The sequence below is a fragment of the Mycobacterium barrassiae genome (assembly GCF_025822765.1).
Lineage (GTDB): Bacteria > Actinomycetota > Actinomycetes > Mycobacteriales > Mycobacteriaceae > Mycobacterium > Mycobacterium barrassiae.
Genome location: NZ_JACKUK010000028.1, coordinates 1 through 57,024, shown reverse-complemented (window position 1 = coordinate 57,024; position 57,024 = coordinate 1). Strand labels below are relative to the sequence as shown.

52 protein-coding genes and 1 pseudogene (1 of these 53 only partly in view) are annotated in these 57,024 nt (G+C 66.1%); 31 read left to right on the top strand and 22 right to left on the bottom strand.

What is annotated here, in order from left to right; genetic code table 11:
- Window positions 1–1,338: the 3' portion of a hypothetical protein gene (locus tag H7J93_RS19250; RefSeq protein ID WP_267307904.1), read on the top strand. The gene continues 1,017 nt to the left of window position 1, outside the view; only the last 1,338 of its 2,355 coding nucleotides appear in the window; its start codon lies off the left edge, out of view; the stop codon is at window positions 1,336–1,338.
- Between the two features lies 1 nt (window position 1,339).
- On the opposite strand, the gene H7J93_RS19245 is transcribed toward H7J93_RS19250, so the two are convergent.
- Both H7J93_RS19245 and H7J93_RS19240 read right to left on the bottom strand, forming a co-directional pair.
- Window positions 1,340–2,734: an acyl-CoA dehydrogenase family protein gene (locus H7J93_RS19245; protein ID WP_267307903.1), complete on the bottom strand. Its 1,395-nt coding sequence runs from the start codon at window positions 2,732–2,734 to the stop codon at window positions 1,340–1,342.
- Window positions 2,735–2,857: 123 nt separating this feature from the next.
- Window positions 2,858–3,157, bottom strand: coding sequence for a hypothetical protein (locus H7J93_RS19240; RefSeq protein WP_267307902.1), 300 nt, complete (start codon window positions 3,155–3,157; stop codon window positions 2,858–2,860).
- Window positions 3,158–3,369: 212 nt separating this feature from the next.
- Here H7J93_RS19240 and H7J93_RS19235 point away from each other — a divergent pair, with 212 nt between their 5' ends.
- Window positions 3,370–3,912: a hypothetical protein gene (locus H7J93_RS19235; protein ID WP_267307901.1), complete on the top strand. Its 543-nt coding sequence runs from the start codon at window positions 3,370–3,372 to the stop codon at window positions 3,910–3,912.
- Window positions 3,913–3,919: 7 nt separating this feature from the next.
- Complete coding sequence (locus H7J93_RS19230; RefSeq protein WP_267307900.1) at window positions 3,920–4,231, top strand: hypothetical protein; 312 nt, start codon at window positions 3,920–3,922, stop codon at window positions 4,229–4,231.
- Here H7J93_RS19230 and H7J93_RS19225 read toward each other — a convergent pair.
- Both H7J93_RS19225 and H7J93_RS19220 read right to left on the bottom strand, forming a co-directional pair.
- Entirely contained in the window at window positions 4,209–4,430 is a 222-nt protein-coding gene (locus H7J93_RS19225; RefSeq protein WP_267307899.1) for a hypothetical protein, read from the bottom strand. The two genes, H7J93_RS19230 and H7J93_RS19225, sit on opposite strands and share 23 nt — an antisense overlap.
- 147 nt (window positions 4,431–4,577) lie before the next feature.
- Complete coding sequence (locus H7J93_RS19220) at window positions 4,578–5,060, bottom strand: flavin reductase family protein (RefSeq protein WP_267307898.1); 483 nt, start codon at window positions 5,058–5,060, stop codon at window positions 4,578–4,580.
- Window positions 5,061–5,086: 26 nt separating this feature from the next.
- Between H7J93_RS19220 and H7J93_RS19215 the strand changes: the two genes are divergently transcribed.
- The 4 genes from H7J93_RS19215 to mmpH all read left to right on the top strand — a co-directional run bounded on the left by H7J93_RS19215 (window position 5,087) and on the right by mmpH (window position 8,781).
- A complete protein-coding gene (locus tag H7J93_RS19215) occupies window positions 5,087–5,554 on the top strand; it encodes a PPOX class F420-dependent oxidoreductase (RefSeq protein ID WP_267307897.1) in 468 nt (155 codons plus the stop codon).
- Window positions 5,555–5,763: 209 nt separating this feature from the next.
- A complete protein-coding gene (manT, locus tag H7J93_RS19210) occupies window positions 5,764–6,999 on the top strand; it encodes an MMP alpha-(1->4)-mannosyltransferase (RefSeq protein ID WP_267307896.1) in 1,236 nt (411 codons plus the stop codon).
- Window positions 6,993–7,724 carry a class I SAM-dependent methyltransferase gene (locus H7J93_RS19205; RefSeq protein WP_267307895.1) on the top strand — a complete coding sequence of 244 codons (732 nt, stop codon included), beginning with the start codon at window positions 6,993–6,995 and terminating at the stop codon, window positions 7,722–7,724. The genes manT and H7J93_RS19205 overlap by 7 nt, the downstream gene beginning before the upstream one ends.
- On the top strand, window positions 7,711–8,781 hold the full coding sequence (gene mmpH, locus H7J93_RS19200) for an MMP endo-(1,4)-3-O-methyl-alpha-D-mannosidase (RefSeq protein WP_276022171.1): 1,071 nt from the start codon (window positions 7,711–7,713) through the stop codon (window positions 8,779–8,781). The genes H7J93_RS19205 and mmpH overlap by 14 nt, the downstream gene beginning before the upstream one ends.
- Here mmpH and H7J93_RS19195 read toward each other — a convergent pair.
- Window positions 8,778–9,608 (bottom strand): PaaX family transcriptional regulator, encoded by an 831-nt coding sequence (locus H7J93_RS19195; RefSeq protein WP_267307894.1) that lies wholly within the window; start codon window positions 9,606–9,608, stop codon window positions 8,778–8,780. The genes mmpH and H7J93_RS19195 overlap by 4 nt on opposite strands.
- A gap of 183 nt (window positions 9,609–9,791) precedes the next feature.
- Here H7J93_RS19195 and boxB point away from each other — a divergent pair, with 183 nt between their 5' ends.
- Genes boxB through H7J93_RS19180 form a run of 3 tightly spaced genes read left to right on the top strand, consistent with a single transcriptional unit; the run spans window position 9,792 to window position 14,561 of the window.
- On the top strand, window positions 9,792–11,273 hold the full coding sequence (boxB, locus tag H7J93_RS19190) for a benzoyl-CoA 2,3-epoxidase subunit BoxB (RefSeq protein WP_267307893.1): 1,482 nt from the start codon (window positions 9,792–9,794) through the stop codon (window positions 11,271–11,273).
- A 10-nt stretch (window positions 11,274–11,283) separates the two neighbouring features.
- Window positions 11,284–12,984, top strand: a complete 1,701-nt coding sequence (boxC, locus tag H7J93_RS19185; protein ID WP_267307892.1) for a 2,3-epoxybenzoyl-CoA dihydrolase — start codon at window positions 11,284–11,286, stop codon at window positions 12,982–12,984.
- A 5-nt stretch (window positions 12,985–12,989) separates the two neighbouring features.
- Window positions 12,990–14,561, top strand: a complete 1,572-nt coding sequence (locus tag H7J93_RS19180) for a benzoate-CoA ligase family protein (protein WP_267307983.1) — start codon at window positions 12,990–12,992, stop codon at window positions 14,559–14,561.
- A gap of 12 nt (window positions 14,562–14,573) precedes the next feature.
- Here the strand turns inward: H7J93_RS19180 and H7J93_RS19175 are convergent, their stop codons facing one another.
- Window positions 14,574–15,245, bottom strand: a complete 672-nt coding sequence (locus H7J93_RS19175) for a class I SAM-dependent methyltransferase (RefSeq protein ID WP_267307891.1) — start codon at window positions 15,243–15,245, stop codon at window positions 14,574–14,576.
- Between the two features lie 53 nt (window positions 15,246–15,298).
- Between H7J93_RS19175 and H7J93_RS19170 the strand changes: the two genes are divergently transcribed.
- Window positions 15,299–15,868 carry a TetR/AcrR family transcriptional regulator gene (locus tag H7J93_RS19170; protein ID WP_267307890.1) on the top strand — a complete coding sequence of 190 codons (570 nt, stop codon included), beginning with the start codon at window positions 15,299–15,301 and terminating at the stop codon, window positions 15,866–15,868.
- Between the two features lie 78 nt (window positions 15,869–15,946).
- On the opposite strand, the gene H7J93_RS19165 is transcribed toward H7J93_RS19170, so the two are convergent.
- Window positions 15,947–16,564, bottom strand: a complete 618-nt coding sequence (locus tag H7J93_RS19165) for a TetR/AcrR family transcriptional regulator (protein WP_267307889.1) — start codon at window positions 16,562–16,564, stop codon at window positions 15,947–15,949.
- A gap of 128 nt (window positions 16,565–16,692) precedes the next feature.
- Between H7J93_RS19165 and H7J93_RS19160 the strand changes: the two genes are divergently transcribed.
- A complete protein-coding gene (locus tag H7J93_RS19160) occupies window positions 16,693–18,021 on the top strand; it encodes a cytochrome P450 (RefSeq protein WP_267307888.1) in 1,329 nt (442 codons plus the stop codon).
- A gap of 23 nt (window positions 18,022–18,044) precedes the next feature.
- The gene (locus H7J93_RS19155; protein WP_267307887.1) at window positions 18,045–18,491 is read left to right on the top strand and encodes a YiiD C-terminal domain-containing protein; all 447 of its coding nucleotides are present in this window, start codon (window positions 18,045–18,047) and stop codon (window positions 18,489–18,491) included.
- Here H7J93_RS19155 and msrA read toward each other — a convergent pair whose 3' ends face one another.
- Window positions 18,492–19,001, bottom strand: a complete 510-nt coding sequence (msrA, locus tag H7J93_RS19150) for a peptide-methionine (S)-S-oxide reductase MsrA (protein ID WP_267307886.1) — start codon at window positions 18,999–19,001, stop codon at window positions 18,492–18,494.
- The gene (gene msrB, locus H7J93_RS19145; RefSeq protein ID WP_267307885.1) at window positions 18,998–19,462 is read right to left on the bottom strand and encodes a peptide-methionine (R)-S-oxide reductase MsrB; all 465 of its coding nucleotides are present in this window, start codon (window positions 19,460–19,462) and stop codon (window positions 18,998–19,000) included. Before msrB ends, msrA begins: the two co-directional genes overlap by 4 nt.
- Window positions 19,463–19,572: 110 nt before the next feature.
- Between msrB and H7J93_RS19140 the strand changes: the two genes are divergently transcribed.
- The 5 genes from H7J93_RS19140 to H7J93_RS19120 all read left to right on the top strand — a co-directional run bounded on the left by H7J93_RS19140 (window position 19,573) and on the right by H7J93_RS19120 (window position 25,346).
- Window positions 19,573–20,079, top strand: a complete 507-nt coding sequence (locus H7J93_RS19140) for a nuclear transport factor 2 family protein (protein ID WP_267307884.1) — start codon at window positions 19,573–19,575, stop codon at window positions 20,077–20,079.
- The gene (locus H7J93_RS19135) at window positions 20,076–21,104 is read left to right on the top strand and encodes an NAD-dependent epimerase/dehydratase family protein (protein WP_267307883.1); all 1,029 of its coding nucleotides are present in this window, start codon (window positions 20,076–20,078) and stop codon (window positions 21,102–21,104) included. Before H7J93_RS19140 ends, H7J93_RS19135 begins: the two co-directional genes overlap by 4 nt.
- A gap of 33 nt (window positions 21,105–21,137) precedes the next feature.
- Window positions 21,138–23,912: an ATP-binding protein gene (locus H7J93_RS19130; protein WP_267307882.1), complete on the top strand. Its 2,775-nt coding sequence runs from the start codon at window positions 21,138–21,140 to the stop codon at window positions 23,910–23,912.
- A gap of 66 nt (window positions 23,913–23,978) precedes the next feature.
- Complete coding sequence (locus tag H7J93_RS19125; protein ID WP_267307881.1) at window positions 23,979–24,701, top strand: SDR family NAD(P)-dependent oxidoreductase; 723 nt, start codon at window positions 23,979–23,981, stop codon at window positions 24,699–24,701.
- Window positions 24,702–24,728: 27 nt separating this feature from the next.
- Window positions 24,729–25,346 (top strand): sigma-70 family RNA polymerase sigma factor, encoded by a 618-nt coding sequence (locus tag H7J93_RS19120; protein WP_267307880.1) that lies wholly within the window; start codon window positions 24,729–24,731, stop codon window positions 25,344–25,346.
- Here H7J93_RS19120 and H7J93_RS19115 read toward each other — a convergent pair.
- Window positions 25,343–26,281, bottom strand: a complete 939-nt coding sequence (locus tag H7J93_RS19115) for an amidohydrolase family protein (RefSeq protein WP_267307879.1) — start codon at window positions 26,279–26,281, stop codon at window positions 25,343–25,345. The genes H7J93_RS19120 and H7J93_RS19115 overlap by 4 nt on opposite strands.
- A 132-nt stretch (window positions 26,282–26,413) precedes the next feature.
- Between H7J93_RS19115 and H7J93_RS19110 the strand changes: the two genes are divergently transcribed.
- Entirely contained in the window at window positions 26,414–27,187 is a 774-nt protein-coding gene (locus H7J93_RS19110) for a class I SAM-dependent methyltransferase (protein ID WP_267307982.1), read from the top strand.
- Here H7J93_RS19110 and H7J93_RS19105 read toward each other — a convergent pair whose 3' ends face one another.
- Window positions 27,188–27,844 carry an enoyl-CoA hydratase-related protein gene (locus H7J93_RS19105; protein WP_267307878.1) on the bottom strand — a complete coding sequence of 219 codons (657 nt, stop codon included), beginning with the start codon at window positions 27,842–27,844 and terminating at the stop codon, window positions 27,188–27,190. It lies immediately after the preceding gene.
- Window positions 27,845–28,103: 259 nt separating this feature from the next.
- Here H7J93_RS19105 and H7J93_RS19100 point away from each other — a divergent pair, with 259 nt between their 5' ends.
- Window positions 28,104–29,483, top strand: a complete 1,380-nt coding sequence (locus H7J93_RS19100; protein ID WP_267307877.1) for an NAD(P)/FAD-dependent oxidoreductase — start codon at window positions 28,104–28,106, stop codon at window positions 29,481–29,483.
- Window positions 29,484–29,486: 3 nt separating this feature from the next.
- On the opposite strand, the gene H7J93_RS19095 is transcribed toward H7J93_RS19100, so the two are convergent.
- A complete protein-coding gene (locus H7J93_RS19095; protein WP_267307876.1) occupies window positions 29,487–29,957 on the bottom strand; it encodes an SRPBCC family protein in 471 nt (156 codons plus the stop codon).
- A 59-nt stretch (window positions 29,958–30,016) separates the two neighbouring features.
- Between H7J93_RS19095 and H7J93_RS19090 the strand changes: the two genes are divergently transcribed.
- The 3 genes from H7J93_RS19090 to H7J93_RS19080 all read left to right on the top strand — a co-directional run bounded on the left by H7J93_RS19090 (window position 30,017) and on the right by H7J93_RS19080 (window position 31,946).
- The gene (locus tag H7J93_RS19090) at window positions 30,017–30,391 is read left to right on the top strand and encodes a DUF427 domain-containing protein (protein ID WP_267307875.1); all 375 of its coding nucleotides are present in this window, start codon (window positions 30,017–30,019) and stop codon (window positions 30,389–30,391) included.
- A gap of 9 nt (window positions 30,392–30,400) precedes the next feature.
- Window positions 30,401–31,312 (top strand): DNA-3-methyladenine glycosylase family protein, encoded by a 912-nt coding sequence (locus tag H7J93_RS19085; RefSeq protein ID WP_267307874.1) that lies wholly within the window; start codon window positions 30,401–30,403, stop codon window positions 31,310–31,312.
- Window positions 31,313–31,391: 79 nt separating this feature from the next.
- Window positions 31,392–31,946, top strand: coding sequence for a Dps family protein (locus tag H7J93_RS19080; protein WP_267307873.1), 555 nt, complete (start codon window positions 31,392–31,394; stop codon window positions 31,944–31,946).
- Here H7J93_RS19080 and H7J93_RS19075 read toward each other — a convergent pair whose 3' ends face one another.
- On the bottom strand, window positions 31,947–33,008 hold the full coding sequence (locus tag H7J93_RS19075) for a cupin domain-containing protein (RefSeq protein ID WP_267307872.1): 1,062 nt from the start codon (window positions 33,006–33,008) through the stop codon (window positions 31,947–31,949).
- A 76-nt stretch (window positions 33,009–33,084) separates the two neighbouring features.
- A complete protein-coding gene (locus tag H7J93_RS19070) occupies window positions 33,085–33,888 on the bottom strand; it encodes a PaaI family thioesterase (RefSeq protein WP_267307871.1) in 804 nt (267 codons plus the stop codon).
- A gap of 63 nt (window positions 33,889–33,951) precedes the next feature.
- Between H7J93_RS19070 and H7J93_RS19065 the strand changes: the two genes are divergently transcribed.
- The 4 genes and pseudogenes from H7J93_RS19065 to H7J93_RS19050 all read left to right on the top strand — a co-directional run.
- Window positions 33,952–35,994 (top strand): heavy metal translocating P-type ATPase, encoded by a 2,043-nt coding sequence (locus H7J93_RS19065; RefSeq protein ID WP_267307870.1) that lies wholly within the window; start codon window positions 33,952–33,954, stop codon window positions 35,992–35,994.
- A gap of 414 nt (window positions 35,995–36,408) precedes the next feature.
- Window positions 36,409–41,004, top strand: a complete 4,596-nt coding sequence (gene gltB / locus H7J93_RS19060; protein WP_267307869.1) for a glutamate synthase large subunit — start codon at window positions 36,409–36,411, stop codon at window positions 41,002–41,004.
- Complete coding sequence (locus tag H7J93_RS19055; RefSeq protein ID WP_267307868.1) at window positions 40,997–42,463, top strand: glutamate synthase subunit beta; 1,467 nt, start codon at window positions 40,997–40,999, stop codon at window positions 42,461–42,463. Before gltB ends, H7J93_RS19055 begins: the two co-directional genes overlap by 8 nt.
- 71 nt (window positions 42,464–42,534) lie before the next feature.
- Window positions 42,535–42,627, top strand: a pseudogene (locus H7J93_RS19050) (polysaccharide deacetylase family protein); the annotation flags it as partial.
- 412 nt (window positions 42,628–43,039) lie between these two features.
- Here H7J93_RS19050 and H7J93_RS19045 read toward each other — a convergent pair.
- On the bottom strand, window positions 43,040–43,891 hold the full coding sequence (locus H7J93_RS19045) for an LLM class F420-dependent oxidoreductase (protein WP_267307867.1): 852 nt from the start codon (window positions 43,889–43,891) through the stop codon (window positions 43,040–43,042).
- Window positions 43,892–43,942: 51 nt separating this feature from the next.
- The gene (locus H7J93_RS19040) at window positions 43,943–45,439 is read right to left on the bottom strand and encodes a potassium/proton antiporter (protein WP_267307866.1); all 1,497 of its coding nucleotides are present in this window, start codon (window positions 45,437–45,439) and stop codon (window positions 43,943–43,945) included.
- A 183-nt stretch (window positions 45,440–45,622) separates the two neighbouring features.
- Here H7J93_RS19040 and H7J93_RS19035 point away from each other — a divergent pair, with 183 nt between their 5' ends.
- Together H7J93_RS19035 and H7J93_RS19030 are read left to right on the top strand one after the other, a co-directional pair.
- Window positions 45,623–46,300, top strand: a complete 678-nt coding sequence (locus H7J93_RS19035; protein WP_267307981.1) for a potassium channel family protein — start codon at window positions 45,623–45,625, stop codon at window positions 46,298–46,300.
- Window positions 46,301–46,330: 30 nt separating this feature from the next.
- Window positions 46,331–46,903, top strand: coding sequence for a TIGR03086 family metal-binding protein (locus tag H7J93_RS19030; RefSeq protein ID WP_267307865.1), 573 nt, complete (start codon window positions 46,331–46,333; stop codon window positions 46,901–46,903).
- Window positions 46,904–46,915: 12 nt separating this feature from the next.
- Here H7J93_RS19030 and H7J93_RS19025 read toward each other — a convergent pair whose 3' ends face one another.
- Together H7J93_RS19025 and H7J93_RS19020 are read right to left on the bottom strand one after the other, a co-directional pair.
- Entirely contained in the window at window positions 46,916–48,562 is a 1,647-nt protein-coding gene (locus H7J93_RS19025) for a SulP family inorganic anion transporter (RefSeq protein ID WP_267307864.1), read from the bottom strand.
- Window positions 48,559–48,936 (bottom strand): ArsR/SmtB family transcription factor, encoded by a 378-nt coding sequence (locus H7J93_RS19020; protein ID WP_267307863.1) that lies wholly within the window; start codon window positions 48,934–48,936, stop codon window positions 48,559–48,561. Before H7J93_RS19020 ends, H7J93_RS19025 begins: the two co-directional genes overlap by 4 nt.
- Before the next feature lie 132 nt (window positions 48,937–49,068).
- Here H7J93_RS19020 and H7J93_RS19015 point away from each other — a divergent pair, with 132 nt between their 5' ends.
- A complete protein-coding gene (locus tag H7J93_RS19015; RefSeq protein ID WP_267307862.1) occupies window positions 49,069–50,073 on the top strand; it encodes a PHP domain-containing protein in 1,005 nt (334 codons plus the stop codon).
- On the opposite strand, the gene dinB is transcribed toward H7J93_RS19015, so the two are convergent.
- Both dinB and H7J93_RS19005 read right to left on the bottom strand, forming a co-directional pair.
- Window positions 50,070–51,278, bottom strand: coding sequence for a DNA polymerase IV (gene dinB / locus H7J93_RS19010; protein ID WP_267307861.1), 1,209 nt, complete (start codon window positions 51,276–51,278; stop codon window positions 50,070–50,072). The two genes, H7J93_RS19015 and dinB, sit on opposite strands and share 4 nt — an antisense overlap.
- A gap of 20 nt (window positions 51,279–51,298) precedes the next feature.
- On the bottom strand, window positions 51,299–51,946 hold the full coding sequence (locus H7J93_RS19005; protein ID WP_267307860.1) for a TetR/AcrR family transcriptional regulator: 648 nt from the start codon (window positions 51,944–51,946) through the stop codon (window positions 51,299–51,301).
- Window positions 51,947–52,025: 79 nt separating this feature from the next.
- Between H7J93_RS19005 and H7J93_RS19000 the strand changes: the two genes are divergently transcribed.
- Window positions 52,026–53,501, top strand: coding sequence for a flavin-containing monooxygenase (locus H7J93_RS19000; protein WP_267307859.1), 1,476 nt, complete (start codon window positions 52,026–52,028; stop codon window positions 53,499–53,501).
- A gap of 51 nt (window positions 53,502–53,552) precedes the next feature.
- Here the strand turns inward: H7J93_RS19000 and rraA are convergent, their stop codons facing one another.
- Window positions 53,553–54,032: a ribonuclease E activity regulator RraA gene (gene rraA, locus H7J93_RS18995; RefSeq protein WP_267307858.1), complete on the bottom strand. Its 480-nt coding sequence runs from the start codon at window positions 54,030–54,032 to the stop codon at window positions 53,553–53,555.
- A 9-nt stretch (window positions 54,033–54,041) separates the two neighbouring features.
- Window positions 54,042–56,828, bottom strand: coding sequence for an ATP-binding protein (locus tag H7J93_RS18990; RefSeq protein ID WP_267307857.1), 2,787 nt, complete (start codon window positions 56,826–56,828; stop codon window positions 54,042–54,044).
- Window positions 56,829–57,024 lie beyond the last annotated feature (196 nt).

The window sequence follows — 57,024 nt, the reverse complement described above, 5'->3', positions numbered from 1 at the left end:
CTGGTCCTGCTGTTCGCGTTCACCGCATGGTCGATGCGTGGGCAACCGAAGGCGGCCGACCCCGCGTGGCGCCCGACGCTGCGCGGACTGACGGCGCCGTTCGTCGCGCTGATCGCCTGGCTCATGGGCGGTGCGTTCAGCGTCGGTATCGGCTTGTTGACCGCGCAGGTCCTCGGCGACGCGGTGATCTCCACCGCGGCCGCCAACGCCGCACTCGGAAAGCGGGCGACGACGCTGGGGAACACCGCCGCGGCGTTCGCGGACAGGGTCGAGGCGCTGAACGCCGAATCCCCTTTGATCGTCCCGCCGCCGTACCTCTGGGCGGCCGTCACGATCGGGGTGATGATCGTGGTGATCATCGCGGTGGTCCTTGCGGTGTGGTGGGTGGTTCTTCCAAGCAGGACGAGGGCCGAACTGCCCGCGGTGCTCGCCGACTATCCGGGTACCGCCGAGAACGACGCGCGCGCGAGGCAGGTCGCTCGGTCGCGGGCGGTCGCGGGGCTGACCGACTTGGGCGTCACGTTGATCGGTGGTGTGGCGTTGGTGGCCGTCGTGGTGATCGCGGCGCTGACGGCCTGGTATGTGTCCGAACGAGGTGGGTTCGAGGCGCTGCCGGGCTATTCACCGACGATCACCAGGGCGAGCGTGATCATCACACTGTCCCTGGCGGTTGGGCTGGTTGTCGTTGCGGTGCAGGCATATCGGGACCGCCAGATGCGCCGGGTGGTGGCCGTGCTGTGGGACGTCATCACGTTCTGGCCGCGCGCCAACCATCCGCTCACGCCGCCGTGTTACGCCGAGCGGACCGTGCCGGAACTGCTGGACCGGCTCAGGGTGCTGTCCGCCGAGCCGGACACCCGGGTGGTGATCGCGGCCCACAGTCAGGGCACCGTCATTGCAGCGGCGACCTTGTTGCAGTACGACGACGACAGCAGGGCACGGGTGGCGCTGCTGACCTTCGGTTCACCGCTGCGCCGGCTGTACGCGCGTAACTTCCCGGCGTACTTCGGGACCGGCGCGCTGCCGAGACTCGCTGTGCGACAACGATCTCGGTGGATCAACCTGTGGGCGCTGTCCGATCCGATCGGTTCGTGGGTGAGTGACAAGGCGAACCGCGCCATGGCCGAGGCTCTGGTCGATATCGACTTCCGCCTGCTCGACGTGGAGGCGCTCACCGTGCGGCCCGACGGCACCTATCCGCCAGTCTGCGGGCATTCCGGATTCTGGGTACGGCCCGAATTCGACTCCGCAGTAGCGGCATTGGAGGCGGAGATGACACCCGCGGGCACCGAGATGGACACGAGCGCAGCGTCACCGCCGTCCGAGCAGGTGCTGTAGGTCATTTGCGCGGTGGCTGCAACACCTTCATCGCCAGCCTCATGACCGGGGCGGGAATGCGGTCCTTCACCGCGAGTGCGGCGCTGCCGGCCTGGGTGCGTGCCGGTGTACCGCGACCGAACATCCGGTTGAACGGACCGCCGGTGGGTTCGAGGTCGACGTGCAGCGGCGGCTTACCTGCGGCGGCGCCGAGGGCGTTGGAGATGACGATGCGCTGGATCTCGCTGGTGCCCTCGAAGATGGTGTACAGCTTGGCATCCCGGTACCACTTCTCGACAGGATGGTCCTTGACGTAGCCCCAGCCACCCATGGTCTGGATGCCGCGCTCGGTGGTCCGCACGGCCACCTCGCTCGCCGCGAGCTTGGACATCGATCCCTCACCACGCTCGAACGGGATACCGCTCGCCGCCATCCAGGATGCCCGCCAGGTGAGCAACCGTGCGGCGTCGATGCCGGTGGCGAGATCGGCAAGCGGAAAGGCGATGCCCTGGTTGTCGATGATCGGCGCGCCGAACGCCTCACGCCCGTTGGCGTACTCGGTGGCGTATTCCAGTGCGGCCCGCGCGATTCCGAGGGCCTGCGCCGCCACCATCGGTCGCGTCTGCTCGAAGGTGCCGAGGGTGGCGGAGCCGGAACGTGCGCCGCCTTCGATCGCCTCGCGCGCCTTGGCGAGTTTGTGGTCGAGCCTGTCCTGCCCGCCGAGCAGGTTGGCGGCAGGGACCCGGACGTCGTTGAACTTGAGCTCGGCGGTGTGCGAGGCGCGGCAGCCGAGCTTGTCGAGCTTGCGGACCAGCTCCAACCCGGGGGTTCCGCCGGGCACGATGAACAGCGCCTGTCCTTTGTGCCCCAGCTCCTGGTCGTCGACGGCGTTGACCACGTGGACGTTGGCGATGCCGCCGTTGCCGATCCACATCTTGTGGCCGTTGATGATCCAGTCGGCGTCCGGCCCCGAACCGTCACGGCGGGCGGTGGTCCGCAGGTTGCGGACGTCGCTGCCGCCCTCGGGTTCGGAGATTGCCAGGGCGGCGAGTTTGAGATCGCCTGGCGTGCCGAAGCATTCAGGTGCCCACTGGAGCATCTGTTCCGGTGAGGCCGCCTGGCCGATGGCCGAGAGCGCGAGCGCGGGCATCACGACGGCCAGCCCGATGCCGGCGCAGCCCCAGAACAGCTCCTCCATGAACATCGGCAGGGAGAGGCCGGTGGGATCGCCGATGAGGTCGCGGTAGAACAGCGGACTGTAGAAGCCCTGAGTCGCCGCCTCCTCGAGGACCGGCCATGGGAACTCCTGGCGCTGGTCGTAGTCGGCTGCCACCGGCCGCACCACGTTCTCGGCGAATTCGTGTGTGCGGCGTGCCAGGTCGTGCTGCGCAGCGGTCGGGGTGATGTCGAAGCCCATTGGGTCTCGATTAACCGCCCGCCGGCGATCCGAAACACTTGTTCACGGAAACGGACAAGCCTCCCGACGCCCGGGGGGAGGCATCGGGAGGCTTGTCGAGGTGAGGGGCTAATTCACCTCGCGCTACTTCACGTCGACGTAGACCGTCTTGCTCAGCAGCGTGGTGATGCGATCTTCACCTGGTTGGCTGCTGTCGGTTCGGGTGTAGCTATGCCCGGGCCGCACTGCGACAACGGTCGCCTTGTCGAGCGGAGCGTTACCGATGCGGTTGACGATGACGGTGTAGCCCTGCGCCTGGAGATCGCTGATCGTGTCTTGAGCGTTCCCGGGTCCTGACGGTGCGGCCAGCGCCGGAGCGGCCAGTCCGAGGAAGGCGGCGGTCAGTGCACTCGCGGCGACGGTGGCGAATCCAAACTTCTTCATTTTTGGAGCCTTCTTCTTTCTTCCCTCTTCGTATTTCGAGCCGTGGCATATGTCGCGGTTCGCGCTGCAGCTGATCTTGTAAACCAGGAGGTCAGGGATTTAATTCCGATGGCAGTAATTGATTGCCAATTGGCAGGAATTGCGCTGTGGGAACAGCGAATGGCCCACAATCACCGAATGGAATTGGACCGGCCGATGCCACACTTGAGCCGATGAAGCTCGAGGGTCTGCGGCTGCGCCAACGCGACGGGGTGACGTGTGGTCCGTCGGCCGCGTTGATGGCGGGCGCAATGCTCGACCCGCGTCGTCGCGCCGCGTTCGCAGACCCGGTGTCCGGTGCCGCTCTGTTCGATGCCGAACAACTACGCGTGCATGCCGACGTGAACCGGATCTGGCCGCGTCGGCTCGGCACGACGCCGTGGGGCATGGCGCGCGCACTCACTGCCGAGGGTGCGACGGCAGGGGTCTGGTACCGCTGGCGTCTCTTCCGGGGCCGTCGCTGGGGCCGTCGCGACAGCCTGGGTGATGTGGTCGCCGCCGCTGGGAGGGGTCGGCCGGTCGCGATGCTCGTCGGGCGGGTGATCCCTCGGCACTGGGTGCTGATCGTCGATGCCGACGACCAGAGGTTGAGCTGCTACGAACCGTCGTCCGGGGAGGTCCGTTCGGTGGACGTCGCGGCAGTGCGCGAGTCGCGGTTGGTCGGGCTGGGCTTCCCGCAACCGGTCGCGTTCGTACTGCCGTATTCGAACGTATGATCGAACGGTGGGTGAGCTTCAATCCATCGGCTACAACGGGCAGCCGGTAGCGCCGGCGTTCCGCCGGGTCGACCCACCTGTCACGGTGCTCGTCGACCTCGCGGCGGTGTTCCCGCGCGAGCCACATCGAACCGGTGGCTACAACCCCGCCGGACTGCAACTGCACTCGATCGTCGAGGGCAAGCTGACGTGTTGGGGCACTTGCGAACAGGGCTACTGGTGGGGCCTGGTCACCTACGAGATCGCCTACGGTGCCCGCCGCAAAGCGGTGACGCATTGGATCCCGGCATGGACGCTCAAGCGCAAGTCCGACCCGTGACCCCGCGCGCCGTAGTGATCAGCCGGCCCTGGAGTCGGCGGTGCACGGCGACGATCTTCTGGTCCAACTGGTCGAGCCGCGCCAGCAGGGCCTGCCCGTCGGAACGTGACAACGTCTCCAACGGAAACACCCCAACAGCTCGGCAGCCCGCTTCGATGGCATCCAGTGCTTCGACGAGCATCTCTTTATCCGAACGCATGTTCGAAGCATAGCGCCGTCTTATGACACGTGACGAAAGTTCTCCGCGACCGCCGAATGTGCGGTCACCGCGAAAAGCTGGCCGGAATTTCGCAGTGGACGCACGCTCGGTGCGGAGTGGGCGACGGATCCGCGGACCGTCGAGCAGTCACGCCTCGTGTCCGGGCTCCAGGTCTCGGACATCGGAAAAGGTCACCAGCTGCTCGAACGAGTCAGGGGCGTCGCCGGTGACGGGTTCCAACAGAAAGCCGACGTGGTCCCCGAGGTCGTAGCGGTTGAGCACCTCACCGACGAACCAGCCCGCCGCGTCGTCGAGGATCGGCATCTCGTGCGGGCCTTCGCGCCACCCGCACCGGCTGAACTTGTCCACATGATCGGTGGTCTCGCTGCCGAACAGCCGGGCCAATTCGCGGTGTCGTCGCGGCAGGAGATGGACGGCCAGATGCGTCGCGTCGCGCGCGACCCGGTAGGTGTGGTTCTTGTTCGACAGGCCGACCAGGAACCGCGGCGGTCCGATGCTCACCTGGCTGGTGAACCCGACCAGACATCCGGAGCGTTCGTCGCCGGCGCGGGTGGTGACGACATACATCGGATAGTCGAGCATGGAGACGAGCTTCTCGAAGGCTTCCATCGCTATCCCGTCACTAGTGTTGGGTCATGGCCAGAAAGTACGCGACCGCCGACGCTGTCGATCTGCCTCAGCTGCTGGACTTTGTCAGACCACGACATCGTATGGTCCTCACCACATTTCGATCCGACGGCTCCTTGCAGAGTTCGCCGGTGACGGGCGGCGTCGACGATCAAGGCCGCATTGTGATCGCGAGCTATCCGCAGCGGGCCAAGTCCGCCAACATCCGGCGCACGCCGCGCGCGAGCGTCACCGTGCTGTCCGACGAGTTCAACGGAGCCTACGTGCAGGTCGACGGCGTTGCCGAGGTAATCGACCTCCCCGATGCCGTCGAACCGCTCGTGGACTACTTCCGTGCCATCTCCGGCGAGCATCCCGACTGGGATGAGTACCGGCAGGCGATGGTCGATCAGGGCAAGTGTCTGATCCGCGTCACACCCACGCGCTGGGGTCCGGTCGCCACCGGGGGATTCCCGCCGGAGCAGCAGGAGCCGTGAGCTTGCGAGGCGGTCGGCGGAGAGAGGTCGGAGAGCGCGCCCCGCACCGTATGTGGTAGTCAGAGCAGTAGGGACGCGTTGCGTCCGATAGCTAGTCAAACTATAGTCTGGACACATGTCCAGAAAGGTTCGGGGTCTTTGAGTGATGTGATTTGTCCTGCTCACCGGGCCTGGACGTGTCCGCAAGCGCGCATTGCCGTGAGTTGAGCATGCGCATCGCTTTGTTGTCGTACCGGAGTAAGACCCATTGCGGCGGGCAGGGGGTCTACGTCCGCCACCTGTCCAGGGGACTCGTCGAGCTGGGCCATGACGTCGAGGTGTTCTCCGGCCAGCCGTACCCCGAGGGCCTCGATCCGCGGGTGCGCCTGACCAAGGTGCCGAGCCTCGACCTCTACCGCGAGCCGGACCCGTTCCGCATTCCGTGGCCCAACGAGATCAAGACGACGATCGACCTTCGCGAGCTGCTGACGACGTGGACCGCGGGTTTCCCGGAGCCGAAGACGTTCAGCCTGCGTGCTGCGCGCGTGCTGGCCGAGCGGCGGGACGACTTCGACGTGGTGCACGACAACCAGTGCCTGGGCTCCGGGCTGCTGAAAATCGCGGACATCGGCTTGCCGGTGGTGGCGACCGTGCACCATCCGATCACTCGCGATCGCGTGCTCGACGTTGCGGCGGCACCGTGGTGGCGTAAGCCGTTGGTGCGCCGCTGGTACGGCTTCGCCGAGATGCAGAAGGATGTCGCGCGACGGATCCCCGAACTGCTCACGGTCTCATCGACGTCGGCCGCCGACATCGCCGAGGACTTCGGCGTGACGCCGAACCAGCTGCACGTCGTACCGCTGGGCGTCGACACCGAACTGTTCAAGCCCGCCGAACGTCGGGTGCGTAACCGCATCATCGCGATCGCAAGTGCCGACGTGCCGCTGAAGGGCGTCGCGCATCTGCTGAACGCCGTCGCGCGGCTGCGCGTCGAACGCGACCTCGAGTTGCAGCTCGTCGCCAAGCTCGAACCCAATGGCCCGACCGAGAAGCTGATCGCGGAGTTGGGCATCTCCGACATCGTGCACAGCTCGAGCGGGCTGACCGATGCAGAGCTCGCCGACCTGCTGGCGTCGGCCGAAGTCGCCTGCATCCCTTCGCTTTACGAGGGCTTCTCGCTGCCTGCGGTGGAGGCGATGGCCAGTGGCACGCCGATCGTCGCCAGTCGGGCGGGAGCGCTGCCCGAGGTGGTCGGCGCCGACGGTGAATGCGCGCGGTTGGTGACCCCGGCCGACGTCGATGAGTTGACCAGGGTGCTCGGCGAACTCCTCGACTCGCCGCTGGAACTACGCCGGCTCGGTGCGAACGGCCGACAGCGTGCACTGGATGTGTTCAGCTGGGAATCCGTTGCGGCACAGACGGTTGCGGTGTACGAGCAGGCGTGTGAGCGGGTCGCGAAATGCTGACCGTCGACTATGACCGGCTCGGTGTCGGCGCAGGCACGAAGGTGATCGACGTCGGCTGCGGCGCAGGCAGGCACACTTTCGAGGCCTACCGGCGAGGCGCCGACGTCATCGGCTTCGATCAGAACGTCGAGGATCTCAACAACGTCGACGAGATCCTGAAGGCGATGAAGGACAAGGGCGAGGTGCCGGCGTCGGCGAAGGCCGAGGTGGTCAAGGGCGACGCGCTGGGCCTGCCGTACGGCGACGGCACCTTCGACTGCGTCATCGCGTCGGAAATCCTCGAGCACGTACCCGAGGACGACCGAGCGATCGCAGAACTCGTTCGAGTCCTCAAACCCGGTGGCGCCCTGGCGATCACGGTTCCCCGCTGGCTGCCCGAGAAGGTGTGCTGGATTTTGTCCGACGAGTACCACGCCAATGAGGGCGGGCACATCAGGATCTACAAGGGCGACGCGCTGCGGGACAAGGTGCTCGCGCACGGCCTGACACTCACCGGCACCCACCATGCGCATGCGCTGCACGCTCCCTATTGGTGGCTGAAATGCGCTGTCGGAACGGAGAAGTCGGATCACCCAGCGGTGACGGCATATCACAAGCTGCTGGTGTGGGACATGATGAGCCGACCCTGGCTCACGCGGACGGCGGAGTCAGTGCTGAACCCGCTGATCGGCAAGAGCGTCGCCATGTATTTCAAGAAGCCGGTGGTACCTGTTGCTGTCTCCTAACGTGCCCGGCGTGCCCGGTGTTCTGACGCCGGCGCAATGCCGCCAGACCGCTCGATCGATCGCCGACACGCAGGAGTCCTCTGGAGCTATTCCGTGGTTCGAGGGCGGCCACACCGATCCCTGGGACCACGTCGAGAACGCGATGGCGCTGACGGCGGCCGGACTTCTCGAGCCCGCGCGCGGCGCGTTCGAGTGGTGTCGCAATATGCAGCGGCCCGACGGCTCATGGCCGATCCAGGTGCGCAACGGCGTCATCGAGGATGCCAACAGCGACAGCAACTTCTGCGCCTACATCGCGACCGGCGTCTGGCACCACGTGCTGATCACCCGCGACCGTCGATTCGCCGAGACGATGTGGCCGGTCGTCACAAAGGCCGTCGACTTCGTACTCGACATGCAGCTCAGCGGTGGTGAAATCGCTTGGGCAAGAAGCCCGTCGGGGCTGGAACCGGAAGCACTGCTCACCGGTTGCGCGAGCATCTATCACAGCCTCCGGTGTGCGCTTGCGCTCGCAGACTACTTCGACGATCCGCAGCCGGAATGGGAGCTCGCGGCCGGCCGGCTCGGTCACGTGATCGCCGAGCACCCGGACGCCTTCGTCACCAAGGACCGTTGGTCGATGGAGTGGTACTACCCGGTGCTTGGCGGCGCCTTGCGTGGTGCGCCCGCCCGGTCACGCATCGACGAACGATGGGACGACTTCGTCGTGCCCGGCCTCGGCATCCGCTGCGTCGACGACCGGCCGTGGGTGACCGGAGCCGAAACCTGCGAGCTGGTAATGGCATTGGACGCCATCGGCGATACAGTCCGTGCACATGAGCAGTTCGCCTCGATGCATCATCTGCGCGAAGAGGACGGGTCGTACTGGACCGGTTTGGTCTATGCCGATGGCAAGCGGTGGCCCGTCGAGCGCACCACGTGGACCGGTGCGGCGATGATCCTCGCGGCCGATGCGTTATCGCGCACGACGGCGGCCAGCGGCATCTTCCGCGGCGCGGACCTGCCCCGCGGCCTCGAGGGCGAGTACGACTGCGAGTGCGCGACCAGCGATCGCTAGCGTCTCCCGGTTAGCGCCTCCAATTCGGTCCAGTATGTCTGGGCTTGGCTGTGCCATTCGTCGTGGCGACGGTGGAAGAGCGCCGCCGCCTGAGGGCCCGGCCAATCGTGATCGAGCAGTTCACGTGGAAGCGCGGGATCCAGGAATGGAAATCGTCGCCAGGCATGAACCAGGCGGACCTGGGCTACGTACGCCTCGGCCGGTGTGGTGGCCCGCAGCTTGCCGAATGTACTGAGGAAGTCTGCGTAGCGGTCTTCGACTGCGCTCAGATTCCATGCGTCTCCGATCAGTGAATCGGTTTTGCCGATGGAGGCGAGCTTGCCGGTCCAGGCGAAAGCGTGCCCCGCGAGGCCGAGGTCGTCGATGATCGTCGCCACCTCGCCGACTTTGGTCACGTCGGGAAGAATCCAGATTCCCGGGGTGGGTGAGCCCATTCCCAACCACGTGAGCCGGGTGCGCAACTGCTGGCGCAGCTGCCGCTGCGACTCCGGAATACCGACCGAGAGGACGAGCCACTCTCCGTCCCAGGCCGATGTGTCTATCAGGAAGCCGTAGATCCGTCGAGCGCCGTCCGTCAGCAGCCGAGTTCCAGCCGTAGTCATCTGCCACGACACCCGGCGCCCGGACTTCCGCGACTCCAGCACCCCGTGGGCTGCCGACCGTGCGATCGCCTGGCGGGCGGCTTTTTCCTCGACGCCGAGCGCTGCGAGTCCCGCCACCAAGGTTGCCGTCCACACCGGGACGCCGCGAGGGCGCACGAACTCACCCAGGATGGTGAGCAACAGGCTTCGCGCGCTCGACCCCAACTCGCGAGGCTCCGGACCCATGAGCCCATCCTTTCGTACTCAACGCGCGATTCCTTCGACAAGTGTGACGTTCATACAGCGGATCACGGATCTGCGTAGAACCAAGCGGGCCGTTACCGGGTGTCATGATCAAGAATCTGCTACATGACTATTGCGAACCGCAGACTGAACGTAGAATATTGACGCACCGACGTTGGAGGCAACATGGCAGTCGAGCGGGCGCAAACAGGCACGGCACCGGTTCCGACCGGGCCGCTGAGCAGGATCGACTACAGCCAGCGGATCCCAAACAACGTCAACCTGTCACAGGACCGTCGGCTGCAGCGGGCACTCGAGGGTTGGCAGCCGAAGTTCCGGGACTGGTGGCAGTCGCTAGGACCTGAGCTGCCGACAAAGGACGTCTATCTGCGGACAGCGGTCGCCGTCGGACGCGACGGCTGGGCGCACTTCGAACATGTGCCGATGAACGAATACCGCTGGGGCATCTTCCTAGCCGAGCGCGACGGCGATCGAAGGATCGGTTTCGGACAACACAAGGGCGAGCCGGCGTGGCAAGAGGTGCCCGGCGAATACCGGGCGGAGCTGATGCGCCTGATCATCGTGCAGGGCGACACCGAGCCGGCATCCGTTGAGCAACAGCGGATTCTGGGCCGCACCGCACCGAGCATCTACGATCTCCGGAACCTGTTCCAGGTCAATGTCGAAGAGGGACGCCACCTCTGGGCGATGGTGTATCTACTGCACGCATACTTCGGTCGTGACGGCAGAGACGAGGCCGAACAGCTGCTGAAGCGAAACTCCGGCGATGTCAACACGCCGCGAATCCTCGGTGCGTTCAACGAGAAGACCACCGACTGGTTGCAGTTCTTCATGTTCACCTACTTCACCGACCGCGACGGCAAGTATCAGCTGGGAACATTGAAGGAGTCGGCATTCGATCCCTTGGCGCGGACCTGTGAGTTCATGCTCAAGGAAGAAGCTCACCACATGTTTGTCGGGACCACCGGGGTGGAACGTACGGTCGAGCGCACAGCGGAGTTGATGGCTGCGCACAACACCGACGACATCTTCGAATACGGTGGCATCCCGCTGTCGGTCATCCAGAAGTATCTGAATGCCCAATTCTCGGTGTCGTTGGACCTTTTCGGTTCTGAGCAGTCAACCAACGCCGCCGCTTACTACACGGGTGGGCTCAAGGGGCGCTGGTTGGAAACCCGCCGCAACGACGATCACCTCCTCACTGAGGCGATCTACCCGGTGCGCATGGTGGCTGACGGTCGCATCGTCGAGGAATCGGTACCGTACCTCACCGCGCTCAACCTCGATCTCCGCGACGAATACGTTGCCGATTGCCGAAAAGGCGTCCGGAAGTGGAATCGGGCGTTGGAGAACGCGGGGCTCGATCAGCGGCTCACGCTCCCGCATGAGGGCTTCAACCGAAAGATCGGCAACTACGGCGGTCACTTCATCTCGCCGGACGGTGACGTGATGACCGCCGAGGATTGGCATCGTCGCGCAGACGACTGGCTGCCGACCGATGAAGACCGCTCGCGCGTGGCCGCACTGATGGTGCCCCACTACCAGCCCGGTGAATTCGCCGGCTGGATCGCGCCTCCGAAGACCGGAATCAACGAGCAGCCAGTCGAATTCGATTACGTACATCTTCGCGAAGAAGCGTTGACCTGAGGAGGCTGTCATGACCGCTGCCACGACGGCACCGCCGATCGCGCCCGATGCCACGATTGTTTCGTTTGTGACCGAACCCGCCGAGTATCGACATTGGCGGCTGGAGACCGACGGGCCGGTCGCGACCCTCACGCTCAGCGTCGATCCGCACGCCGGGATCGTCCCCGGATACGAGCTCAAGATGAACTCCTACGACCTGGGTGTGGACATCGAACTGTACGACGCGGTACAGCGTCTGCGCTTCGAACACCCTGAGGTCAAGGCCGTTGTCGTAAGCGGCGGAATGGATCGAATGTTCTGTGCCGGTGCCAACATCCGGATGTTGGCTCAGTCACCGCACACGTGGAAGGTGAACTTTTGCAAGTTCACCAACGAGACGCGCAACGGGATCGAGGATGCCACGCAGCACTCCGGCCAGACGTACATAGCCGCGCTCAACGGCACCGCCGCGGGTGGCGGATACGAGTTGGCGCTGGCGTGCGAGCAGATAGTCCTGGTCGACGACGGTTCCTCGGCGGTGTCCTTGCCAGAGGTGCCGTTGTTGGGCGTGCTTCCGGGGACCGGTGGCCTGACACGCGTTGTCGACAAACGCAAGGTCCGAAAGGACCGAGCAGACGTATTTGCGACGAAATCCGAAGGGGTTCGAGGGCATACCGCGGTCGAGTGGGGCCTCATAGACGAGACGGTGGCACCCGCACAATTTGATGCGCGGGTTCACGCGCTGGCCGAGCAGGCGGCCAACCGGTCAACCCGGCCTGACAGCCCCAACGGCGTCACCCTGACACGACTGTCGCGGCGGAACGACGACGATGAGATCATCTACCGGCATGTTCGTGCCACGTTGGACCGGACGGGACGTCGCGTCGACATCGAGGTGTCGGCACCGGAATCGGTTCCGCCAGCCGATGCCGCTGCCGTCCTCTCGCAGGGGGACGACTACTACCCGCTCGCGCTCACCCGCGAGCTGGACGACCTGATCTTGCACCTTCGAACCAATGAGATCGACCTAGGGACATGGGTTTTCCGGGTGCTCGGGAATCAAGACAACGCCCGGGCGTATGACAAGCAGCTCCGCGAACTCGCCCACGACTGGTTCGTCAACGAGGTGATCCACTACTACAAGCGGACACTCAAGCGTCTCGATGTGACCAGTCGCAGCCTTTTCGCGGTGATCGAACCGGGCAGTGCGTACGTCGGCTTCCTGCTGGAGTTGGCACTGGCCTGTGATCGCCAGTACATGCTCGAGGGAGTTTACGAAGATGCGGAGCCCGACGCATGTCCGGCCGCGGTCGAGGTGACTGAGTCGAACTTCGGCGCGTTCCCCATGGGTAATGGCTTGACGCGGCTGGAGTCCCGCTTCTACGGCCATCCCGAGCTTCTCACCGCGGTCGCCAATCGAATCAATGAACCTTTGATCGCGGAGGCCGCGGGCGAACTCGGGTTGGTCACGTCGGCGCTGGATGACATCGATTTCGCCGACGAACTCCGTATCGTCCTCGAGGAACGGGCGGCACTATCACCGGACGCATTGACGGGAATGGAAGCCAACCATCGGTTCGTCGGCCCGGAAACCCAAGAGTCGAAGATTTTCGGGCGTCTGACGGCCTGGCAGAACTGGATCTTCGTGCGGCCCAACGCCGCCGGGCCGGAGGGCGCGTTGCGACGATACGGCACGGGCGCGCGTGCAAGCTTCGACCACGAACGGGTGTGAACGCGATGGACCTGGACTTCTTCAATGCCGCCGACTTCCTGGTCCACCGCCAGGTGCGCGGGGGCATCGGTGACAAGGTCGCGCTGATCGGCTCTCACACGCGGACCTATAGCCAGCTCTCGGACGACGTGGCACGCCTGGCCGGCGGACTGCGGGCACTCGGGTTGCAGCCCAGGGACCGGGTCGCGATGGTGATGAGCGACGACATCGAGATGGCCGAAACCATCCTGGCCGCCTTCCACGCCGGATTCGTGGCCATGCCGACGTCGACGATGCTGACCAGCAGAGAGCTCGAGCAGATAATCCGTGACTCGGGCGCACGTGTGGTGGTCGCTACCGAGGACTACGTCGGCGCCGTGCTGTCGAGCCTCGAATTCTGTAGTGACGTCGAACATCTCATTGCCGCCTCTTCCAGCGACCGGCTACCCACTCCGAGTCGTGCCAATATGCAAGTCCACTCCTGGACGGGCCTGCTCGGTGACCCGCAGGCACCCGCCATCACTGATGCTGACTCCAGCGCGCTATGGCTCTACACCTCCGGTACCACCGGTAAACCGAAGGCAGCCATGCATAGACATGCCAACATCCGCCATGTCTATGAAACCTACGGACGTCTAACCCTCGACATCCGGCAGGAGGACCGGTGTCTGTCGGTGGCGAAGATGTTCTTCGCCTATGGCATCGGAAACAGCTTGTTCTTCCCGCTCGCGGCAGGCGCGACCTCAGTTCTGCAACCGTTGCGGCCAACGCCCGAGTCGATGCGCGAGCGGTTGGCGGCAACCGCGCCCACCCTGTTTTTCGCGGTGCCTACGTTCTACTCCAGCCTGGTGCAGTCCGAATTGCCGGACGACTCTTTCGAATCGGTGCGTCTGTGCGTTTCGGCGGGCGAGGTGCTACCGGTCGCGCTACACAGTCAGTTCCAGAGTCGCTTCGGGGTCGATATCGTCGACGGCATCGGTTCGACCGAAGCCCTGCACATTTTCCTGTCCAACCGACCCGGCGACATCCGCACAGGCACCACGGGAAAGCCGGTGCCTGGCTACCGGATTGAGATCCGAGACGCCCAGGGACGCACCGCCGCGCCGGGAACACCCGGCGACCTGTACGTGTACGGCGAGTCGATCGCCGCCGGCTACTGGCAACGCCCTGAGGCCAATCAGGCTGTCTTCCAAGATGGCTGGCTTCGAACCGGTGATACCTATCTGATCGACGGGTCCGGCTACTACCACTGTCTGGGGCGGTCCAACGACCTGCTGAAGGCCGGCGGCATCTGGGTGTCGCCCAGCGAAGTCGAGGGACGCCTTCTCGAACATCCGTCGGTTGTCGAAGCCGCCGTCGTCGGCGCACCAGGGGACGACGGAATCGACAAACCGGTGGCGATGGTGGTGCCCGCACCAGGCCATGACGTCGACCCCGTCGAACTGATCGAATGGTGTCGTGCCGAACTTGCCGCGTTCAAGCTGCCGCGGGTCGTTGAATTCGCCACCGAATTACCCAAGACCGCGACTGGGAAACTGAAGCGCTACCGCGTGCGGGAGATGATGACCGACTGCATGGCGTCGCGGGTTCCGCAGTGACGGACTAGCGCGTCAGAGGTCATCCCCGGGCACACCCGACACGCGTTCCAGTACCCGCATCGACCCCGTCGCCGACACCTCGCGGAAATCGCCGGTGTCCAGCGCCCTGCGGTAGACGTGGTACGGGGCCTGGCCGCCCTCGTCCGGATTGGGGAACACGTCGTGGATGATCAGCGCGCCGCCTACGTCAACCCACCGGGCCCAGCCGTCGAAGTCGCGCTGCGCGGCCTCCTCGGTGTGGCCACCGTCGATGAACAAGAGCCGCAACGGTGTTCGCCATCCACGGGCCACCGTCGTCGACCGGCCGACGATCGCTACGACGTGGTCGTCCACCCCGGCGGCGTCGAGGGTGTGGCGCAGCGTCGGCAGCGTGTCGAACAGTCCGGTCACCGGATCGACCATCGACTCGTCGTGGTACTCCCAGCCCGGCTGATGCTCTTCGGAGCCGTGGTGATGGTCGATGGTGTAGACGACGCCGCCGCTCTGCTGGGCCGCGGCGCCGAGCAGCACCGTCGACTTGCCGCAGTACGTGCCGATCTCGACGCCGATACCGTCGCCCAGATAGCGAACGGCGGTGTCGTACAACACGCGACCCTCGTCGGCAGGCATGAAACCGGTGACCTTGTCGGCGAGGGCGAACAGGCGGGCGGCGCCCTCGGGGAGGGCAGTGTCGGTAGCGCTCATGGAGGCCAACCTACCGTTGCTGGTCAATGGCAGTTGTAGTAGCGTCCGGACATGTGTCCGACGCGACCTTGGAGTCGACTCGGCGCCGTCTGACCGCCAAGCAGGCCGACACTGTCGATCGTCTGGGCAGGGCCGCGGTCGAGCTCCTTCACCGAGATGGTTTCGCCGCTCTGACCGTGCGCCGGGTGGCCGCCGAAGCCGGCGTGGGAGCAGCCACGGCCTACACCTACTTCTCGTCGAAGGAACACCTTATTGCTGAGGTGTTTTGGCGCAGGCTCGCCGCGTCACCGCCCGCCGCACACGACTCCGATGATCCGGCGACACGCGTCATCGAGGTGCTCCGACACATTGCGCTGCTGGTCGCCGACGAGCCCGAGTTCGCAGGCGCCGTGACCACCGCGCTGTTGGGTAAAGACCCCGACGTCGAGGTGTTGCGGTTGCGCATCGGCGGCGACATCCGCGACCGGTTGACGGTGGCGCTCGGACCCGGCATCGACCCGGACGTGATCGACTCGCTGGAAATGCTGTACGCGGGAGCGCTCGTCCGCGCCGGGATGGGGTACGCGTCGTATGCGGAAATCGCGCAGCGACTGGAGAAGTCGGCGCGGCTGATCCTGGGTTAGGAGGTGCTTAGCGGGTTGATTGCGAGCGTCAGGTGCGTGCGATCAACCCGTTAAGGCACAGGGCACAGAACAGAACGGCTAGCGCGGTCCGAGGATGGCCGTTGCCGCGGTGATCGCGTGGTCGGTGATGCCGCGCACATCGCGTCCGTCCTCGACGAACAAGGCGGTCAGTTCGCGCAGACCGCCAAGCACGATCAGCGCCAGGGGGCGCGACAGCGGTGCGATCTGCGCGCGCCGGAAACCGGGGCTGTCGCTGAGTGCGACCAGCATGTCGGTCAGGTGCTCCATGGCCTGCCGATGCAGCGGCTGCGCCACGGCCCCCAGCGCGGGAAGCTCACGGATCCAGCTCAGCGTCACCTCGGGCCGCGCTTCGATGTGGCCGACGTAGGCGTCGACGGCCTGGCGGATCTGCTCGTCCCAGTCCGCCTCGGGATCGACGGCGTTGCGGATGTTGGCGATCAGGATCTCGTTGTTCCGGCGAAGCAGCTCGATCAGGCACTCTTCCTTGCTGGCGAACCGCTCGTAGAAGGTGCGCTTGGAGGTGCGGGCGTGCCGGACGATATCGGCGACGGTGGTGTCGCGGAAACCGCGTTCGATGATCGATGCGGCCATGCCGTCGAGTAGCCGGTCACGGAACGGATCAGGGGTGTCACCGGAATGCGAAGCACGCACACCCTGGTTGAGCGCAGTCGTCATTTCGCCTCCATCGCACCCCTTGCGAAGGGGTGGTACTAACCGGTACCGTACTACACAAACCTACGGTACAGCGTAGTACCAGATAGTCCCGTCGGGAGAGCGAGACCCGCGGGGGCTAAGGAGAAGCGATGACTGACGCAGCGACGATCGACACCGAGGCCGCTACGGCCCCGGGGAAGCATCCGCCCGTCGTCCGCCTGCCCAAGCCGGTCCAGATGGTCCTCATGGCAGGCTTCCGCCGACGATTTTTGGGCTACGCGCACAAGCGTTACGGCTCCGTGTTCGCCATCAATGTGCCGTTCTTCGGCCGCAGCGTGGTCGTATCAGATCCGAAGCTGGTGCGGCAGGTGTTTCTGGCCAGCACCGACGACCTGATCAATGTCCAGCCGAACCTCAGCAGGATCTTCGGACCGGGCTCGGTCTTCGCGCTGGACGGCAAGGAGCACCGCGCGCGCCGCAAGCTGCTCGCGCCGCCGTTCCACGGCCAGAGCATCAAGAACTACGAGAAGATCATCGAAGAGGAGACTCTGCGCGAGAGCGCGAACTGGCCGGAGGGCAAGGAGTTTCGCACCCTCGAGGCGATGAACCGGATCACGCTCAACGTGATCCTGCGGACCGTATTCGGCGCAGACGGAGCCGAATTGGACTATCTGCGCGAGATCATCCCGCCGTGGGCAGAACTCGGTTCGCGGATGGCCACGCTGCCGGAGCCGCCGTTCAAGACGACCCGCTACAGCCCGTGGGGCCGGCTCACCGAGTTCCGCCGCAACTTCGACCGGACCGTCTTCGCGCTGATCGCCAAGGCGAAGTCCGATCCGCGGTTCGAGGAACGCACCGACATCCTCGCGCTGCTGTTACGCAGCACCTATGAGGACGGCACGCCGATGTCCGATCAGGACGTCTCCGACGAGCTGCTGACGCTGCTGGGTGCGGGCCACGAAACCACCGCGTCGACCTTGGGCTGGGCGTTCGAGCGGCTGCGCCGCCACCCGGACATCCTCGCCAAGCTGGTCGAGGAGAACGACGCGGGCGGCAATGAGTACCGTCAGGCCTTCATCCAGGAGTTGCAACGCAACCGCACGGTGATCGACTTCTCCGGACGCCACGTACTGGCACCGCATTTCGACCTCGGCGAATGGCGGATTCCGCACGGCTACACCGTGATGGTCGCGCTCGCCACCGTGCACGGCAATCCCGACGTGTTCCCCGATCCCGAACGCCTCGACCCGAACCGGTTCCTGAACACCAGGACACCGACGGCGTGGGTACCGTTCGGCGGCGGCACGCGCAGGTGCATCGGGGCGGCGTTCGCAAATGTCGAACTCGATGTCGTATTGCGAACGATCTTGCGGCACTTCGTGATCGAGACCGACAACGCCCCCGACGAGAAGGTTCACTTCCGCGGAATCGCCTTCACCCCGAAAGCCGGCGGGCTGGTCACCCTGCGCCGACGCTGAGGTCCCTCGGCTAGTTTCGTCGTATGAATCTCGTCGACATGATGAACGACGGGATGGCGACGACCATCCCCGCGGCGCACAAGCTGGGTATCAAAGCCGCCGAGGCGCGCCGCGGGTTCGCCGCCGCCACCGTCCCGTTGCAGGACAACGGCAACCATTTCGGCGTCGTGTACGCCGGCGTCCAGTTCGCTGTCGCCGAGATCCTCGGCGGGATCATCGCGATCGCCAGCTTCGATCCCGCCAAGTACTACCCGCTGGTGAAGAAGGTCGACATCGAGTTCACCGGAATGGCTCGTTCGGATCTGCGGGCCGAAGCGTCGCTGGCCGAAGACGAATTACGCCGCGTCGAAACCCAAGCCGAAGAAAACGGAAAGGCCGACTTCGCGCTGGACGCCGTGGTCCGTGACGAAGCCGGCCAGACCGTGGCCGTCACCCATGGGCTCTATCAGTTACGCGCCCACGGGAAATAGTCAGACGGTCTCCCGCTTGGGCAGCTTCCAGCCGGCCCGCGGGAAGTGGCAGGTGTAACCGCTCGGATAGCGCTCCAGGTAATCCTGATGCTCGGGCTCGGCCTCCCAGAACTCGCTTGCGGGAGTCACTTCCGTGACGACCTTGCCCGGCCACAGTCCCGACGCGTCGACGTCGGCGATGGTGTCGTCAGCGATGCGCTTCTGCTCGTCGTCGAGATAGAAGATCGCCGACCGGTAGCTGGTGCCGACATCGTTACCCTGCCGGTTCTTGGTCGTCGGATCGTGAATCTGGAAGAAGAACTCGAGCAGCGCACGGTAGTCGGTCTGCGCGGTGTCGTAGACGATCTCGATTGCCTCGGCATGGCCGGGGTGGTTGCGGTAGGTGGGGTGGTCGTTCTCGCCACCGGTGTACCCGACCCGGGTGCCGACGACGCCGGGCTGCTTGCGGATCAGGTCCTGCATGCCCCAGAAGCAGCCGCCGGCCAGAATCGCCCTCTTGTACTCACTCATGCCTGTGCCTCCCGCTGTGTTGTGAAGAGCTTCTTGTACTCGCCATACCCCGCGTCGTCCAGATCGTCGAGGTGGATGAACTTCAGCGAAGCCGAGTTGATGCAGTAGCGCAACCCACCCTCGGATCGCGGGCCGTCCTTGAACACGTGACCGAGATGGCTGTCGCCCTGCGCCGACCGGACCTCGGTGCGGATCATCAGGTGGGAGAAGTCGCGCTTCTCCACCACGTTGGCCGCGTCAAGCGGTCGAGTGAAGCTGGGCCAACCCGTTCCGCTTTCGAACTTGTCGACCGACGCGAACAGCGGCTCGCCGGACACCACGTCGACGTAGATGCCGGGTTCATGGTTGTCCCAGTACTCACCGGTGAACGGCCGCTCGGTGCCGTTCTCCTGGGTGACGTGGTACTGCTCGGGCGACAAGGCCGCCACCGCGGCGGGATTCCTGTTGTATTGCTGCGTCATAGTGCCTGCATAACCGCCGGCGCGACGTCGGTGTTCCGCGCAGAGATTACGAAACTGTGATGCCGCCCGATGCTCGACAAACAGCAGTAGAACGTGTTCTAGTTCTGAATGTGACGAGCCCAACCTTCAGCCGCGACGAGCTGGCCGCGGCGTTCGAAAAGTTCGAGGCGACGGTAGACCGCGCCGCTCAGACCCGGGACTGGGATCCATGGGTTGAGCAGTACACACCCGACGTGACCTATGTCGAACACGCCGCGGGCACCATGCGGGGCCGCGAGGAGGTGCGGCCCTGGATCTGGGCGACGATGGAGTCCTTCCCCGGCAGCTACATGACGTCGTTTCCGGCGCTGTGGAAGGTTTTCGACGAAGCGACCGGCCGAGTGATCTGCGAACTCGACAATCCGATGCGCGACCCCGGCGACGGCACGATCATCAGCGCCACCAACATCTCGATCATCACCTACGCGGGCGACGGCCTTTGGTGCCGCCAGGAGGACGTCTACAACCCGCTGCGTTTCGTGAAGGCGGCGGTGAAGTGGTGCCGCAAGGCCGAGGAGCTGGGCAGCTTGCCAGATGAGGCGGCCGACTGGCTGAAGAAGTACGGAGGTCAGGCGTGACCGCCCTTGTCATCGGCGCCAACGGATACCTCGGCAGCCACGTCACCCGCCAGCTCGCGGAGAGCGGCCAGGACGTACGCGTCATGGTGCGCGAGTCCGCCAACACCATCGGCATCGACGACCTCGACGTCACACGGTTCGTCGGCGACATCTGGGACAACGACACCCTACGCGCGGCGATGGGCGGAGTCGGCGACGTCTACTACTGCGTCGTCGACACCCGCGGCTGGCTGCGCGATCCCGCGCCCCTCTTCCACACGAACGTCGAGGGCACCCGCAACGTGCTGGAGATCGCGAAAGATGCTGGGCTGCACCGCTTCATCTTCACCAGCAGCTATGTGACCGTCGGCCGCAAGCGCGGCCACGTCGCCACCGAGGACGACATCATCGCCGACGGCGGCAAGGGACTGACGCCCTACGTGCGGTCTCGGGTGCAGGCCGAGGAACTCGTGCTGTCCTACGCACGCGAGCACGGCCTGCCTGCCGTGGCCATGTGTGTGTCGACGACGTACGGCGCGGGTGACTGGGGCCGCACGCCGCACGGTGCGATCATCGCAGGCGCGGCGTTCGGCAAGCTGCCGTTCGTGATGGACAAGATCGAGCTCGAGGCGGTCGGCATCGACGATGCGGCGCGCGCCTTGCTGCTGGCGGCCGAACGCGGCCGGGTAGGCGAGCGCTATCTGATCTCGGAGAAGATGATCAGCAACGCCGAGGTCGTGCGGATCGCCGCCGAGGCGGCCGGTGTGCCCGCGCCCACCAAATCGATCCCGTTGCCCCTCGCGTACACGCTGGCGGCGCTCGGCACTGTGAAAGCCACCGTGCGCGGCACCGATGAACAACTGTCGCTGGGGTCCCTGCGCCTCATGCGCGCCGAAGCGCCCGTCGACTGCTCCAAGGCCAAGAGGGAACTGGGCTGGGAGCCGAGGCCCGTCGAAGAGTCGATCCGTGAGGCCGCCCGATTCTGGGTCGGCCTGCGCAGGGCCCGGCGCAAAGACACCTCTGCCCCGGAGAGCGCCACCGGCTAGCCTGAATCCGGGCATCAAGATCGGGCGGTACTAATGGCTGGCAACGATCAGCGCCTGCTCGGACGAAGCGACGAGTGCAAGGCGCTGGACCGCTTGATCGACGCTGCCCGCACGGGCGAGAGCCAGGTGCTGGTACTGCGCGGCGAGTCCGGCGTCGGCAAAACCGCCCTGCTCGACTACGTCGCCGACCGGGCGACCGGCTTCCGCACCACCCGGGCGGTCGGCGTCGAGGCCGACTTCGACCTGGCGTTCGCCGCACTGCACCAGCTGTGCGCTCCGATGCTGGACCAGCTCGATCGGCTGCCGGCTCCCCAGCGCGACGCACTGGCCATCGCATTCGGGCAGAGCGCAGGCCCCGCCCCCGAGCGCTTCCTCGTCGGCCTCGCCGTCCTGAGCCTGTTGGCGGAGGCAACCACAGACCAGCCGCTGCTCTGTGTCATCGACGATGCACAGTGGCTCGACCGCGTCTCCGCGCAGACCCTCGCGTTCGTTGCACGCCGCCTGCTCGCCGAACCCGTCGCCCTGGTCTTCACCGTCCGAGACGGACACGACGACGAATTAAAAGGCTTGCCGGAGCTGAGGATTGGCGGGTTGTCTGACGGCGATGCGCGAACCCTGCTGGACTCCGTCATCCGCGGCCACATGGATGAGCGCGTGCGGGAACGGATCATCGCCGAGGCGCGCGGCAATCCGCTCGCGCTGCTGGAGTTGCCCCGCGATCCCGCGGCGACCGAGGGTGGCTTCGGCCGTCCCGACGCGCGTGCTCCGTCGGGTCACATCGAGCAGAGCTTTGTGCGACGTGTCCAGTCACTTCCCATGCCCACCCAGAAACTGTTGCTCACGGCCGCGGCGGAACCCGTCGGCGACAAGGCCCTCCTGATTCGGGCGGCACGACGGATGGGCATCACGCCGGACGTCGCCGCCCACGCCGAGGCCGAGGGACTCATCGAGATCGATACGCGGGTGCGATTCCGCCATCCGCTCATGCGCTCGGCCGCCTACCTCGCCGCGGACGTCGACGACCGCAGGGCGGCTCACCGCGCGCTCGCCGAGGAGACCGACCCGCACTCCGATCCGGACCGTCGTGCATGGCACGGCGCCAACGCCACCCTGGGCACCGACGACGAGGTGGCAGACGAACTCGAGTGTTCCGCGGAACGGGCCGCGGCGCGTGGCGGTGTGGCCGCCGCTGCGGCATTTCTGGAACGGGCGACGGAGCTCACCGCCGATCCGGCGCGGCGCGGCGCCAGGGCACTGGCCGCCGCGGAGGCGAAGTTCGCGGCCACGTCGTCGGAGGCGGCCTATGGCCTGCTGGCGATCGCGGAGATGAGTCCGTTGGACGACCTGCAGCGCGCGCAGGTCGCACGCTTGCGCGCCCGGATCGCCTTCGTCCAGAGCCGGGGCGGAGGCGACGGCGCCCCACCGGTCGCCGACACCGCGCTCGGACTGCTCCATGCCGCTCGCGGTCTGGAAGGGCTCGACGATGCGCTTGCCAGGGAGACATACCTCGATGCCCTGGCGGCCGCAATGTACGCGGGCCGGCTGTGCCCGCACGGTGGGCCGATCGTGGTGGCGGAACCGGCCCGCCACGCACCGCAGGGACCCCAACCGCCGCGCCCGAACGATCTTCTGCTGGACGGGCTTGCGCTGCGGTTCACCGACGGGCACATGGCGAGCCTGCCGACGTTGCGCTCGGCGATGACCCAGGTTCTCGCGACCGGCCGGCACACCGACGGTGACGTCATGCGTTTGTTCTGGCAGGGCTTTCCGATCGCGCAGGAGTGTGCGGCCGGTGAGCTGTGGGACGACGAGCTGTGGCATGAAGTCGGAACGACGGCGGTGCGGCTCGCGCGCGAAGCGGGGGCGCTCGCCATGCTTCCGCTCGCCCTGGCGACACGTGCGGGCAGCCACGTGTTCGCAGGAGAGCTCGACGCGGCGGCCGCGCTGATCGAGGAGGCCAACTCCATCTCCACCGCAACCGGCTACGCACCGGTGCGGTACCACGAGATATCGCTGACGGTGTGGCGCGGCGCCGAGGCCGAGGCGAGGCGGCTGTTGGAGGGCACGACGGCACTCGCGACGTCCCGGGGGGAGGGCAGGATCACCGGCTTGGTCGGCTGTATGACCGCGATACTCCACAACGGTCTCGGCCATTACGGGGAAGCGTTGCGCGCCGCACAGCAAGCGTGCGAACACGAGGATCTCGGTCCCTACCGGCTGGCGCTGGCCGAGCTCATCGAGGCGGCGGCCCGGTGCGGCGAACCCGAGGTGGCGGCCGACGGGGTCGCAAACATGGAGACGCAGGCGGCCGCCGGAACCGATTGGGTGCTCGGCACATTGGCGCGCTGCCGTGCCCTGATCGCCGACGACCAGACCGCGGAGGAGCACTACCGCGAAGCGATCGATCGTCTCGGCAGGACCCGAATGCGCGTGTATCTCGCACGCTCGCATCTGGTGTACGGCGAGTGGTTGCGCCGCGAGCACCGGCGGGTGGACGCGCGCGAACAGCTCGGGATCGCGCACGAGATGTTCGTTCGCATGGGGGCCGAGGCGTTCGCAGAGCGGGCGCGGCGCGAACTCCTGGTGACCGGCGAGAAGACACGTAAACAGGCCGTCGGATCAGGCGAAGGGCTGACGCCGCAGGAGGCGCAGATCGCGCAGCTCGCCGGCTCCGGGCTGACCAACCAGGAGATCGGCGCACAGCTGTTCATCAGCGCACACACCGTCGAATGGCACCTGCGCAAGGTCTTCGCCAAGCTCGGCATCAAGTCCCGCAGGCAGCTGCGAGGGCGGGCCGAGGTCACCTAGCGGACCACGGTTCAACTACGGACTTTCAAGGGTCCGCCACGCCGCCGCGATCGCGACGATGGAGTTGTGGAACTCGCAGATCAGGTCGCATTGGTCACCGGTGGAACCGCGGGGATCGGCTGGGAATCGGCCCGGCTGATGGCCTGCGAAGGGGCAACGGTCATCATCTCCGGCCGCGACCCCGAGCGCGGTGAGCAGGCCGCCGCCCGACTCGGCGAGAACGCCCGCTTCGTGCAGGCCGACCTGTCGGACATGGAGTCGGTGCGCTCGCTCGTGCAGCAGGCCGGCAACGTCGACATCGTCGTGAACAACGCGGCGAACTTCACCGGCGCCCTCACCGTCGAACAGGACGTCACCGTATTCGAGTCGATCTTCGACACCAACGTCCGCGGGGCGTACTTCCTGGTGGCCGGCCTGGTGCCGGGCATGCTGGAACGCGGTCGCGGCAGCATCGTCAACGTCACGTCCATGGTCGCGTCCAAGGGCGTCGCAGGGGCATCCGGATACAGCGCGTCGAAGGCTGCGCTGGAGTCGCTGACCCGCACGTGGGCCGCCGAGTTCGGCACGCAGGGGGTGCGGGTGAATACCGTCGCACCGGGCCCGACCCGCACCGAAGGTGTGGCGGCCGAATGGGGCGAGACCAACGAAGAGCTCGGCCGCGCGCTTCCGCTTGGCCGGACCGCGCACGCCGCCGAAATCGCCGAGGCAGTGCTTTTTCTCGCTTCACCACGAGCCAGCTTCATCACCGGCTCCACCTTGCACGTCGACGGCGGCGGCTCGGCTGTCTGACGCCCCTTCTGAGCGAAAAGGATTGACATGTCGAACGAAACGCTCGAGGAGGCTGCGGTCACGTTCCTCGGTTGTCGAGATCGCCTGTTCAGCATTGCCTTTCGTATTCTGCATGACGGCGCCGAGGCCGAGGACATCGTGCAGGAAGCCTGGCTGAGGTGGCAGTTGTGCGATCGCAGCGTCGTGCTGGACCCGCTCGCCTTCCTGACCACCACCACCAAGCGGCTCTCCCTCAACTCGGCGCAGTCGGCACGCGCGCGACACGAAACCCACGTCACCCATTGGGTGCCCGACCCCGTCGACCACGACGCCGACCCGCTGCTCTGCATCGAACAGTGCGAGGCGCTGGAACTTGCCGCGCTCACCCTGCTCCAGCGGCTGTCACCGCCGGAACGCGCCGCTTACGTGCTGCGGGAGGCCTTCGACTATTCGTACGCGGAGGTCGCGGCCATCATCGAGGTGAGCCAGGCGAACGCACGCCAACTCGTCAGTCGTGCACGCAAACACCTTGCCGCAGAACGGCGCGACGAACCCAGCGACGCGGACCAGAGACGACTGGTGGTGGCGTTGACCGCGGCCGCACAGTCGGGCGACCTGAACACCCTGGAGACGGTGTTCACCGAGGATCTGGCGATGGCGGCCTAGGTGAGCCGGAACAGCGCCATGGCGTTCGCATCGAGGATCGCATGCGCTTCGCCGGGGTCGGCGACCTCCGTCACGTAGTCGACTGCGCGCACGAACGTGTCGCCGTCCTCGTAGGGGAAGTCGGTGCCGAGCAGAATCCGGTCGGCGCCGAAAGAGTCTATGGCGCAACGCAAAGCGGGCCCGTGGCAATGGCTCACGGTGTCGAACCACAGCCGGTGCACAGCCTGGCTCGGCGGCTCCGGTGTGTCGGGCGCCTCCCATACGAGGTGGTCGTCGGCCCGCCGCGTGAACATCGGCAGAGCGCCGCCGAGATGTGAGCAGATGATCTTGACCCCGGGATATCTCTGCAGGTGCCCGGAGGTGATCAGCTGCATCGCCGCGATGGTGTCCTCGAACGGCGCGCCGACCATCCACGTGATGTTGTGGTCGGTGACCAGCGGTGAGCACGCGCCGTTGCCCGACGGGTGCAGGTACAGCACCGCGTTACGGGCGTCGAGCTCGGCGAAGATCGGCTCGAAGTTCGCATCGGTGATCGCGTCGCCCAGCACGCTGGTGTTCATCGTGACGCCGACCATCCCCAATTCGTCGAGGGCACGGGCCATTTCGGCGAGCGATGCGTCGATATGCGGCATCGGGGTGGCGGCGAACGCGCGGAAGCGGTCGGGGTGGGCGGACACCAGGGCGGCGTACTCGTCGTTGACCCGCCGCGCTGCGGCGACGGCCCGGTCGGCGTCGGCGCCGTACGGCAACTGCGGCGCCGCCGAGAGCACCTGCAGGTCGACGCCTGCCCGGTCCATCAAACGCAGCCGCGCATCGAGTTCGTCACCGTCGCCCGCGCCGATCCCCCGCTGGGTGGCGGTGTCGGTCCTGCCGAGGCCGACGAGCATGTCGAGATAGGCCTCGGTCCAATAGTGGGCGTGCACGTCGATCCGCATGTATGTCAACGCTATTCGTTGAACGCCACGCCGTACAGTGTTCAGCCGCTGGCGGGTTGGATCGCGCCGCGTCTAGCCTCGGAAGTTGTGGGCGAGAAACTGCACGTCGACCTGTCGGGTGCACCGCAGACCATGCTGGCCACCTTCTACGCCAAGGCCCTCGACGCCGACCTGCCGAAGCCGATACTGGGCGACCAGTGGGCCAAGGACATCGTCGACCGCATCGACTACGACTGGTCGAAGACGTCGATCACCAAAGCGAATTCGCCGTCGGTGACCACCCGCAGCGCCCACTTCGACCACTGGGCCAGGCAGTTTCTGGCGATCAACCCCGAAGCCAACGTGGTGCACCTCGGTTGCGGACTCGACGCGCGCGCGTTCCGGCTCGATCCCGGTCCGGGGGTCGAGTGGTACGACGTCGACTATCCCGACGTCGCCGAACTGCGCAGGCAACTGTTCCCGAGTCGGGACCACTACCACGTCGTCGCCGCATCGGTGACCGATCCGGCTTGGCTGGCCGAGGTGCGCTCGGACAGGCCGACGCTGATGATCGCCGAGGGGCTGACCATGTACCTCACCGAATCCGACGGCATTGCCCTGTTTCGTCGCATCGTCGATGCCTTCCCGTCCGGGGAACTGCAGTTCGACGCGTTCAACCGGCTCGGCATCAGATCGCAGTGGCTCAATGCGGTGGTCCGGCGGGCCGGGGCGACGCTCTACTGGGCGATCAACGGACCCGACGACATCGTCGACGCGGTCCCCGGTGTGCGGCTGCTGGCTTTCCAGTCGCCGTTCGACACCGCGTCCTTCCGTCAGGTCGCCTGGTACTACCGCGCGATGGCCACCGTGATGTCACCGGTGCCGGCACTGCGCTACATGGCGCAGTACCACCGCTACGCGTTTTGATCAGCCGGCCGTCAACTCGGCGATGACCTCGGCGTAGAGCCGGGCCTTGATCGCCCCGAACACCGGCCCCGCCTTCGGGGCGAGCGCCTCGGCCCGTGCCACCGCGACATCGAGCACCTCTCCTTCGCCCGCCGTTGCGGCGACGATGCCGGCGCGCTGGGCGTCCTCGCCGCCGTAGCGGCGTGCGGTCGTCATCGCCTCGTGCGCCGTCGCGATCGGTAGCCGCGAGCGAATGAGCGCGTTCATGCCCGCGGTGAACGGAATGCCCAGATCGACCTCGGGCAGGCAGAAGTAGCCGCGGTCGGCCCGCATGACGATCTGATCGTGTGCCAGCGTCAGCATCGCGCCCGCGGCGAACGCGTGCCCCTGCACCGCGGCGATGATCGGCGCGGGGAACACCAGCACCCGCGCGAACAACGCGTGGACATCGGACAGGTTCGCCTCGGCCCTGTCCGGGTTGGCGGCCATGAAATCCAGGTCCAGTCCGTTCGAGTAGAACTTTCCGGAACCCGTCGTGACCACCGCCTTGGCGCCGTCGGCCGCCTCGACCTCGTCGAGCGCGGCGTTGATAGCGGTCAGTCGATCCGGGTGAAAGCGGTTCTCGTCGTCCCCGAGCGTCAACACGAAAACCGCGCCTGTGCGGTCGAGACTCGTCATCTGCCGATTACACCACTGACGCGTGCTGCCAGAATCGGACGATGCTCCCGTCGCAGTCGCCACACGATGAGCAGGGCCCACCCGACAGAGCAAGCGTGGCCAAGGTCCGCGCGCGCATATCGGTGAACTTGCACACGGTTGGTACTGCCTCATCACGTCGCCCCCTGCTTCGTGTCGGCACATTCCAGCAGCGCATGGTCAGCGGTGTGGTCCGGACGCCTCTTTTACGACCGCCTCCCCGCCCTGCCAGAATCGGAAGGTGTCAACAGCCAGCCCCGTCAACGGCCGCATCTCGCACTGGTACGAGCAGCTTCCCGCCGTGCGTCCAGCGCTTCCGGGTGACCGGGATGCCGACGTCTGCATCGTCGGCGCCGGCTACACCGGGTTGTGGACGGCGTACTACCTGAAGCGCGCCGACCCGTCGCTGCGCATCGTCGTGGTGGAGGGGCGGTTCGCCGGGTTCGGCGCATCGGGCCGCAACGGGGGGTGGCTGTCGGGGTTGGTGCCCGGCGATCGCCACCGGATGGCGAAGCAGTACGGGCGGGAGAGCGTACTGGCCTGGCAGCAGGCCCTCAACGATGCGGTGGACGAGGTCATCGACGTCACCGAACGCGAAGGCATCGACGCCGGCATCGTCAAGGGCGGAACGCTGCACGTGGCCCGCAACCGCGCCCAGGCGTCGCGGCTGGCGGCCGAAGTCACCGAAGAGCGGTCCTGGAAAGTCGACGGTATCGCCGAGCTCACGAAAGAGGAGTCGGCACAACGTATTCGAATCGACGGCGTGGTGTCGGCCTACCACAACCCACACTGCGCGCGGATACAGCCGGCCCACCTCGTGCGTGGCCTGGCCGACACCGTCGAGCGGCTCGGCGTCGACCTCTACGAGAGAACGCCGGTCATCGAGATCCGTCCAGGCCGGATCAAGACAGCGCTTGGCACCGTTCGCGCACCCGTCGTGCTGCGCACCACCGAAGGCTTCACCGCCAAGCTGCCGGGGTTGCGCAGACGCTGGCTCCCGATGAACAGCTCGATGATCGCGACAGCGCCCATACCGCAGGACATTTGGGAGACGATCGGCTGGCAGGGCCGTGAGACGCTCGGCGACACCGCGCACGGCTTCTTCTACGCACAACGCACCGTGGACGACCGCATTGCGATCGGCGGCCGAAGCGTGCCCTACCGCTTCGGCTCCCGTACCGATATCGACGGCCGAGTGCCGGAACGCACGATCGCCCACCTCACCTCGGTGCTGCACGCCGCGCTGCCGCAGACCCGCGACATCCCGATCGCGCACGCATGGTGCGGGGTGCTCGCCGTGCCGCGCGACTGGGAGGCGTGCGTAACCTTCGACAAGGCAACGGGTTTGGGCGCGGCCGGTGGCTACGTCGGGCATGGCGTCACCGCCACCAACCTGGCCGGGCGCACCCTGACCGACCTGGTGCTCGGGCGTCAAACACGGCTCCTCGAACTGCCCTGGGTCGGCCACCAATCGCGCGACTGGGAACCCGAGCCGTTGCGATGGCTTGGCGTACGCGGCATGTATCTGGCGTACAAGGCCGCCGACTGGCACGAGGCCCGCGGGATCAAACGGACGTCGCCCATCGCCGTGGTCGCCGACAAGATCGCCGGCCGGCCCTGACGTTCACCCCCGCTCGGCGCGCTCCTTCAGCCGTTGCAGCGTGAGCTCGATGTGTTTGGCGTTGGCGGTGTCACGGTCGCGGACGCCGGTCGCGATGCCCGCCGGGGTACGGAACCATCCGGGCCGCTTGTCCCAGGTGCGTTCGGTGACGGTGCATCCGCCCTCGGTGGCGGTGATGTCGTAGCGCCAGTGCGCGACGGGGAGCACGAAGCTCTTGACGTCGAAGGCGAACGCCCGCCCCGGCTCGGCTTCGGTCACCGTGCACGTGGTCGTCCACTTCCTGCTGCCCTGCCGATTGTGGCCTCTGAAGACGGCGCCGGGTGCGACGCGGTCGCCCTTGTGCCACTCCATTGCGTTGACCTCCTCGGCCAGCGATGCGAGCGTGGGCAGGTCGGTGATCAGCGCATATACCGTCGTCGGGTCGGCGGCGATATCCGTCGACGCCTCGGCGGTCGCGGGACCGTGTTCATTCATGCGGCGATCGTAGCCAGCGGCACCGGAATCCTGACCGGTACCGCCACGTTGGTCTACACATGAGCGATCGACCCGTCCTTGAGCCCACCTCGGCCCACCCCATCACCGTCGAACCGACCGGTGCGCACGTCACCGTCAGCGTGAACGGTGAAGTGGTGGCCGAGAGCGACAACGCGCTGACCCTGCAGGAGTCGACGTATCCCGCTGTGCAGTACATCCCGAAGGCCGATGTCGTGCAGTCCTCACTGCGCGAGAGCGACACGCAGACGTACTGCCCGTACAAGGGTGAGGCGAGCTACTACCACGTCGTCACCAACGCCGGAGACACCGTCGAGGACGCGATCTGGACATACGAGGCGCCCTATCCGGCGGTGGCCGCGATCGCCGGACACGTGGCGTTCTACCCCGACAAGGCTGTCGTCTCGGTCGCATAGCCTGATCGGGTGTACCGCTCGGTCAGCGTCGTGTTCGCCGGTCCGGCCAGCCCTGGCCTGACGCTGTCGCCGCTGCGCCGTGGCCGTGCCGATCCGTGCTACCACGACGCCGCCGACGGCGCTATCTGGCGCACCAGTCTGATGCGCAGCGGGCCCGTCACCGCCCGTATCACCAAGTCCGCGCCGGACACCGTGGACTGCGAGGCATGGGGCTGCGGCGCAAGTGAATTCACCGAATCGCTTCCCCGCCAACTCGGACACGACGACGACGCGGCGGGCTTTGTTCCTGCTGAGCCGACGATCGCCGCCGCGCATCGGCGGGTCCCGTACCTGCGGCTGGGCCGCACCCACCGGGTACTGGAGGCGCTCGTTCCCGCGGTGCTCGAACAGCGGGTCTACGGCAAGGACGCCCGACGGGCGTGGCGGTCGCTCGTCACGAAATACGGTGCGCCTGCGCCCGGCCCCGCGCCCACGCACATGCGGGTGCCGCCGCCTGCCGAAGTGTGGCGCCGCATCCCCTCATGGGAGTTCCACCTGGCCAACGTCGACCCCGGCCGCGCCCGCACGATCGTGGGCTGCGCCCAGCGGGCCGACTCGTTGGAACGGCTTGCCGATCGGCCGGCGGAGCAGGCGCGGGCGGCACTGATGTCGCTGCCCGGCGTCGGAGAGTGGACCGCAGCCGAAATTGCCCAGCGCGCGTTCGGAGACGCTGATGCGCTGTCGGTCGGCGACTACCACTTGGCCAAGATGATCGGCTGGAGCCTGCTCGGGCATCCGATCGACGACCCCGCGATGGTCGAGCTTCTCGAACCGCTGCGCCCGCACCGCCACCGCGCGGTCCGGCTGCTGGAAGTCAGTGGTCTCGCGGTCAATCCGCGATTCGGCCCCAGGCAGGCCATTCCGAAACTTGCCGATATGTGACGTGCCTTTCGTCTGTGGTTTTGGGTCGAAGTAGGCGGGTACACGTCGCGGGAGATCGATTACGCGAAGGAGCCATTCGATGACTGCGTTCACCATTCCCGGACTTTCAGACAAGCAGGGCGCCGAGGTCGCCGAGATCCTGCAGAAGGCGCTCAGCAGGTACAACGACCTTCACCTGACGCTCAAGCATGTGCACTGGAACGTCGTGGGACCGAACTTCATCGGTGTGCACGAAATGATCGACCCCCAGGTAGAGCTCGTCCGCGGTTACGCCGACGACGTCGCCGAACGCATCGCGGCCCTCGGCGCCTCCCCCAAGGGCACACCGGGTGCGATCATCAACGACCGCACCTGGGACGACTACTCGGTCGAGCGTGACACCGTGCAAGCGCATCTTGCCGCGCTGGACCTGGTGTACACCGGCGTCATCGAGGACACCCGCAAGGCCATCGACCGCCTCGAGGACCTCGACCTGGTGTCCCAGGACTTGTTCATCAGCCAGGCGGGCGAACTGGAGAAGTTCCAGTGGTTCGTCCGAGCGCACCTCGAGAACTCGGGCGGGCAGCTGGCCAATGCGGGTGCCAAGACGGAGAAGGCCGCCGCCGGCCGGGCGAAGAAGTCGTCGGCCAAGTAGCTAACCCGTCGCGACCGGGTCGACCGGGTTGCACCGATTGACGATCAACGGGTCGGTCTTGGTGAACGGGAAGGCGGGCAGGTCGTCGATGTGCATGTTGAACGTCGCGGCCAGCACCTCCCGCGAGTACGCGCTCGCCGAGGCGCGGTAACCGATGTCGCCGGGCATCGGCTGATCGAAGAAGATCGCGAAGTGGATGTCCGGTGCCTCGACGACCTCGATGTGGTGCGGGTAGGCGCGCGGGATGAAGTAGACGTCGCCCTCTTTGAGGTAGTACGTGTCGAGGGAACCGTCGGGACCCATCACGGTCATGCGCCCAGATCCCTTGTGGACGTAGCCCATTTCGGCCGTGATCGGATGCCAGTGCGGTTCGCGCATGCCGTCCTCGCGGATCCGCAACGAGTACATCGACAGATCCTTCAGCGCCGGCCAGTACTGCGCGCGGGCCAACCGTGCCGAGCCGACCGCGACGCCGATCGCGGGGCTCTGCGCCTCGACGGCGAACTTGTGCGGATCGTCGAAGCGCGCGGTTGACGGAACCTCGGGATCTCCTGCGCGCGCGGCGAACTTACGGTCGGTGGTGTCACGTCGCATCTTGGCGAAATCGGCGGCAGGCAGGTCGTAGGTGTTACCGAGCACCGCGTCGGTCATGGCGCCGAAAGACGCTGCCAGACCGAAGTCTTCCGGACGCTCGCTGCGGAACGCGAGGATGAACTCGGCCGGCTCTTCGCCGATGTTCTCGATGTGATGCAGCGATCCCGAGTCGACGTGGAACATCTCGCCGGCCGAGATCGTGAAGCTGGAGAACCTGGAGTAGCTGTCGAGTACCGACACCAGCGAGGTGCCGGAGATGCAGTAGGTGAGCTCGTTGCAGTTGGCGTGCCAGTGCGGGGTGCGCATCGCGCCGGGGTTGATGACGGCCCGTTTGATCGACAGACCGGACAGGATCGGCAGCGTGTCGGCAGTGATGCGGGTGAGGGACCCGAGGTCGTTCTGCTCGACGATCTCGCCGTCGATCAACGAGGTGGCATGGAGGACGGGTGTCCTTGATGTTGAGGCCATGCCACATGCTTGCGTCGAAATCGACGTTCTGCAGAGTTCTTCTCGAATTTTCCCTGCGAAACGTGGATTTCGATGGTCAGGCGTAGGCGGTGAGTCGCGCGATGATGGCGGCCTTACCATCGGGACCGATGGCTTGCGCCTCGCCGATACCGCTGCGGCGGCCCACCCGTAAAGCCGTTCCGACATAACGCGATTCGGGACCACTGATGAACTGGCGGATGAAGTTGACCCGCAGTGACGCGGTCCGCAGTGGCCTGTCTTCCCGACCTTCGTTGATCGCGGCCGAGGCCACCAACTCGAGCGCCATGGCGGACACGCCGCCGTGCACGATGCCGAGGCTATTGTTCAGCACCGGGTCCGGCAGTTGCTGAAGTACCTTGGCCGCACCGCCGCTCTCGGCGACCCGGACCGCCATGCGATCGCTCAGCGTGCCGGGCGGCAACGGACCCGTCGGGCCGTCGGGAAACTCGGCGAGGTTTCCCGGCGCACTGATGTAGAACGACCGCACGGTTCCGGTGGCCAGCGTGATGCCTCGATGGGTGAACTCACAGAGCCCAAGGGCGACATCGCTCTTCGCACCGAACGGTTTCGAGGTCGCCGCGACGGGTACGTCAGGGGCTTCGGCGATGACGTCGACGGCGTCCGGGCGGACCTCGAGCGACAGCTCGCTGGAGACCGTCCACTCGCCGTCGCCGCGGCGGTGGTGGTTGACCAGGCCGCCAGCATGGTCGACGAGCATCGCCAGCGGGGCGATCGTCGGCGCGCCGGTCAACGGATTGAACATCTGCCCCGCGGGGATCGACGCGACACAACCGTCGGGGCCGTCCAGCGACGTCACGATGCCGAAGCGGCCCAGCGGAGTGTTCAACGGGTGTGACATCGCGATACAGCGTGACGGGCCGAGCCCTGGCCATATACCCCCTAGGGGTATATAATCGCCGACATGACCGAGGTTGAGCACACCCAGCATCAGACGTCTACCGGTCATGAGGGCCACGAACATGCGGGTCACGGCGATCACGTTGCGGCGTTCCGACGGCTGTTCTGGGTGATGCTCGTGTTGGCCGTGCCAACGGTGGCGCTGTCGCCGATGTTCGCGATGATCCTCGGCTACCCGGCACCGCAGTTCCCCGGCGCGCAGTGGGTCTCTCCGGTGCTCGGCACGGTGATGTACGTGTGGGGTGGCCGACCGTTCCTCACCGGTGCCATCAGCGAGATCCGTTCTCGTGCACCGGGAATGATGCTGCTGATCGGGCTGGCCATCACCGTCGCGTTCGTATCGTCGTGGGGCGCCAGCCTCGGCGTGCTGCACCACCAGCTGGACTTCTGGTGGGAGTTGGCGCTGCTGATCGTCATCATGCTGCTGGGCCACTGGATCGAGATGCGGTCGCTGGCGCAGACCACGTCGGCGCTGGACTCTCTTGCCGCGCTGCTGCCCGACGAGGCCGAGCGTGTGGTCGGCGACAGCACCGAGACGGTCGCGCCGCCGGAGCTGCGCGTCGGCGACGTGGTCGTCGTGCGACCAGGCGGAAGCGTCCCCGCCGACGGCGAGATCGTGGACGGATCAGCGGACGTCGACGAGTCGATGGTGACCGGCGAGTCTCGTCCGGTGCGACGAGGCGTCGGCGAACACGTGGTCGCGGGCACCGTCGCCACCGACTCCGGGCTGCGCGTGCGGGTGACCGCGGTCGGCGACGACACCGCGCTGGCGGGCATCCAGCGGCTCGTCACCGAGGCACAGAACTCCTCGTCGCGGGCGCAGCGGATCGCGGATACCGCCGCGGGCTGGCTGTTCTGGTTCGCGCTGGGCTCCGCGCTCGTCACCGCCGTCGCGTGGGGCCTGTTGGGTCAGCCCCAGGAGGCCGTGGTGCGCACGATCACGGTGCTGGTGATCGCCTGCCCGCACGCGCTGGGGCTGGCGATTCCGTTGGTGGTGTCCATCGCGACCGAACGCGCCGCCCGCGGCGGCGTCCTGATCAAGGATCGGCTGGCCCTGGAGAGTATGCGCACCGTCGGCGCGGTGCTGTTCGACAAGACCGGCACGCTGACCAAGGGCGAACCCACGGTCACCGCGATCGCCGCCGCCTCGGGCCGCGCTGAGGACGAGGTCCTGGCGCTGGCCGCGGCCGCGGAGGCCGATTCGGAGCACCCGCTGGCACGTGCGATCGTCGACGCCGCCCGCAGGCGAGAGCTGGCGATTCCCCAGTGGTCGGGGTTCAGCTCGTCGCCGGCGGTCGGGGTCGAGGCGGAGGTGGACGGGCAGCAGGTGCGGGTCGGCGGCCCGCGTCTGCTCGAGGAGGCGGGGCAGGACGAGCTTCCCGACGTGCTGCCGTGGCGAGACGAGGGCGCAATCGTGCTGCACGTCCTAGTCAACGGAGAGGTGGCCGGGGCGCTCAAGCTGGCCGACGAGGTGCGCCCGGAGTCCCGCCAGGCCGTCGACGCGTTGCACCGGCTGGGCATCGAGGTGGTGATGATCACAGGCGACGCGGAATCGGTGGCGCAATCGGTGGCCAATGACCTCGGCATCGACCGCGTGTTCGCAGGTGTGCGGCCTGAAGACAAGGCCGCGAAGGTCGCCGAGCTCCAGCAGGAGGGGCTGAAGGTGGCCTTCGTCGGGGACGGCGTCAACGACGCGCCGGCGCTGGCTCAGGCTGACGTGGGCATCGCGATCGGCGCGGGCACCGATGTGGCGATCGCGTCGGCCGGTGTGATCCTCGCCAGTTCGGACCCACGGTCGGTGCTCTCGGTCATCGCGCTGTCCAAGGCGACCTATCGCAAGATGAAGCAGAACCTTTGGTGGGCAGCGGGATACAACCTGATCTCGGTGCCGCTCGCCGCGGGCGTCCTGGCGCCGATCGGGTTCGTGATGCCGATGTCGGTCGGCGCGATCTTGATGTCGGCCTCGACCGTGGTGGTGGCGGCCAACGCTCAACTACTGCGCAGGCTGGACCTTCGCCCCGAGGTGAGCGTGCGGGCCGTTCTCTAAGAATCTGGCTAGGCTTTGCGCAAACTTGTTTAGGTCAGTAGATCCTGGGTAAACCCTTGGGCTTGTATCTCAGCAAACAAGTGAGGGGAGGTTTCGCGAAGTGTGACAGTTTTCGCAATGTGGATGCCTATCGCGCGTACCGCCGAATTACCAACGGGAGCACCGTGTTTCGGCGCGTGGTGCAAGCCGCTCCTGCGGTCTCGCACGCGAACAGGAGTCGCGCGGTTAGGGCGTCCTAAGTTGGCATGTCACGCCCCGTTTGTCATATCGTTTTCTCCACTTGTGGCGAGTGGAAATTTGGGCCGTCGTTCAGTGCTGCACGAAGGAACCGCCCTCGCCGGAACGGCAAGAAGGCCGTCGTCGATGGTTGGCCAGCGGAATCTTCGTTAGGCGTGCGGAAAAGGGTAGGTGGGAATGGCGCCCAGCAGTCAAGGGCTGTACAACCCCGCGTTCGAGCATGACGCGTGTGGCGTGGCCATGGTCGCGGATATGTACGGCCGCCGCAGCCGCGACATCGTCGACAAGGCGATCACGGCGCTGGTGAACCTCGAGCACCGCGGTGCTCAGGGTGCTGAGCCCCACACCGGCGACGGTGCGGGCATCCTGCTGCAGGTCCCCGACGAGTTCCTGCGCGCGGTCTTGAAAGATCAGGGAGCGTCTTTCGACCTGCCCGAGTACGGCAGCTACGCGACCGGCATCGCATTCCTGCCCCAATCGGCCAAGGACGCCGCCACCGCGTGCGAGGCGGTCGAGAAGATCGCCGAGGCGGAGGGCCTCGAGGTGCTGGGCTGGCGCGAGCTGCCCACGGACGACTCCTCACTCGGTGCCCTGGCCCGCGATGCCATGCCGACCTTCCGGCAGGTGTTCATCGCCGGTGCCTCGGGAATGGAACTCGAGCGTCGCGCCTACGTCGTGCGCAAGCGCGCCGAGCACGAGCTCGGAACGAAGGGACCGGGCCAGGACGGCCCCGGTCGCGAAACCGTCTATTTCCCAAGCCTTTCCGGGCAGACCTTCGTCTACAAGGGCATGCTGACCACGCCGCAGCTCAAGGCGTTCTACCTGGATCTGCAGGACGAACGTCTCACCAGCGCGCTGGGCATCGTGCACTCGCGGTTCTCGACCAACACTTTCCCGTCGTGGCCGCTGGCCCATCCGTTCCGGCGGATCGCCCACAACGGCGAGATCAACACCGTGACCGGCAACGAGAACTGGATGCGGGCACGTGAAGCGCTGATCAAGACCGACGTCTTCGGCACGCAGAACCTCGACAAGATCGTTCCGGTGTGTACCCCGGGCGCGTCGGACACCGCGCGGTTCGACGAGGTCCTCGAATTGCTGCATCTCGGCGGCCGCAGCCTGCCGCATGCGGTGCTGATGATGATCCCGGAGGCCTGGGAGCGCAACGAGTCGATGGACCCGGCGCGACGGGCGTTCTACGAGTACCACGCGTCGCTGATGGAGCCGTGGGACGGCCCGGCGTCGATGACCTTCACCGACGGCACCGTGATCGGCGCGGTCCTGGACCGCAACGGCCTGCGTCCGTCGCGCATCTGGGTCACCAGGGACGGCCTGGTCGTGATGGCTTCCGAGGCCGGCGTGCTGAATCTGGACCCATCGACCGTCGTGAAGAAGATGCGCCTGCAGCCCGGCAGGATGTTTTTGGTCGACACCGCGCAGGGCCGCATCGTCGACGACGAGGAGATCAAGGCCGAACTCGCCGCCGAGCACCCCTATCAGGAGTGGCTGGATGCGGGCCTGTTCAAGATCGAGGATCTGCCCGCAGGCGACTACGTGCGGATGCCGCATCACCGAATCGTGTTGCGCCAACAGGCCTTCGGTTACACCTATGAAGAGCTGAACCTGCTCGTCGCCCCGATGGCGCGCACCGGTGCTGAGCCGCTGGGCTCGATGGGCACCGACACCCCGGTGGCTGTGCTGTCGCAGCGGCCGCGCATGCTCTACGACTACTTCCAGCAACTGTTCGCGCAAGTCACCAATCCGCCGCTGGACGCCATCCGCGAAGAGGTGGTGACCAGCCTGCAGGGCACCGTCGGGCCGGAGGGCGACCTGCTCAATCCGACCGCCGACTCATGCCGGCAGATCGTGCTGCCGCAGCCGATCCTGCGCAACGCCGAACTGTCGAAGCTGATCTGCGTCGACCCCGACCACGAGATCCGCGGCCACAAGCACGGTCTGCGTGCGGCCGTCATCCGCTGTCTCTACCCGGTGAACCGCGGCGGACAGGGGCTGAAGGAGGCGCTCGACAACGTCCGGGCCAAGGTGTCGGAGGCCATTCGTGAAGGCGCGCGCATCATCGTGCTGTCCGACCGCGAGTCCAACGAGCAGATGGCGCCCATCCCGTCGCTGCTGAGCGTCTCGGCCGTGCACCACCACCTCGTGCGCGACCGGACCCGTACGCAGGTCGGGCTCGTCGTCGAGTCCGGCGACGCCCGCGAGGTCCATCACATGGCGTGCCTGGTCGGCTTCGGCGCTGCCGCCATCAACCCCTACATGGCGTTCGAGTCGATCGAGGACATGGTCGACCGCGGCGTGATCTCGGGCATCTCCAGCGACCAGGCCAAGGCCAACTACGTCAAGGCCGCGGGCAAGGGTGTGCTGAAGGTGATGTCCAAGATGGGCATCTCGACCCTGGCGTCCTACACCGGCGCGCAGCTGTTCCAGGCGATCGGCATCAGCCAGAAGGTGCTCGACGAGTACTTCACCGGGCTGACGTGCCCTGTGGGCGGCATCGACCTCGACGACATCGCCGACGACGTGGCCGCCCGGCATGCGCTGGCCTACCTGGACCGGCCCGACGAGTGGGCGCACCGCGAACTCGAGGTCGGCGGCGAATACCAGTGGCGCCGCGAAGGCGAGTACCACCTCTTCAACCCGGACACCGTTTTCAAGCTGCAGCACTCCACGCGCACCGGCCAGTACTCGATCTTCAAGGAGTACACCAAGCTGGTCGACGACCAGAGCGAGCGGATGGCCTCGCTGCGCGGTCTGCTGAAGTTCAAGGAGGGCGAGCGCCCGCCTGTGCCGCTCGACGAGGTGGAGCCGGCCAGCGAGATCGTCAAGCGGTTCTCCACCGGCGCGATGAGCTACGGCTCGATCTCGGCGGAGGCGCACGAGACGCTGGCCATCGCGATGAACCGCCTTGGCGGACGGTCGAATTCGGGTGAGGGCGGCGAGCACGTCAACCGCTTCGACCGCGACGAGAACGGCGACTGGCGGCGCAGCGCCATCAAGCAGGTGGCGTCCGGTCGCTTCGGTGTCACCAGTCATTACCTGACGAACTGCACCGACATCCAGATCAAGATGGCCCAGGGCGCGAAACCCGGTGAGGGTGGCCAGCTTCCGGGTAACAAGGTGTATCCGTGGGTGGCCGAGGTCCGGCACTCGACGCCCGGCGTCGGGCTGATCTCCCCGCCGCCGCACCACGACATCTACTCGATCGAGGATCTCGCGCAGCTGATCCACGACCTGAAAAACTCGAATCCGCAGGCGCGCGTGCACGTCAAGCTGGTGAGCGAGAACGGTGTAGGTACCGTCGCAGCGGGCGTATCGAAGGCGCACGCCGACGTCGTGCTGATCTCCGGCCACGACGGCGGCACCGGTGCGACCCCGCTGACGTCGATGAAGCACGCGGGTGCACCCTGGGAACTCGGCCTGGCCGAAACGCAGCAGACGTTGCTGCTCAACGGCCTTCGCGACCGCATCGTGGTGCAGGTCGACGGTCAGCTGAAGACGGGACGCGACGTCGTCATCGCCGCGCTGCTCGGCGCTGAGGAGTTCGGCTTCGCCACCGCACCTCTGGTGGTGTCGGGCTGCATCATGATGCGCGTGTGCCATCTCGACACCTGCCCCGTCGGGGTGGCCACCCAGAACCCGTTGCTGCGCCAGCGGTTCAGCGGCAAGCCCGAGTTCGTCGAGAACTTCTTCATGTTCATCGCCGAAGAGGTCCGGGAGATGATGGCCCAGTTGGGCTTCCGGACCGTCAACGAAATGGTCGGCCAGGTCGGCGCCCTCGACACCACGCAGGCCGCCGAGCACTGGAAAGCGCACAAGCTCGACCTGTCGCCGGTGCTGCACGAGCCCGAGTCGGCATTCATGAACCAGGACCTGTACTGCAGTTCGCGTCAGGACCACGGCCTGGACAAGGCGCTGGACCAGCAGCTGATCGTGATGTGCCGGGAGGCGTTGGATTCCGGTTCACCCGTGCGTTTCTCCACCACGATCGCCAACGTCAACCGCACCGTCGGCACCATGCTCGGCCACGAGGTGACCAAAGCCTATGGCGGCCAAGGGCTTCCGGACGGCACCATCGACATCACGTTCGACGGCTCGGCGGGTAACAGCTTCGGCGCCTTTGTGCCGAAGGGCATCACGCTGCGTGTGTACGGCGACGCCAACGACTATGTCGGCAAGGGTTTGTCCGGTGGACGGATCGTGGTGCGCCCGTCGGACAACGCCCCGGAGGACTACGTCGCCGAGGACAACATCATCGCGGGCAACGTGATCCTGTTCGGCGCCACCAGTGGTGAGGCGTTCATCCGCGGTCAGGTCGGGGAGCGATTCGCCGTCCGCAACTCCGGCGCCCACGCGGTGGTCGAGGGCGTCGGTGACCACGGCTGCGAGTACATGACCGGTGGCAAGATCGCGATCCTCGGTCCGACCGGACGCAACTTCGCGGCGGGCATGTCCGGCGGCATCGCCTACGTGTACGACCCGGACGGCAAGCTGCCCGAGAATCTCAACGCCGAGATGGTGGAACTGGAGAGCCTCGACGACGAGGACCTCGAATGGCTGCAGGGCATGCTCCAAGCGCATGTCGACGCCACCGATTCCGCTGTCGGACAGCGTATTTTGAGCGACTGGAACAACAAAGTGAAGCACTTCACCAAGGTGATGCCCCGCGACTACAAGCGGGTGCTGGAGGCCATCGCGGAGGCCGAACGCACCGGCGACAATGTCGACGAAGCGATCATGGCGGCCGCCGGTGCCTGATCCCCGCGGCTTTCTGAAGCACACCAAGCGCGAGACCCCCGCTCGACGGCCGGTCCCGCTGCGACTGCTCGACTGGAAAGAGGTCTACGAGGACTTCTCCCACGACACCCTGCGCGTGCAGGCGTCGCGCTGCATGGATTGCGGCATTCCGTTCTGCCACAACGGATGCCCGCTGGGGAACCTGATCCCCGAGTGGAACGACCTGGTGCGCAACGACCGCTGGCGCGACGCGATCGAGCGGCTGCACGCCACCAACAACTTCCCCGAGTTCACCGGGCGGCTGTGCCCCGCTCCGTGCGAGGGGTCCTGCGTGCTCGGCATCAACCAGGATCCGGTGACCATCAAGCAGGTCGAGGTCGAGATCATCGACAACGCCTTCGAGCAGGGCTGGGTCGTCCCGCTGCCGCCGCAGGTTCGGACCGGTAAGAAGGTCGCCGTCGTCGGCTCCGGGCCCGCCGGTCTGGCTGCGGCGCAACAGCTCACGCGCGCAGGACATTCGGTGACGGTGTTCGAGCGGGAGGACCGCATCGGCGGTCTGCTGCGATACGGCATCCCCGAATTCAAGATGGAGAAGCGCCATATCGACCGGCGCCTCGAGCAGATGAAGGCGGAAGGCACCGAGTTCCGGCCCGGCGTGAACGTCGGCGTGGACATCACGGCCCAGCAGTTGCGCTCCGAGTTCGACGCTGTGGTGCTCGCCGGCGGTGCGACCGCCTGGCGCGACCTTTCCATCCCGGGGCGTGAGCTCGACGGTATCCATCAGGCGATGGAGTTCCTGCCGTGGGCCAACCGCGTACAGCAGGGCGATGACGTGGTCGACGAGAACGGTCAGCCGCCGATCACCGCGAACGGTAAGAAGGTGGTCATCATCGGCGGCGGCGACACCGGCGCCGACTGCCTGGGCACCTCGCATCGGCAGGGCGCCGAAAGCGTGCACCAGTTCGAGATCATGCCGCGCCCGCCGGACGAGCGCGCCGACTCGACACCGTGGCCGGTCTACCCGCTGATGTTCCGGGTGTCCTCGGCACACGAGGAGGGCGGCGAGCGCGTCTATTCGGTCAACACCGAGGAATTCCTCGGCAGCGACGGCAAGGTCACGCATCTGCGCGGCCACGAGGTCGAGATGAAGGCGGGCAAGTTCGAGAAGATCGACGGCACCGACTTCGAGCTCGAGGCTGACCTCGTGCTGTTGGCGATGGGCTTCGTCGGCCCGCAGCGCGAAGGGCTGCTGACCGATCTGGGCGTCGAGTTCACCGACCGCGGCAACGTCGCGCGCGACAAGGACTTCGCTACGACGGTGCCCGGTGTCTTCGTGGCCGGCGATATGGGTCGCGGGCAATCGCTGATCGTGTGGGCCATCGCCGAGGGGCGCGCTGCCGCCGCAGGCGTCGACCGCTACCTCATGGGCAAGACCGCGCTGCCCGCACCGATCAAACCGACGGCCGTCCCGCAGCGATAACCGCGAACAGACGCAAAAGGTCGCGACACGCCGCGCAATAGGGACCGTTTGCGTCTGCTCGCGCGACAGTCCTGAACCATTTGCCAGTGACGAACGTGTACAGAGAACTGGTCGAAATCATCCGCGCACGGAAACTTCGCACAGTCACGCTCGACGACGTCTTTTGCGCCCCGGAGGATACGAATAGAAGTCACTTCAGTAACATCAGCATCACCAGAAACAGCAGATTATTTATCGGCGCGCCTTGGGCAGTTTGCCAACTCTTCGGTATCTAATGACTTAGAGGGGGCGTTGCGCTAGGGTAAGGCCCCGGGCAGCTAATCGGTATCGACGCAGGAGTCACTACTGTGTACCTCAACCGGATAACACGGTCTCGGGTGAACAGAATCGCCTGGTCATTGTTCCGTCATCCCCTGAAGAGTCGCGAATTCCCGGCCAAGGCCGAGCGCCTGATCACGCCTGACGAACTTCTCCGGTACGGCGTCTAGCGAACTCCGCAACCGTCGGCCCTGTCGTCGGCGACTGGGTATTCCCCTACTTTGCCAAATCGTTATATTTTCGTGACCGTCAACGGCATTAACTGTCCTGCAGTCCGGATGCCCTGATCTCGTTGGCGAGAGGTTCGAGAACGGCTGGGTCGTACGGCGGTGGCAGATAGACGATCGCCAGATCCAGGCCTTCCTTGCCCAGCGCCGCAGCCTCCTCGACGACCTTGCCGTAGTTGCGCTCCTGGTCCAGTCGAACGTGAGCCGACAGCGTGATCTCGGCGGGATCGCGGCCGATGTCCGCGCAGTGCCCGGCGAGCACATCGCGCTTGCGGGCGAACTCCTCTGGCGGTCCGCCGACGAAGTTCCAATGCTGGGCATAGCGCGCGGTGATCTTCAGCGTCCGCTTCTCGCCGCTGCCGCCGATGCAGATGGGTGGGTGCGGTTGCTGCGGACCCTTCGGCTCGTTGCGAGCGTCCTTGAGCTGATAGAACTTTCCGTCGAACGTCGTCGAATCCTTCGACAGCAGGCTCGTCAACACCTCGCAGGCTTCCTCGAACCGGTCGAAGCGTTCCTTGATCGACCCCAGCTCGATGCCGTAGGCGCCGGACTCCTCCTCGTTCCAGCCGGCGCCGATCCCGAGTTCCAGCCGGCCGCCGGAGACGATGTCCAGCGCGGAGGCCATATTGGCGAGCACCGCGGGATGGCGGTAGTGAATGCCCGTGACGAGCACCCCTACCCGCAACCGCTCGGTCGCCTGGGCGAGCGCGGTGAGCGTGATCCAGCCCTCCAGGCATGGACCGGTGGAGTCCGAGAAGATCGGATAGAAGTGGTCGAAGGTCCAGCCGGACTCGAAAACCTCGATGTCGTCGGCGGCACGCCAGACGGCCAGCATGTCGGCCCAGGTGGTGTTCTGCGGGGAAGTCTTGAAGGCGAATCTCACTACACCGAGGCTAGTCCCGCTTTCCTGGGTGCGTGCTGTGACCGTCGGGCGTCAGTCCGGCTCCCCGTATTCGTCGAACCAGTGCGCGAGCCGGCCGCGACGGCTCACCGCACGTAGGCGACGTTCGGCGGCTGCCCTGGTTTTGGTCGTGGTGACGATCAACAGTTCGTCACCAATCGCGATGCGGGTGTCGGGCTGCGGGACGAAGGTATGGCCGTCGCGGATGATCAGCGTGATCACGCTGGGATCGGGTAGGCGCAGCTCGAGCACGGTGACGTTGTGCAGCCGCGACGGCTCCTGCACGGTCATCGTCAGCAGCTCGGCCTCCAACACGTCCAGCGGCGCCGACTCCACCTGGATCTCCCGCGTCGCGTCCTTGGGGATCAACCCCAGCCGGTGGGCGAGTGGGCGCAGGGTTGGGCCCTGCACCAGCGTGTAGACCACGACGAGGATGAACACGATGTTGAGCAGCCGGACACTGTCCTGTACACCGCCGACGATCGGGAACGTCGCCAACACGATCGGGACCGCACCGCGCAGCCCGGCCCAGGACACGAACACCTGCTCGCGCCACGGCACTTTGAATCCGAGGAGGGCGACCACCACGGACAGCGGCCTTGAGATCAGGAGCAGCACGAGCCCGATCACGATGCCAGGCACCAGCTCGCCGCCCAGATCGCTGGGATCGACGAGGAGGCCGAGGATGACGAACAGGCCGATCTGGGCCAGCCAGCCGAGTCCTTCCGCGAACGAACGGGTGGCCGACCGGTGCGGAAGCCCGGAGTTGGCGAGCACGACGGACGCGAGATACGCGGCGAGGAAGCCGCTGGCGTGGGCGCTGCCGCCCGCCGCGAAGGCGACCATCCCAAGTCCGAAGGTCGCAAGGGGATAGAGGCCAGAAGCCGGAAGTGCGATGCGGCGCAACGCAAGTGAACCCAGGAATCCGCACGCCAAACCGATTGCGGCGCCTGCGATCAGCTCGTAGGCCAACTCGGCGAGCGCGTGCCCGACCGACAGCTCCAGCGGCACGATGCTGAACATCAGCACGAGGATGACCGCTGGGGCGTCGTTGAAGCCCGACTCGGCCTCGAGTAGGCCTGCGACCCGGCGCGGCAACGGCACGACGCGCAGCACCGAGAAGACGGCGGCGGCGTCGGTCACCGACAGGACGGCGCCGAGCAGCAGTGCCAGTTGCCAGTCCATGCCGAGCAGCAGGTGTGCGCCGGCGGCGGTGACCGCCATGCACACCCCGACGCCGACGGTGGCCAGCGACGCGGCCGGGGCCAGCACCCTGCGGATGTCGTTGAAGCGGGTCGTCAGACCGCCTTCGACGAGGATGACCGCCAACGCCACCGTGCCCAGATGATCAGCGAGTAGGTAGTTGTCGAACTGCAGGCCCAACCCGTCCTCGCCGACGATGACGCCGACGCCGAGGAACAGCAACAGACTGGGCAGCCCCACCCTGGCGCCCAGCCGGGTGACGGCGATGCTGGCCAGCAACACCAGCCCGCCGGCCAGCAGCACCAGGTAGAGCTGCTGCAAAGTCATTGCATCCTCGTCGGGGATCGGGTGGGCCGTGTGACGTGCAGTAAACACCTACCACGACCGCAGGGCACGGTGCTGACGACCGGTAGCGAGCGGCGCACGGTCGCGGGGTGCCACTATGAACGCGTGTTCCGACTGTTGCGGCGACGCACCGAGGAGCCGGGGCATGTCGACGAGCGGCGGAAGATGCGCGTCGGCATCGCCGGCGCCGGTGCGATCGGCAGGTCAGTTGCCCAGGAACTGCTGGGCTACGGCCACAAGGTGCTGTTGATCGAGCACAGCGTGCGCCACTTCGAACCGCACACCGTGCCCGGAGCGGACTGGTTGCTGGCCGACGCGTGCGAGCTGACGTCGCTCGAGGAGTCGGGGCTGCAGACCTGTGATGTGGTGATCGCCGCGACCGGCGATGACAAAGCGAACCTGACCGCGTCGCTGTTGGCCAAGACGGAGTTCGGCGTGGACCGTGTAGTGGCGCGCGTGAATGACATGCGCAACGCCTGGCTGTTCACAGAGGCGTGGGGAGTCGACGTCGCCGTCTCGGCGCCCGCCGCGCTGGTTGCGGCCATCGAGGGCGCGATCGACATCGGCCACGTCGTGCGGTTGATGGAACTGCGTCAGGGGCAGGTGAGCCTAGCGAAACTGACGCTGCCCGAAGGCGATCCGCTGGTCGGTCGGCGCATGCGGGAGCTGCCGTTGCCGAAGAACACCGCACTGGCGGTCGTGATCAGGGAGAGCGGGATCGTGTTCCCGGCGCCGGACGACGCGCTCGAGGCGGGCGACGAGATGTTGTTCTTCGTCGGTGGTTCGAAGAGCCAAGTGGCCGCGCTGGTCGAGGGCGCAACCGAACTCCTCGGCGACCGATGACTTCCGGCCCCCGCGCCGGTCAGTATGTGCATGATCGATATGACTTCAGCCTGCCGACGTACAGCCCAGGTGGTGGCGAACGTGACCGACGACCAGCTCACCGCGCCCACTCCGTGCGAAAAGCTGCCCGTCGATGACCTGGTCGCGCATGTCGGCGGTCTTGCGCTGGCGTTCACCGCCGCGGCACGCAAGGACTTCGGTCCACTGACCGACACACCACCGACCTTCGACGGCACCCTCGACGACGGCTGGCGCACGTCCTACCCCCAGCGCCTGGCGGAGCTGGCGACGGCGTTCAGCGATCCGGCGGCATGGCAGGGCATGAGCCGGGCCGGGGGCGTCGACTTCCCCGGCGAGGTGGCGGGCATGGTCGCGCTCACCGAGGTGGTGGTGCACGGCTGGGATCTGGCGCGGGCCACCGGTCAGCCCTACGACATCGACGCGGCCACCGCCGAGGCGGTGCTACCGCACGTCGAGCAGATCGCTGCTGAAGAGCCCGTGGAGGGTCTGTTCGGGCGGGCGGTGCCGGTCGCGGACGACGCCCCGGTGCTGGACCGGATCGTGGCGATGACTGGTCGACACCCTGCGTGGCCAGTGCCCTGAGCGCGGTTCTGGTCAGTGCGGCTGACGGGCCACGTGCGTACGGGCATGGCTGATCGCATCATCCAACGAATCGAGCAGGTGGTTTTCGTGGCGAAGCGTCTCGAAGACACCGACGTTGGTCAACAGGTCCATGTGCTCGTCCCGCACACCCTTGATGATCACCGTGATACCGCGAGCTTCCAACTCGGTGCAGATCTGCGCGAGCGTGTGGGCGCCGGTGGCATCGAGCATGCCGAGCTGAGACATCCGAATGACCACCACGGATGTGTGGGGATGGTCGGCGTCGACGATGGCATTTGAGATGCGTTCGGCCACACCGAAAAACATCGCTCCATCAAGTCGAAGGAGCGCGATCTGTTCGTCGCCGGGCTGATGGGGGGCCGGCAGGTCTTCGCGAACCACGCTGCTGCGCCGAGCCACGGCGCGCAACGCGAAGAACGCTGCGACGACGATGCCGATCTCGACGGCCTCGATCAGGTCGAAACACACCGTGATGACCGCTGTGATCACGAACGTCAGCGCGTCTGACCGGGTGGAGCGAAGGATCTTGCGGATGGTGCCCGCCGAGATCATTCGGAACGACGTCACCATCAGCACACCGGCCAAGGCGGACAACGGGATTGCCGACACGGGCCCGGTCGCCAGATAGACGACACCTAGCAGCACCAGCGAATGCACCATGGCCGACACGCGCGTACGGGCGCCGGAGCGGATGTTGACCGCGGTGCGCGCGATGGCGCCGGTCGCGGGCATGCCGCCGAACGTGGCCGATGCGATCGATGCGAGGCCCTGGCCGACCAACTCGCGGTCGGGGTCGTAGGGGCCCGTCGGCGCCATGGTGGCGGCGACCCGCGCGGATAACAGCGATTCGATCGCCGCCAACGCAGCGATCGCCAGCGCGGCGCCGAGTAGCGTGCGCATGGCCCCTAGATCGGCGTGTGGCAGGACGGGTGTGGGTAGATGCGATGGCAGTTCGCCGATGGTGGCCACCGAAATCCCCAACACCACGACGGCAACGGTGGCGACGATCACGGCGGTGAGCGATTCCGGGATACCGCGGTGGAGGCGGGGCAGGAGCACCATCAGCACGGCGATAAGCGCCACCACACCAAGGGTTTTCGCGGCGGAAGGCAATTCGGCGTGGGTGACGGCCGTCCACGCGGCGGGCAGTGTCCGGGTGCCGGCATGTGTCCCCTGCCCCATCGCGGCGGGTACCTGTTGAAGGAAGATGATCGCCGCGATGCCGAGCGTGAATCCCTCGATGACGGGCCAGGGGATGAAGGTGACTGCGCGGCCCAGACCGGTGACACCGGCGACGAGCACGAGCAGCCCGGCGATCACCGTCACCAGCGCGACGCTGGCCAGCCCATATTGCGCGACGACCGGCGCCAGTACGACGGCCATCGCGCCCGTCGGCCCGGATACCTGGACGTGCGAGCCACCGAAGACTGCGGCCACCAGCCCGGCCACGACGGCGGTGATCAGGCCCGCGGCCGCGCCGACCCCGGAGCTGATGCCGAAGGCCAGTGCCAGCGGGAGTGCGACCACGCCGACGGTCACCCCGGCGAGAATGTCGCGCCGCCACGACGACCGTAGTTCGGCGTAGTCGGAACGGTGCGGCAGCAGGCGAGCGAGATTGCTCGCGGCGGTGGCGATCACTTGTCACGCCCGAGCGGCGGGAGCGACTTGAGCGCTTCCCATTGATCACGTTGTGCACCAAGGACATCGGCGAGAAACGTTCTGGCGATGACCAACAGCTCCGAGATTTTCGGGTGGGCTAGCTCGTAGTACACCGCGTTGCCGACGCGCTCCGCCTGGACCACCCGATGACGCTTGAGAACTGCCAGATGCTGCGACAAGAGCGTCGGTTCCAGGCCGGTTTCGGCGAGGATGTCACCGACCGGCGTAGCGCCGTCGTTGGCCGACAGGATCTCGAGGACACGAATGCGCGCCGGGTGAGCAAGTGCCTTGAAGAGGTTGGCCTTGATCTCATAGAGGGGTTGCTCAGGGCTACCCGGGACACGCTGCGGCATACGACGACCTGATGAATTAATGGATTGAATAAAATCGCAATCCACGGTAGCGGGTCCAACCTCGGGCCTGCAAATCAAACCTGCAAATCGGGACCTGCGTGATGCAGTGCCTGACCGGGCACACTAGAACGTATGGACCCGGTCACCGCCCTGCGCCAGATCGCCTACTACAAGGACCGGGCGCGCGAGGATCCCCGTCGCGTGATGGCCTACCGCAACGCCGCCGACGTCGTCGAGGCGCTGTCGGATGCCGAGCGCGAGCGCCATGGCGCGGCGAACAGTTGGCAGTCGTTGTCCGGGATCGGGCCGAAAACCGCGAAGGTCATCGCGCAGGCGTGGGCGGGCCGCGAACCCGATGTCCTCGTCGAATTACGTTCGACCGCAGCTGATCTCGGCGGTGGCGATATCCGCAGTGCGCTGCGCGGCGACCTGCACGTGCACTCCAACTGGTCCGACGGTTCGGCGCCGATCGAGGAGATGATGCTGGCGGCCCGGGATTTGGGCCACGAGTACTGCGCGCTGACCGACCACTCGCCGCGGCTACGGATCGCCAACGGGCTCTCGCCAGACCGACTACGTCAACAGCTCGACGTGATCGACGAGATTCGCGAGGTCGTCGCCCCGATGCGCATCCTCACCGGCATCGAGGTCGACATCCTCGAGGACGGTTCGCTTGATCAGGAGGATGACCTGCTGGAGCGGCTCGACGTCGTGGTGGCCAGCGTGCATTCCAAGTTGGCCATGGACGAGGCGTCGATGACCCGTCGCATGCTCAAGGCCGTCGCCAACCCGCATACCGACGTGCTCGGCCACTGCACGGGGCGGCTGGTCACCGGCGGACGGGGTATGCGGCCGGAGTCGAAATTCGATGCGGAGAAGGTGTTTACGGCCTGCCTCGAGAACGGCACCGCGGTCGAGATCAACTCGCGGCCGGAACGCCGCGACCCGCCGACCCGCCTGCTGAACCTCGCGCTCGAGATCGGTTGCGTGTTCTCGATCGACACCGACTCGCATGCCCCCGGACAACTCGAGTTCCTCGGTTACGGCGCCCAGCGTGCGCTCGATGCCGGCGTGCCCGCCGACAGGATCGTGAACACCTGGCCGGCCGACAAGCTGCTGGACTGGGCGGCCTCCTAGTCGGGGAGGTGCGGCATTTCCAGGCCCGAATCGCGGCCTAGGAGCACACCACGCGTGACCGCGGCGTTGCCGTACCGCTTGCGCACCTGATCGACGGCGGCATCCAGCGCAACCCTGTCGGCCTCCGCCTCGAAGGGCAGCTCCAACTGCTGCGTGCCCTGACGGTCGATGTTGGACACCGCGAAGCCGACGAGCGTCAGGCCGCGCTCGGCGATCAGCGGGGCAACACCGGCCACGAGCGCCCGGGCGGTATCGAGGATCATGTCGGTCGAGGCCGTCGCCCGTGCCATGGTGTGCGATCTTGTGACACGGCTGAAGTCGTCGAATCGCAGGCGCAGCACCACCGTTCGACCGGTGCGGCCCGCGCTGCGCATGCGACGGGTGATCCGGTCGACGAGGTTGATCACCACCGCGTCGATCTCCGCGGCGGACATGGTGTTGCCGCGTCTGCCGAGCGCCCGCTGCGCGCCGACCGAACGACGGCGCACACCGGTCACCACCCGGCGTCGGTCGATGTTGCGAGACAGTGCAAACAACCGGTAGCCCATCGCCCCACCCACGAGCGAGGCCAATGTGGACTCCGACAACTCGGCGACGTCGGCCACCGTCTCGATGCCGTGCGCATGCAGTTTCTCCGCGGTCTTGACGCCGACACCCCACAGTCGCCGCACCGGCAGCGGATGCAGGAAGGCCAGTTCACGGTCGGGCGGCACCAGCAGCAGGCCGTCGGGCTTGGCCTCCTGGCTGGCCACCTTGGCCAAAAACTTGGTGCGGGCGATGCCGACAGTGATGGGTAGACCAACCCGGTCACGGACGGCCGAGCGCAATTCGGTGGCGATCTCGACAGGTGTGCCGGAGACCCGACTCAGCCCGGAGACGTCGAGGAAGGCCTCGTCCACGCTCAGCGGCTCGACGATGGGCGAGGTGTCGTCGAAGACTTCGAACACTGCGCGGCTGGCCTCCGAATACGCCGACATCCGCGGTGGCACGACGATGGCATGCGGGCACAGGGCGCGGGCTTGGCGGCCGCCCATTGCGGTGCGCACTCCGTAGGCCTTGGCCTCATAGCTGGCGGCGAGCACGACGCCGCCGCCGACGATCACCGGCCGGCCGCGTAGCGCGGGATCGTCGCGCTGCTCGACCGACGCGTAGAACGAGTCGAGATCGGCGTGCAGGATGCTCGCATCGGAGCGTGACACGAACATATGTTCGCATCACGGTGTGACTAGTGGCGAGTCGTTCCGTAGATGCTCGTCACCCAGATATGCGCCAGCGTGTTCACGATCTGGTCGTAGGCGATCGAGTCCTTCTCGGCCGCGTACGCCGCGAACATCGTGCGCTCGTTCATCAGGTTGAGCGCGATCGCGAGGTCCCTGGCGGGGACGGTCTCGGGTGCGGCACCGCGGTCGCGTTCGGCCTGGATCGAGTCGGTGACGTAGTCGATCCATTTCTGCATGAATTGCGACCACATCGACTGAATCTCAGGTTTGGTCGGCCTGGCGGCCCATCCTGCGAGCATGACCGAGCGATGTGCGCCGAAGGTTTCGAACAGTGCGTTGATGGCGCGCCAGGAGCCTGTGGGGTCGACCCCGGCGTCCATCGGGCCGAGCGCTTCGTCGGCGCGTTCGTCGGCTTCGGCGATGATGCGGCTCATCAGCGTCAGGAGCACCGCGTCCTTCGACGGGAAGTAGAAGTAGAACGTCGGCCGTGACAGTCCTGCGCCCTTGGCCAGGTCGTCGACCGATATCTCCGCCAGCGGTCGATCTTCGAGCAGGCGCTCCAGGGTCGCGAGTATCGCCTGCTCACGGTCGTCCCCCGAGGGCCGGGCGGAGCGTCGACCGTGGCTCGCGCGGGACTGGCTGGCGGTGGTCACGCCTGCCGACTTTACACCCCGTCGAGTTTCTCAACACACTGTTGACTCTCTCGACACGCTGTTGGTACGCTCCGGGACCATGAGCGAACACCTTGATGTCGTCATCGTCGGCGCCGGGATTTCGGGCATCAGCGCCGCCTGGCACCTGCAGGACCGCTGCCCGAACAAGAGCTACGCGATCCTGGAGCGCCGGGAGAACCTCGGCGGCACCTGGGACCTGTTCAAGTACCCGGGTATCCGCTCGGACTCCGACATGTTCACCCTCGGCTTCCGGTTCAAGCCGTGGACGTCGGAGAAGGCCATCGCCGACGGGCCGTCGATCATGGCATACCTCAAGGAGACCGTCGCCGAGTTCGGCATCGACAAGCACATCCGCTACAACCAACGGGTCGTCGCCGCGAACTGGTCCGACGACGAGAACCGCTGGACCGTGCGCGTCGACCGCGGCGGCGAGGAAGTCGAGATCACGGCGTCGTTCCTGTTCGCCGCCAGCGGCTACTACAACTACGACGAGGGCTACTCACCGGAGTTCGCTGGGGCCGACGACTTCGAGGGAACGATCATCCATCCCCAGCACTGGCCGGAGGATCTGGACTACACCGGCAAGAAGATCGTCGTGATCGGCAGTGGCGCCACTGCAGTGACACTCATTCCCGCCCTTGCGAATTCGGGTGCCGGGCACGTGACGATGCTGCAGCGTTCACCGACCTACATCGGCGCGCTTCCCGATGTCGACCCCTTCACAGTGCGGACGAACAAGGCGCTGCCGGAGAAGCCGGCCTATGTCCTCAACCGGTGGAAGAGCATCGTGATGCAGTTCCTTCAGTACCGGATCTCCCGGCAGTTCCCGAAGTTCATGCGCAAGACCCTGATGACCATGGCGCAGCGCCGCCTGCCCGAGGGTTATGACGTCGAAAAGCACTTCGGCCCGAGATACAACCCCTGGGACGAGCGGTTGTGCCTCGCCCCCAACGGCGACCTCTTCAAGACCATCCGCCAAGGCAAGGCCGACGTGGTCACCGACACCATCGAACGGTTCACCAAGACCGGCATCAAGCTGACGTCCGGTGAGGAGCTGGCGGCCGACATCATCGTCACTGCAACGGGTTTGAACCTCCAGCTGTTCGGTGGTGCAGAGATCTCCCGCAACGGGGAGCCGATCAAGCTGAACGACACCATGGCCTACAAGGGCATGATGCTGACGCATATGCCGAACATGGCGTTCACCATCGGCTACACCAATGCGTCGTGGACGCTGAAGGCCGACCTGGTCTCCGAGTTCTTCTGCCGCGTGATCAATTACATGGACGCCAAGGGCTTTGACACGGTCGAGCCGCAGCATCCGGGTAACAAGGTCGACGAGCGTCCGCTGATGGACTTCACTCCCGGTTATGTGTTGCGCGCTTTGGACTACCTGCCCAAGGCCGGACACGTCGCGCCGTGGCGGCTCAAGCAGAACTACCTGCTGGACCTGCGCCTGATCCGGCGCGGCAAGGTCGACGACGAGGCGTTGCACTTCAGCAAGCACCGCGCGAAGGCCACGGCCTCGGCCTAGCGGTTTGTGTGCGTTCGAGAGCGGTCAGCGCTCCTAGACGCACACAAATCACTATGGGGCGACCACGACGATGCCGTCGTCGTCGCTGTAGGCGATGTGGCCCGGGACGAACACCACACCGCCGAACTCGACGGCCGCATCGCGCACGCCCGCGCCGGTTTTCGTGCTCTTGCGTGGATTGGTGCCAAGTGCCTTGATGCCGATGTCGAGCGTGCGAAGCGTCGAGGAGTCCCGCACGGCGCCGTTGATGATGAGCCCGGCCCATCCGTTGTCGACGCCGAGACCCGCGATCACGTCGCCGACGAGCGCCGCGTGCACCGAGCCGTCGCCGTCGATGACCAAGACCCCGCCGTGACCCGGCTCGGACAGCACGGATTTCAGCAGCGCGTTGTCCTCGAAACACTGCACCGTCGTGATGGGCCCGGCGAACTGCGATCGTCCGCCGAACTGGCGCAGTTGCAGATCACAGCTGCGGACGTCGGGTCCGATCTCGTCGACGAGGTCAGCGGTGGGGCGGGGTTCGACGGTCACCGGTCGATGCTAGGCGAATGTCTTCTGCTCAGCGGTAGCCAGGGCGAAGGAGATCGCTTCATCAGTAGTCATCGCCGCGCCTGCCCTTCGGAGTTCCTGCCGTTTGGCATCCCCGAGTGCTGCCGCCACCAGATCACCGGCTTCCCGAAGCGCTCGGAGGATGAAGTTGACATCGGAGGAGCCGGATACATGTCGCGTCGGCACTGCACTGTCATCGAGGCTTGCACTGTGGAAGGCGGCATAAGCAGCGCCGCGGATCAGGCCTGCTGCCTCGGGCCGGCGATCTGACAGAGCACGCGCGCACAATGCCAGTGTGGGTGCGGATTGCATAGGGGAATCGACCCAGCGCCACAGACGCAACGACTGGACGGCGAGCTTCAGTGTGAGTTCCCAATCACGAAGTCGACCGGCGACCAGAGACGCGGTCATCACCGCCGTCGACATCTCTTCACCGGGTGTGACGCTCTGCTGGAGACTCACTTCGAGCACGGCTCTGGCTCGCTCGGGGTCGCTGTCTACCAGTGCCAGTGCTAGGGCGTTGAGGCTCACCGAGATCGCAGTAGGCATATCGGAGCGACGAGCCAACACCACCGATTCTTCCGCGTTCGCGATCGCCTCGTCGGTTGGGCCGCCACCGAGTAGGGAGCTGTTCACGCTGTATGCCAGAAACATCGCGCCGAGGCCCGGAGAGCCATCGGCCACAGCGAGGTTCGCGGCCCGAGCATAGGCCGTGACAGCGTCGTCGTAGGTTCCGACCCACAGGGCGTTGGCCGCTTGTAACGCTGAGACTCCTACCTCGGCTCTAGGCCCGGACAATGGTGTCGTGAGGCGCCGCTCGGCGTCCAGGGCTTGCTGGCACAGGTCGTCGGCGCGAACACGATCCCCTCGGTGAAACGCTTGATGTGCCGCAACCATGAGAACGCGGCAGTACCCCGGTTCAACTGCGGCGCCATCCATCTCGAGGACTCGTGACGCGTCGAGTGTGAACAGCTCGCCCACATGGCTGACGTCTTGGCTCTGGCCGTTGGGGTGGTCGGCGGCCAGCCGTACCGCCAACTTTGCGTCGCCGTTGTCGATCACGGTCGACAAGGCCGCCTTGATGTTGTCCCGTTCCAGATTGAGGCGCCTGGCCCACTCGAGTTGTGCTGTGCCGTAGAAGTTTTGAGCAGCTTGTGCGCATAGGTCGATATAGAAGCGGGCATGTGCCGTCTGCAGCCGACTGGTATCACCCGCGTCGGCGAGCCGTTCCTCGCCGTATTGCCGAATGGTTTCGAGCAGGCGATAACGCGTGCCGAACCCGCTGTCTTCGGCGAGCACCAACGACCGTGCAACTAGGCCGGTGGTGAGGTCCAGCACGGCATCACGGTGGACTGGATCGCCACTGCAGACCTGTTCGATCGCATCGAGTGTGCAGCCACCGGAAAATACGGACAACCGGCTCAGCACTCGCTGCTCGGCCTCGCTCAACAGCTCATATGACCAGTCGATGGCGGCGCGCAGCGTCGCATGGCGTTCGACCGCGCCGCGGCGACCACCGGCCAGCAATTGAAATCTGCGGTCGAGTCGGCGCGCGAGCTCCGAGGGGCTCAAGGCAATCACCCGGGCTGCGGCGAGCTCAATCGCGAGCGGGACGCCGTCGAGGCGGCGACAAATCTCTACCACCGCCTGCGCATTCGTACCCGAGACTTCGAAGTCGGCTTTGACCTGCCTGGCCCGTTCGACGAACAGGCTCACTGCCTCGCTGTGCATCAGCTGATTGACATCATCACCGGGTTGTCCGACGGCAAGCGGTGGTAGCGCGATCAATTGTTCGCCCTCGATGGCCATGCCCTCGCGGCTAGTGGCGAGTACCACGACTCCCGGGCATGCCCGCTCGATTCGGCTCACCAGTGCGGCCACTCCACCCAGGACGTGCTCGCAGTTGTCGAGGACGAGCAGCAGTTGCCGTTGCGCAAGTAGGTCGACCAGATTGTCCTCGATGGCAGGGCCGCCGCGGTTGGTGAGGTGGAACGCCTCGACCACCGCTTCAGCGACACCGGCAGGATCTCGGACCGTCGCGAGCTCAACAAGCCAAGCCCCGTCCCGGTAGAGGGGCAGCTGGTCGGCGGCGACCTGGATTGCGAGTCGGGTCTTGCCGACGCCGCCGGCTCCGGTGATCGTCACTACGCGCGATTCCGCCAACGCGCGGACAACCCGTGCCAGTTCGGTGCGGCGACCGATGAAGGAGCTGGCTTGGCCCGGCAGATTGCCGGGGAATGTGTCCAGCGTGCGTAGGGGCGGAAACTCTTCTCGACGGTGCTCCGGGCTCAATTGGAAGATTCGGATGGGTTGTCCCAAGTCGCGAAGCCGATGCTCGCCGAGATCGACCAACCGCGCTTCGTCAGGCACTTGATCACGGATCAGTGATTCCGTGGCGCCGGAGATCACGACTTGCCCGCCATGCGCCGCCGACATCAATCGGGCGCAGCGGTTTATCGGCAGGCTCGCGTAGCTGCTGTCGTCGACTATGACTGCCTCCGCGGTATGCAGCCCAATCCGCGCTTTCAGTGGTGTCGCAGTGCGCCAATCTTCTTCTGCGAGAGCTTGTTTGAATATCAGAGCCGAAGCGACCGCGTCTCCCGCTGTGGGAAACGCGGCAGCCATGCCGTCACCCATGCGCGAGAAGACGTGACCGCCCTGCGCCGAGATCGTCTTCTCCAACAGTTCGTCATGACGAACCATCGCGGCTTTCATCGCGTCGGGATTCTGCTCCCAGAGCCGCGTGGAACCTTCGAGGTCGGTGAGGAGAAAGGTCACCGTGCCCGAAGGTAGTTGCCCCGCCATGCCCCAAACCCCCGATGAACTCGGGATATAGGAGGCTAAGCGTAGCTAGCTGTAGCTCTTTGACAGGTTGTGAACGGCGTGGTGAGCGCGAATAGGTGAGGACCTCCGGTATCGGTGTGGTTACCACACGCACATCGATTACCGAGAGGTCCTCATGGTCCACGCTAAT

Coding starts and splice junctions, on each gene's coding strand:
- H7J93_RS19155 (WP_267307887.1), top strand. CDS start 18,045: ATGAATCTCGTCGACATGATGAACGACGGGATGGCGACGACCATCCCC.
- H7J93_RS19030 (WP_267307865.1), top strand. CDS start 46,331: ATGATCGATATGACTTCAGCCTGCCGACGTACAGCCCAGGTGGTGGCG.
- manT (WP_267307896.1), top strand. CDS start 5,764: ATGCGCATCGCTTTGTTGTCGTACCGGAGTAAGACCCATTGCGGCGGG.
- H7J93_RS19205 (WP_267307895.1), top strand. CDS start 6,993: ATGCTGACCGTCGACTATGACCGGCTCGGTGTCGGCGCAGGCACGAAG.
- boxB (WP_267307893.1), top strand. CDS start 9,792: ATGGCAGTCGAGCGGGCGCAAACAGGCACGGCACCGGTTCCGACCGGG.
- gltB (WP_267307869.1), top strand. CDS start 36,409: ATGGCGCCCAGCAGTCAAGGGCTGTACAACCCCGCGTTCGAGCATGAC.
- H7J93_RS19130 (WP_267307882.1), top strand. CDS start 21,138: ATGGCTGGCAACGATCAGCGCCTGCTCGGACGAAGCGACGAGTGCAAG.
- H7J93_RS19235 (WP_267307901.1), top strand. CDS start 3,370: ATGAAGCTCGAGGGTCTGCGGCTGCGCCAACGCGACGGGGTGACGTGT.
- H7J93_RS19040 (WP_267307866.1), bottom strand. CDS start 45,439: ATGACTTTGCAGCAGCTCTACCTGGTGCTGCTGGCCGGCGGGCTGGTG.
- H7J93_RS19000 (WP_267307859.1), top strand. CDS start 52,026: ATGAGCGAACACCTTGATGTCGTCATCGTCGGCGCCGGGATTTCGGGC.
- H7J93_RS19220 (WP_267307898.1), bottom strand. CDS start 5,060: ATGGAAGCCTTCGAGAAGCTCGTCTCCATGCTCGACTATCCGATGTAT.
- msrB (WP_267307885.1), bottom strand. CDS start 19,462: ATGACGCAGCAATACAACAGGAATCCCGCCGCGGTGGCGGCCTTGTCG.
- H7J93_RS19115 (WP_267307879.1), bottom strand. CDS start 26,281: ATGCGGATCGACGTGCACGCCCACTATTGGACCGAGGCCTATCTCGAC.
- H7J93_RS19215 (WP_267307897.1), top strand. CDS start 5,087: ATGGCCAGAAAGTACGCGACCGCCGACGCTGTCGATCTGCCTCAGCTG.
- H7J93_RS19180 (WP_267307983.1), top strand. CDS start 12,990: ATGGACCTGGACTTCTTCAATGCCGCCGACTTCCTGGTCCACCGCCAG.
- H7J93_RS19240 (WP_267307902.1), bottom strand. CDS start 3,157: ATGAAGAAGTTTGGATTCGCCACCGTCGCCGCGAGTGCACTGACCGCC.
- dinB (WP_267307861.1), bottom strand. CDS start 51,278: ATGTTCGTGTCACGCTCCGATGCGAGCATCCTGCACGCCGATCTCGAC.
- H7J93_RS19225 (WP_267307899.1), bottom strand. CDS start 4,430: ATGCGTTCGGATAAAGAGATGCTCGTCGAAGCACTGGATGCCATCGAA.
- H7J93_RS19245 (WP_267307903.1), bottom strand. CDS start 2,734: ATGGGCTTCGACATCACCCCGACCGCTGCGCAGCACGACCTGGCACGC.
- H7J93_RS19175 (WP_267307891.1), bottom strand. CDS start 15,245: ATGAGCGCTACCGACACTGCCCTCCCCGAGGGCGCCGCCCGCCTGTTC.
- H7J93_RS19105 (WP_267307878.1), bottom strand. CDS start 27,844: ATGACGAGTCTCGACCGCACAGGCGCGGTTTTCGTGTTGACGCTCGGG.
- msrA (WP_267307886.1), bottom strand. CDS start 19,001: ATGAGTGAGTACAAGAGGGCGATTCTGGCCGGCGGCTGCTTCTGGGGC.
- H7J93_RS19090 (WP_267307875.1), top strand. CDS start 30,017: ATGAGCGATCGACCCGTCCTTGAGCCCACCTCGGCCCACCCCATCACC.
- H7J93_RS19070 (WP_267307871.1), bottom strand. CDS start 33,888: ATGTCACACCCGTTGAACACTCCGCTGGGCCGCTTCGGCATCGTGACG.
- H7J93_RS19080 (WP_267307873.1), top strand. CDS start 31,392: ATGACTGCGTTCACCATTCCCGGACTTTCAGACAAGCAGGGCGCCGAG.
- H7J93_RS19160 (WP_267307888.1), top strand. CDS start 16,693: ATGACTGACGCAGCGACGATCGACACCGAGGCCGCTACGGCCCCGGGG.
- boxC (WP_267307892.1), top strand. CDS start 11,284: ATGACCGCTGCCACGACGGCACCGCCGATCGCGCCCGATGCCACGATT.
- H7J93_RS19110 (WP_267307982.1), top strand. CDS start 26,414: ATGCTGGCCACCTTCTACGCCAAGGCCCTCGACGCCGACCTGCCGAAG.
- H7J93_RS19020 (WP_267307863.1), bottom strand. CDS start 48,936: ATGCCGCAGCGTGTCCCGGGTAGCCCTGAGCAACCCCTCTATGAGATC.
- H7J93_RS19120 (WP_267307880.1), top strand. CDS start 24,729: ATGTCGAACGAAACGCTCGAGGAGGCTGCGGTCACGTTCCTCGGTTGT.
- H7J93_RS19075 (WP_267307872.1), bottom strand. CDS start 33,008: ATGGCCTCAACATCAAGGACACCCGTCCTCCATGCCACCTCGTTGATC.
- H7J93_RS19165 (WP_267307889.1), bottom strand. CDS start 16,564: ATGACGACTGCGCTCAACCAGGGTGTGCGTGCTTCGCATTCCGGTGAC.
- H7J93_RS19095 (WP_267307876.1), bottom strand. CDS start 29,957: ATGAATGAACACGGTCCCGCGACCGCCGAGGCGTCGACGGATATCGCC.
- H7J93_RS19035 (WP_267307981.1), top strand. CDS start 45,623: ATGCGCGTCGGCATCGCCGGCGCCGGTGCGATCGGCAGGTCAGTTGCC.
- H7J93_RS19015 (WP_267307862.1), top strand. CDS start 49,069: ATGGACCCGGTCACCGCCCTGCGCCAGATCGCCTACTACAAGGACCGG.
- H7J93_RS19195 (WP_267307894.1), bottom strand. CDS start 9,608: ATGGGTCCGGAGCCTCGCGAGTTGGGGTCGAGCGCGCGAAGCCTGTTG.
- H7J93_RS19065 (WP_267307870.1), top strand. CDS start 33,952: ATGACCGAGGTTGAGCACACCCAGCATCAGACGTCTACCGGTCATGAG.